Genomic DNA, 44,370 nt, shown 5'->3' on the forward strand with positions numbered 1-44,370 from the left:
GAAGTCAAGCTGACTTCGCAGAGAATATGCAGAGCTTTGGCTGAACGCCAAAGCCCGCTTTTATAGAAGGCTATTAGCTGGTCGCAAAGCCTCTTTTGAATGTATTGATAGCTTCTTTGAGAGCAGCTTCGTTGTCGGCTGTCAGATCCTTCGTATCCGTGATGGATTTCAGGATTTCGGAAGCACTGCTGTCCACAAAGGAGAGGAATTCCTTCTCGAAACGTCTAACGTCTTTGACAGGGATATCATCAAGATGGCCTTTAACGGCGGTATACAAGCTGATGACCTGATGTTCAACCGACAACGGCTGGTTGACGCCCTGCTTCAGAATTTCCATCATGCGGGCACCGCGGTTCAGACGGGCCTGCGTCGATTTATCAAGATCGGAACCGAACTGGGAGAAGGCCTGAAGCTCACGGTATTGCGCCAAATCCAGACGCAGGGAGCCGGCAACCTTCTTCATCGCCTTGATCTGAGCCGAGCCGCCTACACGGGATACAGAGATCCCGACGTTGATGGCCGGACGCTGACCGGAGTAGAACAGGTCGGATTCCAGGAAGATTTGACCATCGGTAATCGAAATTACATTCGTAGGAATATATGCCGATACGTCGGAAGCCTGTGTTTCGATAAATGGCAATGCGGTTAAAGAACCTCCACCAAGCTCATCGCTAAGCTTGGCCGCACGTTCCAAGAGGCGGGAGTGCAGGTAGAATACGTCACCCGGGAACGCTTCACGGCCCGGAGGACGGCGGAGCAGCAGGGACAATTCGCGGTAAGCCGCGGCTTGCTTCGACAAGTCATCATAGATGACAAGGACATGCTCGCCTTTGTACATGAAGTATTCGCCCATGGCGCAGCCTGCGTATGGAGCGATATACAACAACGGGGAAGGCTCGGAAGCCGATGCAGTCACGACAATGGTGTATTCCAGCGCGCCGTGGCGGCGGAGTGTTTCCACTACCTGTGCTACAGTAGATTGCTTTTGTCCGATGGCAACATAGATACATTTCATACCGTTGCCCTTTTGATTAATAATCGCGTCGATTGCGATTGCAGTCTTACCGGTCTGGCGGTCGCCGATGATCAGCTCGCGCTGGCCGCGGCCGATCGGTACCATGGCGTCGATCGCTTTAAGACCTGTCTGCATCGGCTCATGCACGGATTTACGGTCGATAACGCCTGGAGCGTTATTCTCAACCGGACGGAATTCGGTAGTCGCAATAGGGCCTTTGCCGTCAAGCGGCTGACCCAGCGGATTCACTACGCGGCCCAGCATGGCTTCGCCGACTGGAACCTGCATAATTTGACCCGTACGCTTAACCTGGTCGCCTTCGCGGATTTCCTTGTAATCCCCCAGAATAACAACGCCGACGTTGCTTTCTTCCAGATTGAGCGCCATGCCCACTACACCGTTGGAGAACTCAAGCAACTCGCCTGCCATTGCGTTTTCCAGACCGTAGACACGGGCGATACCGTCGCCGACTTGAATGACGGTGCCGATTTCGGCAACTTCGATATCGGCTTTATACTGTTCAATTTGACTTTTGATCAAAGTGCTGATTTCTTCAGGTCTGATGCCCAATATCCTCACCCCTATCTTCTATGCTTATCGTTAAAAGATTTCTCGAGACGTTCCAGTTTACCGGACAGGCTGCCGTCATACAGCGTATCGCCGATGATGACCTTCAGTCCGCCAAGCAGGCTGCGGTCCACCAGATTGGTGACCCGGATCTTGCGTCCGGTCAGCACGCTGAATTCGGCCGCTACCTGATCCTGCTCAGCCTGGCTGAGCGGATAAGCGGAATATACGCTTGCATCGCCGATGCCCTGGGCGTCCCCTTCTATTTTGATATATGAATCAAGCAGATCCGCCAAAATATCCGTTCTGCTCCGCTGCACCAGCAGCTCGACCGTGTTCATCACCGGTGTAGAGAGCTTGCCCTGAAGCGAGGTGCGCAGCACCTGCAGCTTGTCGGACTGGGAAATGCGCGGAGACTGAAGGAACCGTTTCACTTCCGGATCGGCATCCAGCACTTCCACCACGCTCTTCAATTGCTCCTCAACCTCGAGGATGATCCCGCCCTCAACCGCAGCATTGTACAATGCCTTGGCGTAGCGCCCGGCGACTACCGTATCGCGGCTCATGAGCGGCCTCCTACCTCTTTGAGGTATTGGTCAACCAGCTGCTCCTGTTCGCCATCGGTCTTGACTTCCTTCTCAAGAAGCTTGGAGGCAATGCGCACGGAAGCTGTGCCCAGCTCGCTGCGCAGTGCTTCGACAGCCTTGTTCTTCTCGTTCGCGATATCCCGGACAGCTTCGTTCTTCAGGCGGTCCGCCTCGGCTTTGGCTTGCTCCATCAGGCGGTCTGCCTGATTGCTGCTGGTAACCTGCGACTGCTGAATAATCTGCTGAGCCTCTTGGCGTGCCTGCTGCAGGGCCTGCTTCTGTTCTTCCACATAGGCTACCGCTTGTTCTCTGGTCTTCGCAGCTTCATCCATCTGCTGCATGACCAGCTCACGGCGTTTCTCCATGACCCCGAACAATTTACTGAAGGCAAACTTGTTCAGCAGGAGGTACAGAATGATGAATGCAGCCATCGAAAAAACTATATTTGTCCATACTATAGTCACTAAGGTCACTCCTTTCCGTTACCGCGGCGTGCGGATGTATACAAAAGTAAGGCGCGGATGGCACTTGCCCTCCCCGCCAAACCGTAGGAACGGTTTATTAAGAAAACATGATCAGGAACGCGATAACGGTTGCCGCCAAAGGAATAACTTCGACGATACCTACACCGATAAACATTGTTGTCTGCAGGGCGTTACGGGCTTCCGGCTGACGGGCGATGGATTCCACCGTTCTGCTGACGATCATACCGTTACCAAGACCTGCGCCAAGTGCGCCCAAACCAACCGCGATTGCTGCTGCCAAAAATTCCATTTGTAAATATCCTCCTTTAAATAGGTTCAATTTTAGTTTTGTAATGATATAAGATCTCCCGCTTGCGCACAGCAGCCTTATGGCTGCCGGCTTACGGCAGTTACTTAATGCGCCTCTTCTTCATGAATCGTATACTGCGCGATGTACACCATCGTCAAGATGGTGAAGATATACGCCTGCAGTGCCCCGACAAAGATACTGAAGCCTTGCCAGATGGCCAGGAACGGTATACTCACAACACTAAGCTTCAAGATAACCGTAATCAGAACTTCGCCGGCGAAAATGTTGGCGAAAAGACGAATGGCAAGCGCCACCGGCTTAGCCAGATTCTCAATGATGTTCAGCGGCAGAAAGATCGGGAACGGCTCAATAAAGTGTTTGAAATAATGCTTGCCGTTGTTCTTGATGCCGAGGAAATTCATCAGAATGAACACGATGAGCGCAAGTCCTGCAGTGATGTTAATATCTGCAGTCGGTGATTTCCACCACAGAATTTCCGCATGGTCGCCATGTGCCAGATGTTTGGTCGCTTCAATCACATGTCCGAAAATGGTTACCGGCTCATGCGCTTCGGTGATGAAGGAGAACGGCAGACCCAAGAGATTGGAGACAAAGATAAACAGGATCAGCGTCAACCCCAGCGAAATGTAAGGTCTCCCTTTCTTGAGGTCCATGGCACTGCTGATAACTCCCTGTACGAATTCGACCACCCACTCCATGAAATTCTGGAGCTTGGACGGATTCTCGACCGACAGGTTGCGGACCGCCAGCATCGCCAGAACAAACACGATGACGCAGCTGACCACCAGCATCAGCACAGCGGATAAATCAATGGGTATTCCGCCGACATAGATTAAAGGCATTTCATGCATAGTATCATCCCCCTTTCTCTGTTATTCTGTTACAGTTTGTTCCTTACACTTAAATATATCCCTACAGGTATAGAGAGGAGTTGGGGAATGAACAATCCGGCGATGGTCGCTTCCAGCGAGAAGTGCTCGATCTTGATAGAGAACATCGTTACCAAGATAGCAAAGCTGATCCGTGTCGCAAATCCAAGGCTGAAGCTCTTCCCCTCTTTGTTCGCAACCGCTAACGTTACCAGCCTGATCTTGGTGGCCAGATAACGGAAATTGACCAATCCCGCCAGGAGTCCCAGCGACATGCCCAGCGTGACATTGCGGGTCTCATGATGAAGCGCCCAGCCCATCAGCAGTCCCGCCATCACCACGAGGGTTACCCGGGTAACGGCATTGATCATGGGAGTCATATTATCCATTTTGCTCCCCCAGAAATTTTTTGATCAAAAAAACAACATTGACGGATCCAAGGACCAGTCCGGTGATCGCCCCGAAAGCCAGCCAGGATCTCGGCCCGTTCATGGAATGCTGAAGCCACCTCGCCGCGAAAAAGCCGGTAACTATGTAAACGGCCAGCAAGGTTCCGGCACTGCCGAGAACGAGGGCGGTTTGCAGCAGACCGGGCCCGTCTTTTTGTTCTTTCATAGGCTACAATCCCAACTAATTTTACTGAACTTCCAGACTCTTTGTCAATTCATTGAAAATTGCTCAAAAGTGCATGAAAACATGAAAATAATCACAGCAAAATGCACCAAAACCATATAAACCGTACAGTTTTACTGTATGCTCTTTTTCATTCGTTTAGTATCCTTAGTTGCGAACCATCATTTACTATTTGTGAATTTTCTGTGAAATTCCTCTGGTCTGTCTTTTTTGACGCCGAAATGGTGCAAAATCGCATTGACAATCCTCTCAGAGGCTTTCCCATCACCATACGGGTTGGCGGCCCGGCTCATCGACTGGTAAAGCTCCTGATCAGTCAGCAGAGCATGTGTCCGTTGATACACCTTCTCTTCTTCCGTCCCCACGAGCTCCAGCGTTCCGGCTTCAATCCCTTCCGGCCGCTCGGTCGTTTCACGCAGCACCAGCACGGGTACGCCGAAGGAGGGAGCCTCCTCCTGCAGACCGCCGGAATCCGTCAGAATCAGGTGGGTATGCGGATAAAAATTGTGCAGGTCTACGACATCCAGCGGATCGATCAGCTTGATTCTCGGGTGACCGCCAAGGATCTCGTGTGCCGGTTCCTTAACGGCCGGACTCGGATGCACGGGATAGACGATGGCTACATCTTCAAATTCATCTGCGATTCTTTTGACAGCACGGAAAATATGACGGTGCGGTTCGCCTTGTGATTCCCTGCGGTGCGCCGTCATCAAAATAAGTCTTTTTCCTGAAGCAAAATCCAGTACGGGATGCCGGTAATCCGGCTGTACGGTATATTGAAACACATCGGTTACGGTGTTGCCTGTGATATAAATGCTTGACTCTTTTTTGTTCTCGTGTCTCAAATTACCCGCTGACCAATCGGTTGGTGCGAAGTGCAGATCGGCCAGAACACCTGTAAGCTGACGGTTCATTTCTTCAGGATAAGGCGAAAGCTTGTTCCAGGTCCGAAGGCCCGCTTCCACATGCCCAACCTGAATTTGCTGCAGGAAGCTGGCATAGCTCGCCAGGAATGTGGTAAGGGTATCGCCATGCACCAGCACAAGGTCCGGCTTCACTTCCCGGAGCACCGGCTCAAGCCCCTGCAATACACGGATTGAAATCTCATTCAGTGTCTGGCGGTCCTTCATCACGTCCAAATCGTAATCCGGAGTGATCTTGAATACCTCCAGCACCTGATCCAGCAGCTCCCGGTGCTGGGCGGTAACGCACACCACCGACTCAATATGTTCAGGATGTTTGCCAAGCTCCAGGACCAAAGGCGCCATCTTGATCGCCTCGGGGCGCACGCCGAAAATCGTCATTACTTTAATCTTGGACATATCCCCTACCCTCTCTTCTATGAAATCCAGTATTTGCTTCATGCCAGTTCTATACTTGCGCCGTTGTTCCTTGGTTTCAACCGGTTACCCGGATTCAGTCAATTACTTGGTTCCGTACAGACGGTCGCCTGCATCGCCAAGTCCCGGCACAATATAGCCGTGGTCGTTCAGGTGATCATCCAGGGCCGCAACATAGATATCAACATCAGGATGGGCTGCTTGTACAGCTGCAACACCTTCAGGCGCGGCGATCAGATTCATCATCTTGATCTGTGTGCAGCCGCGATTCTTCAGCGACGTGATGGCAGCGATGGCAGAGCCCCCGGTAGCCAGCATCGGATCGATGACAATCAGCTCGCGCTCCTGCACATCCGTCGGAAGCTTGATGTAATATTCCACCGGCTGCAGCGTTTCCGGATCACGGAACAGGCCGACATGGCCCACCTTGGCCGCAGGGAGCAGCTTGAGTACGCCTTCGGTCATTCCAAGACCTGCACGCAGAATCGGAATCAGTCCCAGCATCCGGCCGGAGATAACCTTGCTCTCCGTCTCGGCAACCGGTGTCCGCACAGTGATCGTTTCCAGCGGGATATCCCGTGTAATTTCATAGGCCATAAGCATGGCAACCTCATCGACATGCTCTCTGAACTCTTTTGTGTTCGTCCGTTCATCGCGGATAAATGTCAGTTTGTGCTGAATTAAAGGATGATCGCAAATCACCAATTTTCCCATTCTTGTCCCTCCGGTAATTGTAAGTCTTGCCGCCGGAAAGCGCTTTTGTCTTTGCCTGCGGCTAAATCCTGTCTATTATATCATCACCTGTGGCGCTTTTCACCTTGCAAGGAAAGGAGCCTGCAGGCCCGCTGCGAAGCGGTAGCGCGTATATCCGGCAATAATATATTTTCAAGATTGGTTCTTTTTTCATTAAAAACAAAATTTAGTGTGCGGCAATTTGCGTCTTTTATACAATTCACATTTCTTTCACTACTTTTGTTGAAAATTCCATGAACTTTCATGAATATTTCAGAGTATTAGCAGGCTCATTTTCAATGAAAATATGTGAACATTATGCAACAAAGAGCTCCTGCAGCTTTAATCTGCGACAACGCATATTGCAAGTTGCGGTGAGACTCAACGAACACTGCCTCCGTCAAAGTACAGAAGGCTACTATAAAAAAGAGCCTCCGCCGACAACCGGTACATCGGCTTGGGCGGAGGCTGATATTGCGCAATGATTCTAGTATTGCAGTCCCGGATAGATCGGATACTGCTCGGTCAGGGCAGCGACATCGCGGGCGGCTTCGCTCAGGGTACTGTCATCCTTCGGATTCTTCAGCACCTTGGCAATGACACGGCCGATGGTTACCATGGCCTGCTCGTCCATCCCGCGCGAAGTCACGGCAGGCGTACCGATCCGGATACCGCTGGTGACGAACGGGCTCGTCGGATCGAACGGAATTGCATTCTTGTTCACGGTAATGCCGATGGAATCCAGCACCTTCTCCGCATCCTTGCCCGTAATGTTCAGATTACGGGTATCAATCAGCATCAGATGGTTGTCTGTGCCGCCGGAAACAATATTTACACCTTCGCCGATCAGTGTTTCAGCCAATACCTTGGCATTCTTGACCACATTCTCAGCGTAGGTCTTGAACGACGGCTGAAGGGCTTCGCCGAAGGATACCGCCTTGGAGGCAATCACATGCATCAGCGGTCCGCCCTGCGAGCCGGGGAATACCGCCTTGTCAATCGCCGCCGCCCAAGGCTGGCGGCAGAGAATCATACCGCCGCGCGGACCGCGCAGCGTCTTGTGCGTAGTGGTGGTTACAAAATGGGCATGCGGTACCGGGCTTGGATGCACACCGGCAGCCACAAGTCCGGCAATATGGGCCATATCGACCATAAAGAGGGCACCCACATCATTCGCAATGGAAGCAAGAGCTTCAAAGTCAATGATGCGCGGATAAGCACTGGCACCGGCGACAATCAATTTAGGGCGATGCTTGAACGCCGCTTTACGAACTTCATCGTAATCAATGAGGAAGGTGTCTTCCTGTACACCGTAAGCCACGAAGTTATAGAGCAAGCCGGACGCATTGACAGGACTGCCATGCGTTAAATGTCCGCCATGCGCCAGGTTCATGCCGAGCACTGTATCCCCTGGATTAAGGGCGGCCAGATATACTGCCATGTTGGCCTGTGCCCCGGAATGCGGCTGCACGTTAACATGCTCGGCGCCGAACAACTGCTTGGCGCGGTCGCGGGCCAGGTTCTCAACGATATCCACATCTTCACAGCCGCCATAATAACGCTTGCCGGGATAGCCTTCGGCGTATTTATTCGTAAGGACGGAACCCATTGCTTCCATTACAGCGCTGCTGACGATATTCTCCGAAGCGATAAGCTCAATGTTGGCGCGCTGACGCTTCAGCTCCAGCCCCATTGCTTCCAGTACTTGCGGGTCACTCTTACGCAAATGTTCCATGTTTCTCAGTTCCTCCCTAGTGCTTTAGTTGTATGTGGTGTTGATGCATACCTGTCTTTCGCTGCCGTACCCGGCAGAGTATCGCCTAAATCTTCAATCGCATTGCGCCGTACCGCTGGTCTCCGGAGTACGGTATACCGCTCGTTCCCCGCCGATCAGCGGCGGTCTGCTCCAGGCGGCATTTACTCTGGCGCTGCCGATATAGCGCACGCTTGGCCGGAAAGGGACCGCCACCCGGCGCAGGTGCATGCCGATCAGCGTCTCGCCGATGTCGATACCGGCATGTGCCTCCACCGTTTCAGCCAGTACCGGATCGGCCATCGAGCGGTAAGCAGCCGCGGCCATTGAGCCCCCGGCTCCGGGAATCGGCACCGCCGACACTTCCCGCAGTCCCAGCGCCTGCAGCAGGCTCCGTTCCATGACCAGAGAACGGTTCAAATGCTCACAGCATTGGTACACCGGATGAAACCCGCGCTCCTTGGCCACCTGACGTACACCCTGCAGCAGCTGCTCCGCCACTTCCAGCGCACCGGCAGTTCCGATCCGGGCCCCCGCAACCTCACTGGTGCTGACACCGACGACGAGAACTGAGCCGGGTCCCAGCTTGCCGGCATCCGCCAGCTCGCGTATGGCAGCAGCCGTGGCCCCGGTTAGTCCAGACTCCGTACCCTGCGGAGCTTGGACAGCGTCCCGTTTGATCCCTTCCTCCATCACTTCCGCCTCCAAAAAACCGAATGACATAACTTTGTTCATTATAACTGAATTCTACTCATTTAAACAAAAAAGAGCAGTCCGCGGAATGACTTCGCGGATGTGCTCTTTCGCCCAGGCGACCGGCCGTTTATTCCGGTGCTCCATCGTGGTTTGTATCCACAGTTGTCGCCAGTCACACCGGAACCGGGTAATATTTATTTCATCTTAAAGGATAGTCCGGCAAAAATCAACCGTCATTACAGCCGCCGCAGCGACTCCAGCTTGTCGAGCAGGCTGTGGAGCGCCGTGCGGATTTCAGCTGCCGTCAGCTCGTAGTCTTCCCGCGACCCGCCGAACGGATCAGAAATATCAAAGCTCGGAATGCGCTGGCGGATTTCGATAATCCGCTGCATCGCGGCGGCATCCGGCTCTCCTCCCAAGGCGATGCTCAGCTCGGCATCGGCATACAGGCTGTCGAGTTCCCGCAGGTCCTCGTTCACCGTCTCCTCATTATGAACATATTCCTTGAGTGTATAGGTCTTCGTTACGGCTTCGGGAAAATACTGCAGCAAATGCCGTTTATGGCTGCCGGTCAGGGTCAGCACCAGGTCAGCCCAGGCTACAGCTTCGCCGCTAAGCTGGGAAGAAGTGATATGATCGTGTATGCCTTCATCCCGCAGAACACCTGCGGCATGCCGGGATATTGAAGTGCCGGAAATGGCGGAAACGCCTGCAGACCGCACTTCCAGCCCGATTCCGCGCTCCTTCGCCAGCTTCCGCAGGAGCCCTTCGGCCATCGGACTGCGGCAGGTGTTACCGGTGCAGACGAATAAAATATGCAGCATGCTTTCCACCTCCGTCTGAGATTTCAGGATATTATAAATTCTTGCAAAGCCCCGCCTTGCGGGGTTATTGATCATTGTATCAAAAGATGAACAGCAAGCCAAATGCCAGCAGGATGGCTCCGCCCAGCGCTTCGCTGTAATCCCCAAGCCCCCGGCTGACTCTTCTTCCAAGCAGCAGGCCGGTAACCGACATCAACCCGCCGCAGGCGCCAAACGCCAGAACAGTCAGAACGATGTTGCTTACGACCATGCCGAGAGACACACCGACGGAAAAAGAGTCCACGCTTACACTAAGCGAAATCAGCAGCATGCCCCAGATCGTCCGGTGGTCGAGCGGTGGCCCGCCTTTACTGTGATCGGCACGGAACGAGTTGTAGATCATATGGCCGCCCAAGAGTACCAATAGTCCGCCGGCGGCAAAGGCCGTGACCCGGCCCAGCAGATGGCCGACATAGCTGCCGGTAACGAGCCCGAGCAGCGGCATGACCACATGGAATACGGCGATGAACAGGCCAAGCTGCAGTACATGGAGCAGCCGGATGCCCTTCATCCCGATGCCGACGCCAAGTGAAAAGGCGTCCATTCCCAGCGCAACCGCCATGATGGCTATGGTAATCAGCTGGCCCCAGCCCGCAAATACTCCCGTAATGTCCATGTCTGTGCCCATCCCCCTAAAGTACAAATATCTTGTACAACCACGATATGCGGACAAGGGGGTAAACATGACAGCGGGCACGGTAACGCAGTATTCGGTGCGGCACGGCTGAAGGGCGGCGCGTGGTTAGCCGCCCGCCGGGGACGCCGTTCTCAGCCGGCGTCGATAACGTTTCCACCGGCTGCCTTCATCAGCCGGTTCATGATGGCGGCGCCGAGGCCCGTCTCCGGGCAGGCCTCGGCCAGAATGTAGGTCGCTCCCGCTTCATCGAAGCGCCGCAAGGCGGCATACAGGGAGCGCGCCCCTTCCTCGGGCGAGGCCAGCCGCCCGAGGGAAACGACGCAGGCGGCCGGCTCGGCGGGATACAGGGCCCTGTGCTCCTCGAAGAGGAGCAGCCCTGTCGTCTCGCCGCGCCGCTTCGCCGCCTGCAGCAGCCCCGCGGCCGTGTCCGCCACCTGCCGGGCGGACCCGCCGCGTACTACGCCAAGCGCGCCGCGCGGGGCGTAGTGCGTGTACTTCATGCCCGGCGCGCGCGGCGCCGGGCCGCTGTCCCCGGCCGCAGCCCCTGCGGCCGGCGGCAGCGCGGACTTGCCTGCGGCAAAGTCCGCCAGCGCAGCGGGCGCGGCGTCGACCGCGCCCGGCCCCGCCACCGCCGCGAGCTGCTCGGCGGTGATGCCGCCCGGCCGGAGCACGGCGACCGTGCCGCCCGGCTGCACCTGCACGACGGTCGACTCCAGGCCGACTCCGGCCGCGCCGCCGTCAAGCACCCCGCCGATGTACCCGGCGAGGTCCTCCAGCACATGGGCGGCCAGCGTCGGACTGGGCCGCCCGGACCGGTTGGCGCTGGGCGCAGCCACCGGGCAGTCCGCCTCGCGCAGCAGCGCCAGCGCGAGCGGGTGGGCCGGCATCCGCACGCCAACCGTGTCGAGCCCCGCCGTCACCAGCGGCGACAGCACGCCGGGGCGTACCGGCAGCACCAGCGTCAGCGGCCCCGGCCAAAAGGCCTCCATCAGCGCTTCCGCCACCGGGTGCACCTCGCTGACCAGCTCCTCCAGCCGTTCCCGCCGGGCGATATGGACAATCAGCGGGTTGTCCGACGGGCGGCCCTTCGCAGCAAACACTGCCTCCACGGCAGCGGTATTACGCGCATCCGCGCCGAGCCCATAGACGGTCTCGGTCGGAAAAGCCACCGTACCGCCCCCGCGCAGCATCCGGGCAGCCGCGGCGAGCGCTTCCTTGTCCGCTGCATTCAGCGCCAAAGCCTCTGCACCGCTACCCGCAATGCCTTCATTCTCCACTGCCCAGTATACCGTAGCTGCCTCGCCGCCCAAATGGCGCTGAACCGCAAAAGACGGCTGTTGTTGATCTCCCATGTCCCATCCCTGACTTTCCGCTAGTTTTCAATCCTATAATGATCCCGCTCAATGGGGCAATGGTTATGCAGATTCCGGTCCTCACAAAGGCCGGCCCCTTCAGAACAGCTTAAAACGGCTCCACCCCGTGGAGCCGCAGCTGTTTCACTATCTGTTACAGACGGCAAGCATGCAGCTTCACTGTCTCTGTTATCCATTCGGGCAGCTATAATAGTACCACATCCCTGCTCAAAACAGTAGACCGCCGGACGCCCCGCCCGTTGCTGCGCTGCCTTTTGCCGGCGAGAACCTGCTAGACCAGCCTGCGGCCCTTCTGCGCCTTTAGGACCATAATCCGCTGATCCAGCTCCAGAGATCTTGCAGCAGATCCCAGAGGAAGAACCGTACCTTCGGCGCTTCGGTATCTTCCTCAGCCGCATCGGCAGCGCCCGCCGGGTTCTGCACCGCATTAACCGTCTGGCCGCCATCCTCCGATCCGGCAGCAGATACCGTCTGCGCCCCCTGCGCCGGCGCCGCAGCAGCGGCCGCATCACCCGAGCCTGCGTCAATAAAGCACAGCGGCGGGAACAGCACGCACCACCAGTTCTGCCCCTTGCCCGCACCGAGCGTCACCCGTACCGCCTCATAATCACCAGCGGGATAAACCGTGCCGCCGTACAGCTTGGTCGGAAAGGGTACCACACCCAGCTCGACTTTATAGGAATAATTGATGCCGCGCTGCTCCAGCTCCGCCCCGACCAGTGCGTTCAGCTCCGGCAGGTGGCTGCGGATCAGGGTCCGTGCCTGCTCCAGACTCTGCGGGTTGTGAAGCCCCGACACCCACTCATTCATCTGTGCCACCACCGCATCGCGGATCTGCCGTTTGACCAGTTGGTCGGCCGTCCCGTCCGAATTGGCCAGAATGCGCAGGCGAATGGATTCCTCCGGAATGCCTGTCCCCGCTACTGCCGCATCGCTCTTTTGCCCTTCCCACATCATCAGAATCATCATCATGACCGATATTATAATGGCTGTATGCTTAACTGTTCCCCGCAAAGAATCCTGAAATCCCGAACTGCGAAATTCCATCACCGGCTTCCCCTCTCCTCTGAAACTATGATAGTCCCAGTATGTCCGGCAAAGAGCGGGTGCAAACCTCTTAATCTATTATTTTTACAAAAACATAGAAAACACCGCCACGGAATATCCGGGCGGTGTTCAGCTCATTCAGGGTGACGCTTACAGGAGCACGGCGCGGAGCGCTTATTCCTGGAGCTCCAGCGCAGTCTTGACTTTTACCCAATCATGCTCCACCTGCTCTTCCAGGTCGTAAGGATGGTACATTTCATTCTCGATCATATAAGTAGGATCATGTCCTCTCTGTTCTCTTTACCCGCGGGCTGATCTGCTGCCAGTAAAGATCGCTGGCAGCGCCGGAAGCACCGGCAATTCCTCCTCTACCTCCTGCCCGTACAGCAGCACGCTCATGGCAATACCCATACTGGCCATGTTAATAATGAGCGAGGTGCCGCCAAAGCTGATGAACGGCAGGGTAATCCCTGTAAGCGGCATAAGCCCGATGTAGGCGCCGATGTTCTCCAGAATCTGATACAGCAACATGGCAGTAATGCCGATGATCAGAAACGGACCGGCACGGTCCCGGCTGGCGAGGGCAATCAGCACCAGACGATGGATCAGAATGAAGAACAGCAGCAGCAGCACCGCCGCGCCGAGAAAACCGAACTCTTCGGCAATCGCCACAAAAATGGAGTCTGAATACATATAAGGCACGCGGTTGGACTGTACCGTGCTGCCTTCAAGATACCCTTCCCCGCTCATCCCCCCGGAGGCAATGGCCATCTTGGCATTGCGGACCTGGTAGCTGTCGTCGGAGCTGGCCTGCTCCGGCACGAGCCAGGTGTCGAAACGGGCGATGAAATGGTCGCGGCCCAGCGTATTTTTGATAAAACTGACCGTGGCATCATGATAGTTAATATAACTGAGGATAAAAGCCAGCACCAGCCCGCCGACAAGCAGAAATCCGATCAGCGCATGGCTGAACCGGATCTTGCCTACCCAGAGCAGACCCACCAGTATGACCAGATAGCTGAGCGCGTTACCGAGATCATTCTGCAGAATCACGATGGCGAACGGCAGTAAGGCGGCCAGCCCGATGGGCACACAATCCCGCCAGAAGCGCAGGCTCTCCCTGTCCTTCTTTACCAGTATCCACGCCAGAAACAGAATCAGCAGCAGCTTGAACAGCTCCGCCGGTTGAAAGGTTAAGCCTGCAATTTCAATCCAGCCCTTGGCTCCATTCTTCGTCTTGCCGAACAAGCTTACGAAGACCAGAATCATCAGGCCCAGCAGATAGAAATAGGGAGCATATCTCACCAGGAGACGGTAGTCAAACAGGGCCAGCACGAAAAATACGGCGAAGCCCAGCCCGTAGAAAACGAGCATATCCAGATGCATACCATCCTGCTTGCGGCCGTGCGTAACACTGTATAAGGCCAGGATGCTGACGCACATCAGCAGAAGCAGGACAATCACCAGAACACCGTCGATCTTGCGGATCTTTTGCAGCATGGCAGAACTCCTTGTTTGGACGTTTGCAGCAGCACACTGTACCGCGAGCATACCCCCATTATATCGCACCGGGCCGGATGCATACAGTTTTTACCTGGATATCTTTAGGGGGGGGGATGGGAATTATATCTGTTCTGCCAAATAAAAAGCGGACCCTCCCATCCGGGACAATCCGCAGTCTTGTCTATCATCCTTGCTTGGCCGCCGCCGGATAAGGCGCCGGGTTCGGCAGGTCTTCTTCCACATCCTGTCCGTGCAGCCTTACGCTCATCACGAGACCGATGCTGGCCATGTTGATCATCAGTGAGGTGCCCCCATAGCTGATAAAGGGCAATGTAATCCCGGTCAGCGGCATCAGGCCGATGAAGGCACCGATGTTCTCGAAGATCTGGTACAGCATCATAGCGACGATCCCGATAATCAGGAACGGGCCGCCCTTGTCTTTGCACTCCAGCGCAATCAAGATCATCCGGTGAATTAATATAAAGTACAGCAGCAGCAGCAAGGCCGAGCCGACAAAGCCGAACTCCTCGGCAATTGCCACAAAGATGGAGTCCGAGTACGTATACGGCACACGATCCGTTTGTACGGAGCTGCCCTGCATGTAACCTTCTCCGCTCATGCCGCCGGAGGCAATCGCGAGCTTGGCATTCTTCGTATGGTAACTGGCCTTGGCCGTCGCCTTCTCGGGAACAAGCCACGGGTCAAAGCGCTCCACCCAGTGGGAACGCCCGATGTCGGTCAGGAAATCCTTGATCTCGTCGTGATAATGAATATAGCTCATGATCCCCGCAGTGGCAACGGCGGCGATGCTAACCAGACCGATCAGCGCATGCGAGAATTTAATGTTGCCGATCCACAGCAGGCCGAGCAGAATGACGATATATGCGAGCGCATTACCCAGGTCATTCTGACTGAGCACAATAATGAATGGTAGCAATGTAAGGAGGCCGAGCGGAACAATGTCATGCCAGAACTCCAGCTTGTTCTTCCGTTTCTTCACCAATACTCCGGCCAGAAACAGAATCAGAATCAGCTTGAACAGCTCCGCAGGCTGCAGGCTGAAGCCCCCGAACTTGATCCAGCCCTGGGCGCCATTCTGGCTGGCCCCGACGAAGCTGACCAGCACCAATATCGCAATCCCCGCAATGTATATATATAAGGCATACTTGACCAGCAGCCGGTAATCCAGAAACGTCAGTCCAATGAAGGCAATGATGCCCAGGACGTAATAATTGATCATCCGCAGGTGAAAGCCGTCAAGGTCTGCCCTGCCGTGGGTCACGCTGTAGATGGCCATTATACTGACCGCCATCAGCAGCACCAGCATCGTAACGATAACGCCGTCGATCTTCTTAATCTTCTGAAGCATATTCTGTCTCCTTACTCCGTCCTGGATCTTCGCAGGTTGCTTCTTGCGGAAGACCCGTCCCCTTCATTGTAAAGGATGAATCCGCAAAACACCAATTCCGCGCAGGGCAAGGTAATAATTACCTTTTGCAGTTCTGCTGTGGTTCTGTTGTGGCTATGCTGCGCTCGGGCCGTGAAAGCCAGCCGCGTACCGCAGCTACGTTTCGCAGACAAGTAGGTTGACCAAGCCAAAATCTATGGACGGCATGCGCCGCCATCCCCAGCTCTTACTAGCAAGCTATGGTCTATAGCTGCAGTTTGGCGCCGTCAAGGTACTAGTACCTTGACCAAAACATATTTCAAGGTATTAATGCTTTAATTCCCCTTTAGCTTGCTCGGTCATAAAGTGTCATTGCACCGATTTCTGAGCCTGGTTTCGTTTCACTTCCCACGCAGTCACTTCTTGCTGGCCGTTCTAAGCATCCGATTCGGCGATGCCAACACTAACGTACAGGTTTTCCACTAACCCTGCAAAAGAGCACCATGAGAACTTTAAGGTAGAGTCCTGCTTTTCGATCGGTGAGCTTGGTTTGTGGATTATGGTCGATTATTCGCCTACGTTTGCTCTGTTTACCTTCACGGTAGCCCATTATGGTCGGTTTTTCGCCTACAAATAGGAATGAACAGCCGGACTGTGCTGTTGGTCGGCCTGTTCAGGGGAAAGGGATGTAGGTGTATATCATCCTTAAATTCGGCTTGGTCAAGGAACTGGCTTTATAGCTCCGGGCGAGCTCCAACGCCAGAAAGCCTTCACTTTCCTGTTACCCGGACTGCTCAGACCTCATTCGCCCAACAATCCCGGTTTCGCCGTGCTAACGCCGCGATCAAGACAGACGGCGGGCGTTACAGCCCTTCCCGCCGCCGGATGCCCAGCACATGGCGGGCAATGCCGGCAAGATCGTCGACTGTGACGATCTCATCCCAATGGCCGGCCGCGTCCAGGAGCGCGGCCACCTCGCCGGCCTGGCCCTGGCCGAGCTCGAAGCCCACGAGCCGCGGCGGCGCGGGCAGCAGCCGCAGCTGCTCCAGCATGCGGCGGTACGGGTCCAGCCCGTCCGCACCGCCGTCCAGCGCCGTGCGCGGCTCATGGTCGCGCACCTCGCGCTGCAGACCGGCGATGTCACCGCCGGGAATGTACGGCGGGTTGGAGACGAGGATATCCGTCTCCAGCCCCGTGAACGGCTCGAGCAGATCGCCGAGCCGGAAATCCACGGCTGCGCCGTGCCGGGCCGCGTTGCGCCCGGCGACATGCAGGGCGCCGGGCGAGATGTCGCCCGCGCACACGCGCCACGCCGGCGACTCAAGCGCCAGCGTGACGCCGATGGCCCCGCTGCCGGCGCCGATATCGACGGCAGTCAGCGCCCGGCCGCCGGCCGCGCGGCCGGACGGCCACAGTTCAGCGCCGTACTTCAGCACGGCCTCGACCAGCAGCTCCGTCTCGGGACGGGGGATCAGCACCTCCGGCGTCACCTCGAACACCCGGCCGTAGAATTCCTGCTCCCCGGTGATATATTGCACCGGTTCACCCGAAGCGCGCCGGGTCACCATCGTTTCCCATGCCTCCTTAAGCCCGGCAGGGAAAGGGTCGGCCAGCGCCATATAATAAGCCGCACCCGTCAGACCGAGCACATGCTCCAGCAGCAGCTGCGCACTGCGCTGCGGCTCATGGCAGCCGCTGCGGTCCAAAAAAGAAGAAGCCTCCGCAAAGGCTTCCCGGATGCTTCGCACTACTCGCATAACATAAGCGTCGTGGTTCAAAGCATTATTCTCCTTTTTCCATCAAGTCGGCCTGCTCGGCAATCGACAGCGCGGAAATAATCTCGGTAATATCCCCGTTCATCACCTGCTCCAGGCGGTGCAGCGTGAGTCCGATCCGGTGATCGGTAACCCGGCTTTGCGGGAAATTGTAGGTACGGATCCGCTCGCTGCGGTCGCCTGTACCGACTTTGCTCTTCCGCTCGCCGGCATACTTCGCTTCTTCCTCCTGGCGCATCATATCGGAAATCCGCGCGCGCAGCACCTGCAGCGCCTTCTCCTTGTTGGAGTTCTGGGATTTGCCGTCCTGACACGTAGCCACGATGCCGGTCGGAATGTGGGTTACACGCACGGCAGACTTCGTCGTGTTGACCGATTGTCCGCCCGCGCCGCTGGAGCAGAACGTATCGACACGGATATCCTTGTCGAGAATTTCAATGTCGATCTCTTCCGCTTCCGGCATTACCGCCACCGTCGAGGTGGAGGTGTGAATCCGGCCCCCGGACTCCGTTGTCGGTATGCGCTGCACGCGGTGTGCGCCGCTCTCGTATTTCATCTTGCTGTAGGCGCCGCGGCCGTTGATCAGGAAGATGACTTCCTTAAATCCGCCAAGGTCGTTCGTATTGACATCCATCAGCTCGACTCTCCAGCCCTGGCTGTCGGCATAACGCGTATACATCCGGTAGAGATCGGAAGCGAACAACGCCGCTTCATCCCCGCCGGCTGCGCCGCGGATTTCCACAATGACATTCTTGTCGTCATTCGGGTCCTTCGGCAGCAGCAGAATACGGATCTTCTCCTCCAGCTCTGTCTGGCGGGCGGACAGGTCTTCGATCTCCATCTTGACCATTTCCTTCATCTCGTCGTCGAGCTTCTCGGCCTGCATCGCCTTGGCGGCATCCAGTTCTTCCATGACGTTCTTATATTCGGTATAAGCCTCGTAAGCAGGCTGCAAATCAGATTGTTCTTTGGAATAATCCCTCAGTTTCTTACTGTCGCTTGCAACATCCGGGTCACAAAGCAGTTCACTGAGTTTCTCATAGCGGTCCGCCAGTGATTGCAATCGGTCCAACAAGGGAATTCACCTCTCCTAAATCAAAATCAACAGTCGTTATAGATATACGACAATATATTATATCACCGTTCACTGTGGTTGGCTACAGGGCTAACACACAAAATGTAAGCGGCAAAGGCCTGCCGGCAAGGGTTATGGTTAGTATGCAGACGCGGAAACAGACTTATGCGGAGATGCCGCACCCATCACCTGTCTTTCCGCCGTCTCCGCACGGTTGAAGCTTGCCGGAAAGTTATCAGGCCCCTCGTATCTTGCAGAACAGAAACTCTGCATCTTTAGGCAAAAGAGGCCACCCGGAGCTTCCGCCTCCGGATGGCCTCTCTCCCTTCCGCTTTAGACGTTGAAGCGGAAGTGCATAACGTCGCCGTCCTGCACCACATATTCCTTGCCTTCCAGCCGCAGCTGGCCGCGTTCCTTGGCACCGTTCATGGAACCGGCGGCTAACAGGTCTTCATAGGCTACCACTTCGGCGCGGATAAATCCGCGCTCGAAGTCGGTGTGTATTACGCCCGCTGCGCCAGGAGCTTTGGTGCCGCGGCGGATGGTCCAGGCGCGGACCTCCTGCACACCGGCTGTGAAGTACGTATACAGGCCGAGCAGCTTGTAAGCCGCTTTGATCAGCCGGTTGAGGCCGGATTCCGCAAGGCCGAGCTCTTCCAGGAACATCGCCTTGTCTTCGCCTTCCAGCTCGGCGATCTCTGCTTCCACCTTCGCGCTGATCGGCACAACCTCCGCGTTCTCGGCGGCGGCGAAATCGCGCACCTGCTGTACGTACGGGTTATTGTCGGCAGTGGACACCTCGTCTTCGCCGACATTGGCCGCATACAGCACCGGCTTCAGCGTCAGCAGATGCAGATCACGGACCAGCAGCCGCTCATCATCGGACAGCTCCACGCTGCGCGCCGGCATGTCGTTGTAAAGGGCTTCCTTCATGCGCTCCAGCAGCTCCACTTCGGAAACCGCCTTCTTGTCGCCGCCCTTGGTGTTCTTGCGGGCCCGGTCCAGACGCTTCTCCACGCTCTCCAGGTCAGCAAGAATCAGCTCCAGATTGATGGTCTGGATGTCGCTTACCGGATTCACTTTACCGTCGACATGAGTAACGTTCTCATCCACAAAGCAGCGCACCACATGTACAATGGCATCCACTTCACGAATGTGGGCCAGGAATTTGTTGCCCAGACCTTCACCCTTGCTCGCGCCGCGCACCAGTCCGGCAATGTCAACGAATTCAAAGGCGGTCGGAACCGTCTTGTTCGGCTGCACCAGCTCGGTCAGCTTGTCGAGACGCTCATCGGGCACTTCCACAACACCGACATTCGGGTCGATGGTGCAGAAGGGATAGTTGGCGGACTCGGCGCCCGCTTGTGTGATCGCGTTAAACAATGTGGATTTTCCGACGTTGGGAAGTCCAACGATACCTGCTTTCAAAGCCATTTATATGACAACTCCTATTTCTGTGGGGGTATGGTTATTCCTGTCACTACAACAAAAGCCAATCTAAATCATTATATATTAGAACAAAACTGCCAGCAACAGCGGATATCCCCCAGGTGTGTCCAATAAACGGCGGTCACCGCTTGGCTGCGGCCAGCTCCAGCGCCTTCTGAATCGCAGGATCCAGGTGCCAGTCCTTATTTCGTTCAGCATCCACCGTCACGTCGGGGACGGTCTTGAACTCCTCATTGCAGGTGCCGTCCTTGGTGAGGCCAAGCACCCAGCTGAAATTGAGCACATACCCGCTGTTTGGCAAAGCGGCGAATATCGGCGTGATTCCGATGCCGTCTCCACCGGTTTTTTCGCCGATCAGGGTAGCAAACCCGGTGTTTTTGGCATAGCTGGCAAAGCTTTCGGAGGAGGAATACACACCTTCGTCCACAATAAGATATATGTCCCCCTTAAACCCGACGGGCGCCGGCGGGATGTTGTAGGAAGAAACGAAATAGGAAGTGAACGCCTGAGTCGTTTCCGGCGGATGATTAGGCAGACTGTCCAGGTCAAGCCGGCTGATCGGCTGTGTCTCATAGCCCATGCTCTTCAGGAACGGTTGCTGATACTCATCGCCTGTGAACAATAAATATTTGCGGTCGGGCAGCGGCTGGTCGATCAACTGCTCCACCATATTCATCCAGTACATCTGGCTGCCTCCGCCGTTGCCGCGGATATCGATAATCAGAGTGCGGTAATCCTTAATCTCCTGCAAAAAGTCGCGAATCATCGGTCCATCATAATCGATCTGCTCCTTTGCAAAACTGCGGATCCAAACGTAGGCCGACTGCCCCTGCTCCAATATCCTTTTCATCACATTGGCCTTGTTAACCGGAATAGCCTGGATTGTGCCATCCTTGCCGCCTGTCTCAGCACCCGGTCCGGCAGCATGATCGCTGACTCCGTAACGGCGTTCTACCTGCGGCTGCTGCAGAATGTCATTCCACGGCTGCAGTGTAGGCTCATTACGGTAGCTTTCGCGCATATATGCATACATATCCGGATTCAGTAAATACGTATGCAGGTTATGAAGCTCACCCAGGATTTGATTGAAGCTCTCGAAGAACTGCGCATCATCTCCGGTTGCCGCCAATGTGTCCCGGTACGCCTCCTTATTGGCCAGCCAATCTACCCCGTAGACCCGTTTGTTGACTTCAAAAAACGGAAAATTCTGCTGAAGCACCGTATAGATATAATCAAAATCCTCCAGCTTCTGCTCCACAGTCAGGGTAGTGACGGATGAAGGCATTTCAGAAGGCTGTGCCGCTGCTGGTGAGGCTGGTTCCGCTGTGGGAGCCGCATTTATGGACAACACAGGGCTATCTTCATCCGCTGGTACCGGATTCCCAGCACCCGGCTGCTCTCCCGTACATCCCGCCAGCGGCAGCAGCAAGAGAACCGCCGCCGACAGCGCCATCATCGTTCGTTTCATCCCAGACCTCCAAAGTTCGGTTTAGGATTATCCTATTGTTCCGCTCTTTATATTTCAAAGAAATATATCACTCCGGGGTCAGCCGGGCCAGCGGGGGACATCCGCAGAACAAAAAAGGACCTCTTGCGAGGTCCGGCATTACTGTAGAGCGGCGTGGAACCAAGGCGAATTCATTCCGGGCGGCCAACGCCGGGTATTTCCTTCCGCATTAGCGCCGCACCAGGCGATGCGTGGCACGCAGCGCAGCCAGATCTCCGGCGCCGATCCCGAACATCGCCGTGCGCAGCTCGAACTCCGCCTGCGCCAGCGCCCGGTCGAGCGCCTCCTCCGACTGCACGGCCGGGCCGAGCAGATTCCGCCCGAAGCCGGCCAGATCAGCGCCGAGCGCCAGCGCCTTGGCGGCGTCGACGCCGCTGTGCAGGCCGCCGCTGCCGATCAGTGCGCCGTGCGGCGCGGCCGCCCGGACCTCCGCGATGCACTCTGAGGTAGGGATGCCCCAATCGGCGAAGGCCTCCGCCGCCGCCCGTTTGACCGGGTCGTGGTTGCGGAATTTCTCGACCTGGCTCCAGGAGGTGCCGCCCGCCCCGGCCACATCAATAAAGGCAGCGCCGGCATTGTACAGGCGAAGGGCCGTTTCGCCGTCGATGCCCCAGCCGACCTCCTTCACGCCAACCGGCACCTCAAGCACCCGGCAGAGCTGCCCGATCCGTTCCAGCAAATCCTTGAAGCCCGTATTTCCCTCCGGCTGAAAGATTTCCTGCAATCCGTTCAGGTGCAGCACCAGCCAGTCCGCGCCGGCGATCTCCACCGCCCGGCGGCATTCATCAACGCCGAAGCCATAGGAGAGCTGCACCGCACCGATATTCGCAATGACAGGAACACTGCCCGCCCGTTCCCGTACCCGGAATGTGCCGGCAAGCTCCGGACGTTCTACTGCCGCCCGCACAGAGCCGACACCCAGCGCCCAGCCCCGCCGGCCGGCTGCTTCCGCCAGCCGCTCATTGATCGCGCCGGTGGCCTTGCTGCCTCCCGTCATCGAGCTGATCAGCAGCGGCGTGCGCAGCTTGCGCCCGAGAAACTCCGCTTCCAGCGAGATTGCACCGAAGTCCAGCTCCGGCAGCGCGTTATGCCGGAAGCGGTAATGCTCAAAGCCCGCGGTGACCCCGCTCCCGCCGACTTCCTCATTCAGGCAAAGGCGCACATGCTCGATTTTGCGTTCGCCCGTGGCCGAAGAGGGCAGCAGCCCCCCTCCCTCCACAGGTTCTCTGGACGGTGCAGAAGCCGGGCCGCGTCCCTCTTCTGTCTCCTGCGGCAGATCTTCCTGCGGCAATTTGCACATGCGGTCTTCCTCCGTTCTCCGCTCTGTATCAGGCATCCGCCGGGTTGGCGGCGGACGGGCCGTACAGCAGGATAAGTACGTATCATTATAGCACAACCGGAAAGCCGATTTCCCGGGGCCTTCCGGTTACCGGTACACCCGGCCGGCAATCCAAATGACCGATTGGTCATTTCAGTGCATGCTAAGCCCGTTTCTCGGATGGCGGGTCCTGCTCTTCAACCGCTATCTCTTAGTGGACGGCAGCGTCCGGCTGCAGCTCACGGTACCGCGCCACTGTTCTCCGGAGCATCTGCAGCTTGGCACGTTCACTGACGTACACCCGGCGCCGGAAGACATCGTATCCGGCAGCGGCGGCGGCATCGATAATCGCTGCGTAGAAATGCGCAGCCAGTTCTACAGCCAGCCGGCTGTCCCGCGGATAACTGTCCAGATTCGCCATTCCCTTCTTGAACCATTCCCTTGCCTGCTCCGCCAGGTCCTCAATGACGCCGATGAACCCGTTGTTCACCTCATGCTGCTCCAGTTCACCTTGGCTATATCCATGCTTGTGCAGCAGCTCCAGCGGCAGATATCTTCTTCCCCGCGCCAGATCCTCGCCGACGTCGCGGATGATGTTGACCAGCTGCATCCCGATGCCCAAGGCAATTCCCGCAGACTGTGCTTCGCTGTCCGTGTCTTCCCGCAGTACGGGCAGCAGCATCTCGCCGACGGTTCCCGCCACCAGATAGCAGTAGTTCTCGAGCTGGTCCATCGTTTCATAATGGGTGAAGGTCAAATCCGAGAGCTGGCCCTCCATCTGCAGCAGAAACGGCTGCCGCTCCAGATGCGGGAAGCTGCCGAACAGCCAGCGCAGCGCCGGCCAGATGAAATGCCCGTCCGCCGTATCCAGATCACTGAACAGCTGACGCAGTTCATAGATGCTGTAAGGCGAATGCTGCGGCTCATCCACGCTGTCGTCGATGATCCGGCAGAAAGCATAAATTACATGCACCGCCTCACGGCGCGGGCTCGGCAGAACACTGAACGCCCGGTAAAACGATGAGGAGGCCTTCTTCATTAACTCCTCGCATTGCCTTAAGCTCTGCTTATCCATTGTCAGTCATCTCCTTCATCATCTCTTGAACCGCCAGCTTGGCGCCCTGCATCACAATCGGCACACCTCCGCCGGGATGAATGGAAGCACCTGCGGCGTACAGGCCGCGCAAGGGGTAGGGCTTCGGCTGAGGACGGAACACACCCGATTGGCTCAGCACCGGTGCCAGGCCGAAGCTGCCGCCGCCGAACAGCCCGCTCCGCTGGGCGTCGGCCGGTGTGCGGAGCTTGCGCCAGCGCAGGCTTGCGCGCAGGCCGGGGAAGCCCCGCTGCTCGGCATCTGCCAGTACTTTATCCGCCAGCCGCTCCGCAAGGCTGTGCCAATTCAGAGCGGGCTCAGCCGGAACGGGAACCAGGAAATACAGCACGCTCTCCCCGGGAGGCGCCGCCTCTTCATCTAGAGCTACCGGATTAAATACATAGTAAGACGGGTCAGACGATATCTGCTTCTGTTCGAACAGTTCACGCAGATTCATGTTCAGGCTGTCCGGCAGGAAAAATTGATGCACCGTGGAATCCTTCCAGCGCTTGGCCGCACCCGCGTAGATCAGCAGGCAGCCCGATGAGGGCTGGAACTTGCCCCGGCGGATGCGCCCTTGGGGCTTGCCTCCGGAGAGCTCAGACTTGCTGCCGGAGAGCTCAGGCTTGCCGCCGCCCCTGAACAAAGCTTGCGGCAGCAGCCCTTCCAGATGCGGAAAATCCCCGTTATAGAGAACCGCGTCGTACCGCCGTTCCATGCCGCCCGTCACCAGGCCGCGGCAGCTGCCGTCTTCTACGATCAGCGACTGCACCTCTGTTCCGGTGATGATGCGGGCGCCCCGCTCCAGCAGCTCCCGGGAGATGATCTCCGGCAGCCGCCCGTAGCCGCCCTTCAGCATCCAGATGCCGAAGGCGTTCTCGGCATAGGGCAGCATCGTATAGATGCCCGGTGTACGGAAGGGGGCTCCGCCGATATACAGACTCTGCAGCGAGAAGGCGTCGATCAACTCTTCGCTGCGGAAATACTGCCCAACCGCCGAGCGCAGTCTCTTGTAGGCACGCAGCCGGGCCAGCAGCACCAGATTGGCCGGAGTGAAGAACTCGCCGCGCCGCTGGTAGCCCCGCTCCAGGAAAGCGGAGCGACCCAGCGGATACAGCCGGGACATATCCTCCATGAACCGCAGGAACGCCCCGCCTTCTCCGGGATAATGCCGCTCGATTTCAGCGGCCTGCTCAGACAATCCGCCGAGCTTGCTCAGCGTCCGGCCGCTGCGGAAGTGCATCCGGCAGAGCGGGTCGCAGCGCAGCAGCTCCAGACGCTCCGGCGGCAGACCGCCTTCCGCAAGAATCCCGGTCAGCATCTCCGGCAGCAGCACAATCGTCGGGCCCTGGTCAATCCGGTATGCCCCTTCCTCTTCAAACGCGACACGCCCGCCGACCTTGGCCTCCCGCTCATAGAGCGTCACCTGGACGCCGTGCTTGCTGAGCAGCAGCGCTGCCGTAAGGCCGCCGATTCCTCCGCCGACAATGGCTACCTGCTTCACAGGGGCACCCCCGCCCTTGCGGACTGGGGAACCACGGCTCTGCCCCGCCGCGCCAGATCATGCTTCTGCAGCAGGCGCGCGCTGATCTTGGCCGATTCGAAGATGGTCGGCAGCCCGCTGCCCGGATGCGTCCCTCCGCCGACCAGCCAGATGCCCTCTACCTCGGAGAAGGTATTATGCGGACGAAGATACATCATCTGCCCCAGATTGTGGGCCAGATTGAAGGTGGCCCCGTTGTACACGTTCAGTCCGTTCTGCCAGTCGAGCGGCGAGAAGAACAGCCGTTCTTCCACCCGCTGCGCGATGCCTGACAGCTGCGGTATCTGCTGCAGCCGCTCCAGCATCGCCTCCTGAACGCTTTGCCCCTCGCGTTCCCAATTAATGTCCGCCTGCAGATTCGGGACAGGCATCAGCACATACAGCGACGACTTGCCGGGAGGCGCCAGCGTCGGGTCGATGACCGACGGATTGTGCACATAGATAGAAGGGTCCGGGGACAGCCGTCCCAGCCGTGTAATGTCCTCCACATTGCTCTTGTAATCGCCGGAGAAGTGCACCGAGTGATGGGCAAGATCCACGGGGCCGTCCACACCGAGATACAGCATCGCCGTCGAGCAGGAGTACCGTTTCCGCTTCAGCTTCTCGGGGGTATAGCGCTTCAGCACTCCCGGCTCGAACAACTGGGTCATCGCGGAACCGAAATCCGCGCCGATAACTACATAATCCGCCTCGGCCGTCTCGCCATTCTCCAGCAGCACACCGGCTGCCCGGCCATCTCTGACAAGCACTCGCTTCACACCGCAGGAGGTATGGACTGTACCGCCGTGCTCCGCAATCACCTCGCCCATGGCAGATAACACGCGGTTGATCCCGCCTATAGGATGGTAGAGCCCGTAACGGTGCTCCAGGAAGGAGAGGATCGTGAACGTGCCGGGGCATTCCCACGGCGACATCCCCAGATATTTGGCCTGAAACGTAAACGCGAAGCGCAGCCGTTCATCATCGAAATATTTAGCCAGCCGGTTGTACACCGTATCGGTTGCATGCAGCTTGGGCAAAGCGCGCAGCACATCCTTCTTGGCATAGTCACCCAGCCGTTCAAAAGGACGCTGCAGCAGCGGCATCACTCTGGCGAACTTCTCCTCTTCCTCCTTCATGAAACGGCGGTATCCCCCGGCATTGCCGGGAAAGAGCTGCTCAATGGCTTCGGCAGTCGCCTCCTGGTCGGTGGAAGGCGAGAAGATGGTGTCGCCAAAATGCAGCGAATACAGCGGGTCCAGCTTGTTCAGGGAAACATAGTCATGCAGCGAACGTCCGGCAGCTTCGAACAGCTCCTCCAGCAGATGAGTCATCATCAAAAAAGTCGCTCCGCGGTCAAAGCGGTAGTCACCCAATTCAAGCAGGCCCGAACGGCCGCCGACCGTTCCCTGCTTCTCATAGACCTCAACCTCGTAGCCCTGGGCTGCCAGCAGCATAGCAGCGGCGAGTCCTCCCGGGCCCGCTCCGACAACAGCCACCTTCGCAGCTTCTCTTCCCACCAATTGACTCTCCTCCTTGCCTGATTTCAGCATTGCTATTTCCATATGCAAACATTATACAAGTTCTATACATAAGTGATACAAACATCATACAATCTTTAGCGGAGGAAGTAAACTCTTGCAGTGCCGCCGAGTGGGTTCGAATTCATCAAAAAAACCCTTTTCACCGCGTGCCTGCGGCAAAAAGGGTTGTCTCCGTGTACTGTTTAAAGTTTATTGCCCTGCTTCATAAAGGTCTGATCAAACCAAAGCTGCCAACGGTTTGAAGAGCTTCCCAGCAGCTCGTCGGCCACACTTTGCGGCAACGGGTCTGTATCATAGGCTTTGCCGCCCGCGATGAGCTTAATTTCCGGGAATTCCCGCTTCAGGCGGCCCAGCAGAGCTTCGGAATAAGGAAGCAGCTCTCTGTCTGTCAGCGAAATGCACACGGCACCGATCCGGTGCTGCTTGTCCAGCATCGCCATCACACCCTCCTCCGGGGTGTTGGCTCCCAGGTAAATCACCTCAACTCCGCTCTTGCGCAAGAACAGTGAGAACAGCAGCAGACCGACCTGATGATGTTCGCCTTCCGGACAGAAGGCCAGCACTTTCGGCAAATGGGCGTGTACCGGGAATACATGAAAGAATTGATAGAACCGGTTCGAGATCATATGCGTCATATAGTGCTCCTGCGCCACTGTGGCTGTCCCTTCTTCCCAGGCATCGCCGACCTTGATGAGAATGGGGACCAGCACCTGATGGAACATAGCCTCGTAGCCGTAGAGCGAGAATCCGAAGTCGATCAGTCCGTTGGCCCGCTCTCCCTGGAACTCGAGCAGCGCGCTATAAATCTGCTCCTTCATTTTATCGAAGGCATCCCCCGGAGTACCGCTTGCAGCCGTCATCCGGTCCTCCAGCGCCTTGCGCCTGCTCTCCTTGAGCATGCGTACAGCTTGGGAGATACTCATGTTATGCGTTTCCGTCTGCTCTTTCAGCCAGCGCAAATCGTCAATGTTCTCCTGGGTGTAAAGTCTGTAGCCCGACTCGGTCCGCTCCGGTGTAACGGCCTGATAACGCGTTTCCCAGGCACGGAGCGTGACAGAAGGAATGTCCAGCATTTCTGCGACCTGTTTAATGGAATACATGTATTGCTCACTCGCTTTCCCGTTTCCGCTCTCAGCATTTGTATAACCTTAAAGATCAAACGTTATACAAATCATTTACATTCATTATACAATCGCTTGGATGTAAATGTCATCCCCGGGAAACAGGCATTCCACTCCGGCTGCTGCTTCAAATTCCTGCTGCAGGTGTTAATAGGTTGTTACAGTGCCGCAGAGGACATACTAATTCTTCTTGCCAAGGTCACGGAACCGAACGGAGGAAATGCCATGAACATACGCCACACCCCGCAACCGCATGAATCTGCGGCCGCTGCAAATACGGACGGCTCCGCAGCAGATGGCCATCATATACATAAAAGAAAACGGCGCCGCCGTATCCGGATCCTGCTCCCCCTTCTGCTGCTTGCAGGCTGGCTGGCCGGAGTCATGGTATACCAGACGCATAAGCCTCTTCCGCCGGGCATCTCCTATGAAAGCGGGCTTTACCAGAGTAACAAGCTGGATTTCTGGTACGATCTGACGGTTCCGGACGGCAGCGCGCAAGGGCGGAGAGAAGAGCAGATTCTTCCCCGGATGCTCCAGATTATTGGAGAGGCACGCCAATTTCTGATCGTGGATTTGTTTCTGTTCAACGATTACACCCATAAGGACCAGAGCTTCCCGAAGGTCAGCCGCATGCTGACGGACAAGCTGCTTGCGCAGCAAGCGGCCTACCCCGAAATGGAGATCGTATTCATAACCGACGAAGTCAATACCAATTACGGCTCCGCCCCCAATGCTCTGCTGGAAGAGATGAAGGCAGCCGGAATCCGGGTAATCCTGACCGATGTCGACAGCCTGCGTGATTCCACCCCGGCCTATTCTGCCGTATGGCGGACTTTTATCCAGTGGTTCGGCCAATCAGGCCAGGGCTGGATTCCAAATCTGATGGCCAGCGAGGGACCGGATATTACCGCCCGTTCCTATCTGAAGCTGCTGAACGTCAAGGCCAACCACCGCAAGCTGGTACTCAGCGAGAAGACGGCGCTGGTGTCCTCGGGCAATGTCCATGACGCCAGCGCGTATCATTCCAACATCGCTCTGGAGGTGCAGGGGCCGATCCTGGCCGAGATTCTGCGCACCGAGCAGGCGGCGGCCGACCTCTCCGGGTCGGGGCCGCTGCTCAGCCGTGAGCCGGTATTCGCTCCGCAGGAGGCGCAGGCGTCAAGCGGGCCGCTTGCGGTCAGGTATCTGACCGAAGGGAAGGTATACAAATACGCCCTGGAAGCAATCGCTTCAGCAGAGCGCGGAGATGTGCTATGGATGGGAATGTTCTATCTGGCGGACGACGGCATCCTGGACGCCCTGGTTGAGGCGTCAGCCCGCGGTGCGGAGATCCGCCTGTTGCTCGACCCGAACCAGAATGCCTTCGGACGCGACAAGATCGGCATTCCGAACCGTCCGGTGGCTATGGATTTACACAAGCGTTCGGGCGGCAGCATCGCTATCCGCTGGTACAATACCGGCATCGAACAGTATCACACCAAGCTGCTGTATCTGGCCAAAGCCTCCGGCAGCTCCATCGTGCTCGGCGGCTCCACCAATTTTACCAAGCGCAACTTGGACGACTACAATCTGGAGAATAATCTTTGGGTATCTGTCCCGCGGGGCGAGCCGCTGTTCCTTGAACTGGAGGACTATTTCACGACCCTGTGGAACAACGAAGGAGCAGAGTATACTCTGCCCCTTGAGGAATACCAGGGTGACATCACCCGGCTGAAATATATACTGTTCCGGCTGCAAACCCTGCTCGGGTTCACAACGTTCTGACTTCTTAAGATTCGGCAGTGACTTCTTCTTCGGACAGCACGGTGACCTTCACCCGCACAATGCGCCGTTCGCGGACCTCATGGGCCGTAAACACGATTTGCCCATAGGTGAGTGTCGGCTGTTCTTCGTTCTCCGGAATATATCCCAGCTGTCCGATAATAAACCCGCTCAGTGTGTCGTAGTCGCCGGTGGGCAGCGTCGTCTTCAGGATGCGCTGCGCATCATCCAGCGGCAGTGTGCCGGACATCACGTAGTGGCTTTCGCCCACTTGCTCAACCTCGGCATAGGTCTCCGGCTCGTCGTGCTCGTCATAGATGTTGCCGAGGATTTCCTCAATGACATCTTCAATAGTGACAAGACCGTCTGTCCCGCCATATTCGTCGATGGTGATCGCCAGATGGACCTTGTTCTTCTGCATCTCCTGGAATACCTGATCGGTCCGCAGCGATTCCAGCACGTAGAAGGGCTCACGGATCAGGCTGCGCAGATTGAAATCCGCTCTGTCGCCATCCTCGATAAAGCGAATCAGGTCCTTGATATGCAGCACACCGACAATCTGGTCAATATTCTCTTCATACACAGGGTAGCGTGTATACTGCTCCGTGTTGATGAGCTGCACCGTCTCGCGCAGCGACGCATCCGCCGGCAGGGCGGCAATCCGCGTGCGGTGCGTCATAATGTCGGATACTGTTTTGTTGTCGAACATGAAGATGTTGTTGATGAGCTCCTTCTCCAGCTCCTGAATCGTACCCTTCTCCTTGCCGACATCCACCATCATGCGGATTTCCTCTTCCGTCACATGCTCCTCTTCCTTATTCGGGTCAACTCCGAAGAGACGGACCAGTATATTGGTCGATCCGTTCAGCAGCTTGACGAAAGGCTTCGTGAACTTGGACAGCATTATCAAGGGAGACACTGCGAAGAAGGCTATTGCCTCCGCTTTTTGCAGGGCCAGCCGTTTCGGGACAAGCTCGCCAAGCACCAGCGTAAAATAAGACAGTACTAAAGTGATGACAATCGTCGAAATCGTCTGCAGTACATTCAGCTCCAGCGGTACTCCCCAACCGTACAGCGTTTCTGCGAGTCTGCCCGCAAAGCTGTCAGCGGCAAAGGCACTGGCGAGAAATCCGGCAAGCGTAATGCCGATCTGGATCGTCGCCAGGAAGTTACCGGGCTGCTCGAGCAGGCTCTGTACCAGCCGCGCTTTCTTATGGCCTTCGCTGGCCATATGCTTGATCTTGTTATCATTGAGCGAGACCAGTGCCATTTCGGATGCGGCGAAGAATGCGTTCACCAGAATCAGAATTAACAGCACGATGATTTCTATGCCCACTTTAGTACCCTCCAGTTATAAGTTCGTTTAGTTTTGATATGCTCGTTGCTTTTCTTAATGCATGACTTCAGGCTTGCCGCTCTTATCCTTGGACGTGAACCAGCCAACAGCACCAATAATAATCAGAACGCTGTAGAAAATCAACTTCCAGAGCGTGGAATGAGCGAAATCATGCGAGATGACACCTACATCTTCATGACCCAGCGTCAGCACCGCCAGCTTCACGCCAACCCAGCCCACAATGGCGAATGCGGCAATTTCCAGGGCGGGTCTGGTTTGCAGCAGCTTGACGAAGAGATTCGCCGCAAACCGCATAATAATCAGTCCGATAAATCCGCCCAGGAAGATGACAATGAACTTTCCGCCGTCCATCCCGCCGATGGCAGGCAGCGTCGTGTCCGGAAGCGTCATCGCCATCGCAACTGCAGCCAGAATGGAGTCAACGGCAAAGGCGATATCAGCGAGCTCTACCTTCAGGACAGTGCCCCAGAAGCCGGTAGCCTTCTTCTCTTTCTTGGCCTTCTCCACTTTTGGCTTAAAGATGATCTTGCGCAAGATGTGGTTAATGGCGATGAACAGCAGGTACAGCGCGCCGATCGCCTGGATTTGCCATACATCGACCAGGAACGAAATGATGAACAGCGACGCCAGCCGGAAGACGAAGGCCCCGGCAAGACCATAGAACAGTGCCTTTTTCCGTTCCTCGTCGGGAAGATGCTTGACCATAATTGCCAGCACCAGCGCGTTATCTGCGGCAAGCAAGCCCTCCAGCGCAATTAATAATAAAAGTACCCATCCGTATTCCAATAGAATCGAAATATCCATATGAAGTGCAGCTCTCCTTTTTGATTATCAGTTTGAGGTATTGTACCCTGTGAACGAGCGAAACAATCATTGGTGTACCCGCTTCAGCGCAAGTACCGCATCCCCCTTTTCAGAAATAATTAACAAAAAAGACCCTTGCCGGTTAATGGCAAAGGTCTTATCCATAAAAAGACCCTTACCGTTAACAGGTAAAGGTCTGGCTAACAACGCTGAGCGTCGCCAACAAAGCCGGAAGATTGACGCCTCCGAAATGACGACTTTGTTGTAAAAGCTACTCCCCTTTAGGAAGATCATTCAATTGTTATCTAAAATATAAGTGATCTACTGGGGATTGTCAAAGGATTTCTTGCTGCCCGCCTCAGGAACACTCACCCGCACCCGGTATTCGGAAGCCGGCTGCAAGTCCCGGATCACACCATCCGGGACGAGAACGCCGTCCACATAGACCTCTGTACCTGAGATTTCCGGCTCGCGGCGGATGTCTATGTGCAGCACAGCGCCCCGGAACTCCCGCTTCAGCTTGGCTTCACTCCAGGCGGAAGGAAGCTGCGGCTGAATCCGCAGACCCTCCGCCGTCCCCTGCACGCCGAATAATCCGTCGATCAGGCAGCGGTATACCCAAGGGACTGTTCCCGTATTGAACAGGTGGCTGGAGCGCCCGGCAGTCCGCGGAAATTGCCGGTAGGCCCCGCGGTAATAATTCGGAATGAAGACCGGCAGCTGCCCGCGCCGGATAATATCCTCTGCTGTCGGCCCCGGCAGCATCTTGCGCAGCAGGCGGTAGGCGTTATCCTCTTCCCCCACCGCGTACAGCGCATAGATGTAGAAAGCGGCGGCATGGTTGTATACCGCGCCGTTCTCTGCCGATCCGGGATGCTTCTGGGTCACCCGTCCGACATCCTCGCGCATCGCGGTGAAGGAAGGCGCCAGCTTCTCGACGCCGTATGGCGACTCGAGCTGCTCTTCCACGGCCCGCAGCAGCTTCTCCCGCTTCTGCGCATCCGCCGCACCGCTCAGCAGCGACCAGCCCTGCGGGTTGACGAAGATGCGCCCCTCCTTGTCCGTGCTGATGCCGAACCGTACATTGTCATCCGTAATCCCGCGCGCATACCATTCGCCGTCCCAGAAATGGACGTTGGCAGCTTCGTTCGTCCGGTCCGCTTCCAGCCGGTATTCGTGGGCCGTATCCCCTCGGCCGCTCGCCTCGCAGATGTCCGCCCAGACCTTGAAGGCATAGGCCGTGGCAATCGTCAGCCATCCGGAGACGCCCTTGCCCTTATAGCCAACCATATTCATCGGGTCGCACCAGTCGCCCTGGTTGATATAATTGAGGCCGCGTTCATCACGGTCGCTGATCAGCCAGCGCATGGCCAGGTCAATATGCTCGTACACCGTGGCCTCACGCCCGTCGTCCACAAACGGGACCCGCTCATCCAGCAGCCCGTAATCGCCCGTCTCATCCAGATAGGTGCTCAGGCATACCGGAAGCCAGACGCAATGATCCGTATGCGGCACCTGGTTGATATACTTCAGTTCGGCATCCGGATGCAAAATAATGCCGTCGGGCATCGCCCCGCTCGCCTTCTGCTGTGCCAGGGCGATCAGAAAGGAGCCTCTTGCCGTTTGCGGCTTAATATAGCTCATCCCCATGTTGTCCTGCAGATAATTGCGGGTCTGGGGATCGGTGCTCAGACGGTTCGTCTGGCCATGATAGTACATCTGGCGCGGCAGCCAATGATTGACGAAGTTGTCCAGATCCGGGTCTGGAGTGCTGATCTCGATGCAGCCCTTGCCCTCGCTGATGTAGGCATCATACTCCTGCTCCGCCAGGACGAATCCGTCCGGTCCGTCTCCGCCGGGCGTGCCGAACATGCTGCTGCGGATACCGGCGATCTCCTGCTCATCATGCGCCGGCCCGAAGATGAAGCGGTAGTCTTCCGCCTCGCCGGGCGCGAGCACCATCCGGTATTGCAGCGCACACACCGGCGTCTCATAACGTGCATCCCCTCCGGCCAGTTCCTCGGCGTCCAGTGCGGAGGGATGCATAATCCCGCCTTCACCCTCGAACGATTCCTGGTTGACCTCCCACGCAGACGGCTTACGCTCAGCCAGCAAGTAGGTTTTGTCGGCGAAGTTCTTGATGGTGTAGTAATCATTATATTTCTGGTATGGAGTGATGGAGGAGCAGACAATAGCCTGCAGCTCTTCGTTATATTCACCGGACTGGTTCATCCAGGACATATAGCCCACTGTAAAATAAGGATAAATGCTGAGGCGGCGCGGCTCGGGGGAGAGGTTCGTGATCCGGACACGCCACAATTCCATCGGCTCCTCCTTCGTCAGCCCCAGGCTCATCTCAACGCGGATGCCCCGGCACTCTACCTTCAAGAGAATACGGCTCTTGCCCGCTGCGAATGTGTAGCTGTCCGCAGGCACCCGCACCGGTTCATACGGCGCCGAGAAGATTTCCCCGCTCTCCTCGTCCTTCACGAACACGAAGCGCCCCGGATGATGGGCGTAATACGGCTGTTCCGGCTGCATGAACGTCTTGGCCTCCAGATTCGGGGCATGCGAATATTTGGCCGGCTCCGGCTGCATGAACTGGGCCACGGCATAGCCGCGGCAGTTCATATGGATCATCATTTTCTCATTCCAGAGAAATCCCGATGCTTTCGGCAGCAATGTCGGACTGTTCAGTTCATAGAACTCATTGTCTTCAGTAGCTCTGATCACTTGGCATACCTCTTTCCGGTGTATGAATTTAGATGCTGCCGGACAGCGCATAATTTCATCCCTGCGCACGCCCGGCGGGCGGTGAGGCTACAGCAGCGGAGACATCAAACGGGCTGCCGATTCCAGCAGGCGTTCGAGGAATTTTTTGTTCATAAAATTCTCATGCTCAATGACCCGGGTTGACAGCAAATCCCGTTCGAAATCGGCCACGACACGGGCGACGCTCTCCGTCTGCAGCAGCAGCGCATTGACCTCGAAATTGAGGTGGAAGCTGCGCATGTCCATGTTGGCAGTGCCAATAGTGGCGACTTCCCCGTCCGTAATCAGCAGCTTGGAGTGGATGAAGCCCTTCTCATATTCATAAATCTTAACACCCGCCTCCAGCAGTGACGGAAAGTAGGAGTGCGAGGCCAGGAAGGGAAGCCACTTGTCCGGCTTGGCCGGGAACAGCAGCCTTACATCCAGCCCGGACATCGCCGCGACCCGGATCGCCGTCAGGATATCCTCATCGGGAATGAAATAGGGACTGGCTATCCAGACTGACTTCTGCGCGGAGGTGATCATCGAGAAAAAGATATTTTTGAGCGCCCGCCGCTCATTGTCCGGTCCGCTGGCAATGATCTGCACGGCGCCGTCCCCGGTGGTGAACCGCAGCTGCGGGGAAAGATAATCCTGCTCCAGAATCTTCTCTCCCGTCGTATGCATCCAGTCCTGCAGGAAAATAATCTGCAGCGTCCGTACCGCTTCGCCCCGCAGCAGCATGTGCGTATCGCGCCAGAAGCCGTACGTTTTGCTGCGGCTCAGGTACTCATCCCCGACATTCAGGCCGCCCATGAAGCCGACATCGCTGTCGATGACGACAATTTTGCGGTGATTGCGGTAATTGACCCGGCTGGAGAAGAAGGATGTAGAGTTGCCGTAAGCCGCAACCTGCACACCGGCATCGCTCATTTCCTTCAGGAAGGAACCCGCGAGCTGCATGCTGCCCACTGCGTCGTACATAAATCTGACCCTCACGCCAGCACGGGCCTTCTCGATCAGAATCTGCTGAATGCGCGTCCCGATATGATCCGCCCGGAAGATATAGTATTCCATATGGATATGATGCTGGGCGCGCCGAAGCTCCAGCAGCAGTGTGCCGAAGGTCTCCTCGCCATTGGTCAGAATCCGCGTCTCCGAGCTGAAGGAAATAGGTGAACGCGCAAGCTTCTGGGACAGGCCCAGCAGCTTCTGCTGCTCAGGGGTGAATACCGACCAGTCCTGGTGCATCCGCAAGGCATCGCTCTCAATCCGTTCATAGGCCTGCAGATCCCGCTCAGCTTTCTTGTCATACTTGCGTTTCTTGAACACGTTCTGTCCGAACAGGAAGTAGAAAATCAGGCCGAGCACAGGAATTAATGCCAGCAGCAGAATCCAGGAAATGGTGGTCGAAGGGTTGCGGTTCTCCATAAATATCCCGAGTCCGATAGAGATGACCGTCAACGTGGAGAAGATACTGATAATCGTGCCGGCAGTGCTGCCGAATATGCCAAAGCCGAAATAATAAAAAGCAATTAATGCCGCAATAATGACAAGTGCCTGCAGCCCTCTTCTCATAAGCTACCTTCCTTCTTCTACCGTTCCTCTTCTAAAATGACCCATCTATATATTACATGAGAATTGAAATTCTTCCTACTGCTCTCCCGGGCAAAAAAATCGTCCCGGGGCTGTAACCAAGCCCGCCCGTCACCGTAATTTGTAATGGATTATAAACTGTACTATAATCGTTCTGACCATCAAGTCAATTCAAAAACTACTCGGTCAGAAAGAAGTGATTTCCATAGCAGCCGACAAGAATACAGACCGGAAGGAACAAATTATCAAGACTGCCATGCAGCTATTCGCTGTCAAAGGCTCATCCTCTACCTCCATGCAGGAGATTGCCGAGCTCTGCGGTATTTCCAAAGGCAGCCTGTATCTGGTGTTCAAATCGAAGGAGGAGCTGGAGAACAGCATTTATATATATTGCTTCCGCATGATCCGCGAACCTCTGGAGCGCGAGGAACAGGCCGTACGGAGAAGCCCGCGCGAGAAGCTGCGCAACCAGATCGAGATTCTCCTGGTTCATGTCTATGAGCTGCGTGAATTTCTGCAGCGTCAGATTCAGGATTATCTTGGCCAGGGCGTCAGACAAGCGCCGGACTGGCTGCGCAAGGGCAACGGACCGCTGCTGGTCCTGTTCCGCAGCAAGCTTGAGGAAATCTACGGCAAAGAGGTGCTGGCTTACACGGGAGATGTCGGCATGCTCGCATCAGGAATGCTGCACACCAGCGTGATGGCACTCTTCCAGCAGGATACGCCGATCTCGATTCCGCGTCTGGCCGATTACCTGCTGGACCTGCTGGACATCGTGGTATCCGGCCTGCTGGACCGCCGCCCTGAACCGCTGATTTCGGCAGCGATGATTGAATCCTGGCTGCTGAACCACGAGAGCATTGCACCGCAAAGTCCGCTGCAGCTGATCAAGTCTATGAAGCTGCTGCTCGGCACATTGGAGGCGGAGCATGCCCCGGAAGCTTTGGAGTCACTGGACATCATGGAGAATGAAATGCTCATGCCCCACCCCCGCAAAGCGATTATCAGAGGAATGCTCCTGAATCTGCGGGAGGTTCCGCTCCTGGAGAAGGAGCTGGCGGAATTGGAACGGCTGATTTCGCCGTACTGGCAGCAGGCCTGTTATTTCCGCTAGCCGCGGATGACGGCCCAGAGAGAATAGCACGGATAGCAGTGCTCATAGCCGAACTTATACTGGCGGCCTATACATACGGCCCGAGAGGAGAAGAAACGTAACTTATGAAGAGCCTGATTAATTTCTCGCTGAAGAACAAATTCGCGATCTGGCTGCTCACTATCATTATTGTATTCGCAGGCTTGTACAGCGGACTCAATATGAAACAGGAGACCTTGCCTAATATCAATATCCCTTTCCTTAGCGTAACCACCGTGTACCCCGGCGCCGCCCCCGAAGGGGTAGTCAATGACGTCAGCAAGCCGCTGGAGCAGAAGCTCCGCAACGTAGACGGCGTCAAGACCGTCACCTCGATGTCACTCGAGAATGCCTCCAGCATCACCATTGAATTCGATTACGGCACTAATCTGGATAACGCAACCGCAGCTGTGCGGGAAGCGCTGAATGAGGTCGACCTTCCGGATGACGCCCAGAAGCCGTCCCTTTCCCGCTTCAGCCTCAGCTCCCTGCCCGTAATCTCGCTCAGCCTGACTGCAGACGGCAGCGAGAACCTGGAAGAGCTGACCCGCATCGCCGAGAATGACATCCGGCCTGCGCTGGAAGATGTCGAGGGCGTAGCCTCGGTGCAGATTTCCGGCCAGTATGTCAACGAAGTATCCCTGAAGTTTAACCAGGAGAAATTAAATCAATACGGACTCAGCGAAGATACAGTCAAGACGCTCGTTCAGGCCAACTCCCTGCGTGTGCCGCTCGGCCTCTTCCAGCTTGAGGACGCGCAGAAGGCGGTGGTTGTCGACGGCAACGTGACCACCGTGGAAGATCTGAAGAACCTGAGCATCCCGGCTGTTCCTTCGGGTGCAGGAACGGCTGGAGCTGCTGGAGCTGCAGGTGCTGCGGGCAATGCTGGTGCTGCTGCCGGCACGGATGCTGCTGGTAGTGCGGCACCCGGTACAGCAGCGGGCGCTGCGGGCAGCACAGATGCAGCCGGCGCCGCTGGTGCCGGAGCGATGGCCGCTGCCGGACTGCCAACGGTGAAGCTGGGCGACATCGCCGACATTGAAGTGGTCGGCACGTCGGAATCCATCTCGCGCACCAACGGCAAAGAATCCATCGGCGTCCAGATCATCAAGGACAATGACGCCAATACCGTCGAAGTGGTCAACGGCGTCAAGGATGCCGTCGATGAATTGAAGGAGCTGTATCCTTCCGCCGACATCAGTGTCATGCTCGACCAGGGCAAGCCGATTGAAGATTCCGTCAGCACGATGCTGTCCAAAGCCGTCTTCGGCGCCTTGTTCGCCGTGCTGATCATTCTGCTGTTCCTGCGGAATATCCGCTCGACCATTATTTCGATTATCTCGATTCCACTCTCGCTGCTCATCGCCGTGCTGCTGCTGAAGCAGATGGATATCACCCTGAACATGATGACCCTCGGGGCGATGACCGTGGCCATCGGCCGCGTCGTCGACGACTCCATTGTCGTCATCGAGAACATCTACCGCCGCCTGTCTCTTAGCGGCGAGAAGCTGCGCGGACGCGAGCTGATCAGCGCCGCTACCCGCGAGATGTTCGTACCGATTCTGTCTTCGACCATCGTTACCATCGCCGTATTCCTGCCGCTTGCTTTTGTCAGCGGAATGGTCGGCGAGCTGTTCCTGCCGTTTGCGCTCACTATGGTCTTCGCCCTGCTGGCGTCCCTGGTGGTGGCTATTACCCTTGTGCCGGCCCTGGCGCACACGCTCTTCCGCAATGGACTGGGGAAGGGCAAGCAGACCCACGAAGACAAGCCGGGCAAGCTGGCGGGCGGCTATCTGCGGATTCTGAACTGGTCGCTGGACCATAAGCTGATCACCTTCGGCGCTGCCGTACTGCTGCTCGTAGGCAGTATCTTCCTGATCAAGCCGATTGGCGTCAGCTTCATGCCGGAGCAGGAAGAGAAGAACATTATTATGACCTTCTCGCCGCAGGCCGGCCAGACGAAGGAAGAGGTTCAGGAGCAGGCACTGAAAGCCGAGCAATACATTCTGACCCAGGAGCACCTGGAGCAGCTGCAATATTCCATCGGCGGAGGCGGAATCATGGGTATGGGCTCGGGCAACTCCGGCCTGTTCTATCTGACTTATGAGAGCGACACTCCGGATTTCGAGACCGTGAAGGAGAACCTGATCGAAGGCTTAACGAAGGAAGTGCCTACCGGCGAATGGGGCGATATGTCCGGGCTGGCCGGAGGCGGCCTTGGCGGCAGTACGCTGACCGTCAATGTCTTCGGCGATACGCTGGAGCAGATCAAGCCGGTAGCCGACGATATTCTCGCCATTGTCAATGAGGACAACAAGAACTTCACGGACGCCGACACCAGTCTGTCCGAGTCTTACGAGCAATACACCATTGTTGCCGATCAGGCAAAGCTCAGCTCGCTGGGCCTGACCGCAGGCCAGATCGCCATGAAGCTGGCGCCGGTGACCACACGCCCGGTGCTGACGGAAGTCGATGTGGACGGCAAGAACTACAATGTCTATATTGAAGCCGATACCGAAACCTACAGCAGCATTGAGGAGATGGAGGCTGCCACGCTGACCTCGCCGCTGGGCATTACCGTGCCAATCGGACAGGTGGCCAGCATTGAGAAGGGCTCCTCGCCGGATACAATTACCCGTATCGACGGCAAGATGACCGTGGATGTGACTGCCGAAATCACCTCCAGCGATGTCAACAGCGCCTCCAACAAGGTGAAGGATAAGATTGAAGCTATGGAATTGCCGGAAGGCGTAACCGTCTCGTTCGGCGGGGTTACCGAGCAAATCAATGAAACATTCAGCCAGCTCGGCGTCGCCATGGCGGCCGCCGTTGCCATTGTATATTTCGTGCTCGTTGTGACCTTCGGCGGCGGCCTCGCACCGTTTGCCATTCTGTTCTCGCTGCCGTTCACGGTCATCGGCGCACTCGTCGCGCTGCTTCTGGCCGGCGAGACGCTGAACGTCTCGGCGCTGATGGGCGCCCTGATGCTGATCGGTATTGTCGTCACCAACGCCATCGTGCTCATCGACCGGGTTATTCACAAGGAGAACGAAGGTCTGACGACACGGCAAGCGCTGCTTGAAGCCGGCGCGACCCGCCTGCGGCCGATCCTGATGACCGCGCTGGCCACCATCGGCGCACTGCTGCCGCTCGTTACCGGTCTGGAGAACAGCGCGGGGATCATCTCCAAGGGTCTTGGTGTTACCGTTATCGGCGGTCTGGTCAGCTCTACACTGCTGACGCTGGTTGTTGTGCCGATTGTGTATGAGTTCCTGATGAAATTCCGCAAGAACAAAACCGTGGAATAGCACCGGGTACATGAAAGGGGGTGTTCCAAGCGCCATTGTGATGGCTGCCTGGAACACCCCCTTATTTCATTCGCTTACACCATCGCCGCCGCGTCGCTCTCCAGCGCACCCTTGAAGGCACGCAGCATTTGCAGATCATACGGCAGGAATTCCTCGAGCATGTGGCTGAGCCCCAGGTACAGCGGACTTTCAGTGGCTGCATTCAGCCGTTCGCAGAACTGCGGTGTCCACTTCAGCAGATGCTCCTCCAGGAAGCTCTCCTGAATCTCCAGCAGCTGCAGGGCACTCCGCGCCGAGAAGCTGTTATACAGCATCCGTTCGTGCAGCACGGCCATGAATTCCAGCTCAATCGAAATATGGTCATCGGCTTCGCCGCTGCATTTCTTAAAGACTACCCCGGCCGATGCATACACATCGGACAGTACATTGCAGAACGCTTCTTCCCGGCCGAGCTGCGCCGCCTCCCGCGTCACAAAGGCGCTTGCCGAACGCTGGCTCATCAGCCGCGTATATTCCAGGCTCTCCCTCTCGCAGATACCCGGCAGCTTCGCAGGCTCCTGGCTGCACAGGTACCGCTTCAGCTCACGGCCTCCCTCTGTCATCTCCGCAGCAACACTCATTTGCGGATTGCGGCTCCACTGGGCCACCAGCGACAAACTGGGCTTTCTTCCATAGAAATCAACTAACAGCTGATATATCAGTCCCCGACTTTCCAGCCAACGGTTAAACGTCTCCGGCACGACAAGCGGTGGAACAGTTGATATGGTCATTTTGCAAATCCTCCCTATAAATTTGACCGACCACCCTAGGTTTCCTGTAGCATCCAGGGGGCGTATATCCGGCCTCATAGCTGTTCTCTTCGCAAAAGTGAGCGGTGAATCGCTTGGATTCCTTCCGCACTATCATTATATCGGATTAATAAAGCGCTTTCGGTGAGCATTCTTTGACCAATACCGCAAACCGTCACAATTCTGTTAAAATTGACCTTTGCCATTTCTTCCGGCTCACATATGATAAAGGTTGTCTTGCTCCATTGACGTGGACCCGGCTAATCTTTAAAATTTGATATAAACTAGACTGACAGAAAAGGGGGCAACGCCATGGAACCGTTGACGGACCCGTTTGGACGCCTTCATGATTATATCCGCATCTCGGTAACCGACCGCTGCAACCTGCGCTGCATTTATTGTATGCCTGCGGAGGGAATGCAATTCCAGCCCCAGGACGAGATTATGAGCTATGAGGAAATTGCCGCTGTCGTCCGGGCGCTCGCGCCGCTGGGACTGCGCAAGGTCCGCCTTACCGGCGGGGAGCCGCTGGTCCGCAAGGATCTGGAGAAGCTGGTCGCCATGCTGGCCGGGATTCCCGGCATCGAGGATTTATCGCTCACCACGAACGGCCTGCTGCTCCCGGCCAAGGCCGCCGCTCTGAAGGAGGCCGGACTGTCGCGGGTGAACATCAGCCTGGATTCGCTCAAGCAGGACCGCTTCGAACGGATTACCCGCGGCGGCAAAGTCGCCATGGTGCTCAAGGGCATCGAAGCCGCACAAGCGGCAGGCCTGTCGCCGATCAAGCTGAATGTTGTTCTGATGAAGGGCATCAACGACGATGAAATTCAGGATTTCATTGCGTTGACCCTGGATAGCCCGCTGAATGTACGGTTTATTGAATATATGCCGATTGGCAGCGCCAGCGATGCCTGGCGCCAGACCTACCTGCCGCTGGAGCGGGTGGTCGCCGCCTGTACAGAGGCCGGGTGGGAGACGACCGAAGATGAAGGCCCCTCCGGCAATGGCCCCTCGCAGAACCGCCGCGTAATCGGCGCCAAGGGCACCTTCGGACTGATTCACCCGGTCAGCGAGCACTTCTGCGACAACTGCAACCGGCTGCGGCTGACCGCCGACGGCCACATCAAGGCCTGCCTCTACTGGGAGGACGAATACAACGTCCGGCCGCTGACCAGCGACCCGGCTGCGGTGCAGGCGCTGTTCCGCAAGGCGCTCGGCAACAAGCCGCACAATCATGAAATGGCGCTCGCCCTTGAGCGCAAGCAGCAAAGCCACACCCCGACCAAACGCCGCATGTCCCAGATCGGCGGATAGCCTGCGGGGTGACCGGAACATAGCAAGCGGCCGTACCTCCCGTTGCCGGGATCGTACGGCCGCTTTTTTCACATTTATAAGTTGCACTTAAGATTAGCCCGGATAAGACCGGATGTAGTTATGATGAACGAAAGGCATCTCCTGTTCGCGGCTTTAGTTCGATAATCGCCACTTAATTCCACCTATATGTAGGTAGATCGCAGCTCTAGTTGGATAATCGCCACTTAATATGGTTGTAAATCAAGCAGCACACCAATATTGCCCAAATTAAGTGGCGATAATCGAATTAGATTATTGAAATCCGTAAAAAGGGAAGAATTAGTGTGCGAAAATCGAACTATTCCCAGGAACCGATAGGGTTTGAGATGGCGTAAAATAAGTTGTGTACCAAGATTTGGGGCCTAGTCAGGCAACAAAAAAGTAGGGTATTCTCGGGATTGTTGAAGTCCACCAAGAAAGGAACCCTACTCGATGACTATTGTACCCGAAAATATGCTAAATAATCTATTTGAAAATCTTGTTACAGAGTTCGTGAAAGATAACTTAGAGTCCATCCTCCGGGCTGAAATCCAGGCATTTATGTCTTCGGAAGATGCCGGGATACGTAACAGCCGTAACGGATACTACACTCGCAATCTGCATACCCGCTACGGGAATATTGAAGACCTGGAAGTGCCACGGGACCGGCAGGGATTGTTTCAGACGCAGCTTTTTGAACCGTACCAACGACGCGACGGTTGGCTGGAAGAAGCCGTCATTCAGATGTACAAATCGGGCATGGGCACCCGGGACGTGGCCCGGTTTATTGAAAGTATGTTCGGCAGTCACTACTCGCCTACCACCGTCAGCAATATAACCGCAACGGTGCTGGAGGACATCCACCAGTGGCAGAAACGTCCGCTCCAAAAACGCTACTCTGTCATCTATCTGGACGGCCTCTACGTCAAACTCAAGCGTGGGACTGTCAGCGGCGAGGTCGTTTACTTTGCCATGGGCATTGACACGGAAGGCCACCGTCAAATTCTGGGCTTCTATGTGGGCGGTCAGGAAAGTGCCAACGGCTGGCGTGAAGTGCTCAAAGACCTCTATGACCGTGGAGCACAGGAAGTGCTACTTGGTGTATTTGACGGTCTGCCCGGGCTGGATGCAGCGTTTAAAGAAGTCTACCCGAAGGCAGATGTGCAACATTGCGTCGTTCATAAAGTCCGCTCCACGTTTCCGAAAATCCGGGTTCAGCACCGGACCGAAGTCATTGAAGATCTGAAGACAGTATACAACGCTGCCGATGAAGAGTTGGCCCGTGCGGCTTTTGACACCGTGAAAGCGAAATGGAGCAAGCTGTACGCCAAAGAAAT

General features: G+C 56.4%; 36 protein-coding genes and 1 riboswitch. Of the genes, 5 read left to right on the forward strand and 31 right to left on the reverse strand.

Annotated elements, in window-relative coordinates:
* Positions 1-73: 73 nt before the first annotated feature.
* The 26 genes from atpA to F1379_RS13970 all read right to left on the reverse strand — a co-directional run bounded on the left by atpA (position 74) and on the right by F1379_RS13970 (position 28,180).
* The gene (gene atpA / locus F1379_RS13845; RefSeq protein ID WP_150270588.1) at positions 74-1,585 is read right to left on the reverse strand and encodes a F0F1 ATP synthase subunit alpha; all 1,512 of its coding nucleotides are present in this window, start codon (positions 1,583-1,585) and stop codon (positions 74-76) included.
* Positions 1,586-1,596: 11 nt separating this feature from the next.
* Complete coding sequence (locus tag F1379_RS13850) at positions 1,597-2,148, reverse strand: F0F1 ATP synthase subunit delta (RefSeq protein ID WP_150270590.1); 552 nt, start codon at positions 2,146-2,148, stop codon at positions 1,597-1,599.
* A complete protein-coding gene (gene atpF / locus F1379_RS13855; protein WP_150270592.1) occupies positions 2,145-2,633 on the reverse strand; it encodes a F0F1 ATP synthase subunit B in 489 nt (162 codons plus the stop codon). Before atpF ends, F1379_RS13850 begins: the two co-directional genes overlap by 4 nt.
* A 97-nt stretch (positions 2,634-2,730) precedes the next feature.
* The gene (gene atpE, locus F1379_RS13860; RefSeq protein ID WP_039877624.1) at positions 2,731-2,943 is read right to left on the reverse strand and encodes a F0F1 ATP synthase subunit C; all 213 of its coding nucleotides are present in this window, start codon (positions 2,941-2,943) and stop codon (positions 2,731-2,733) included.
* A gap of 104 nt (positions 2,944-3,047) precedes the next feature.
* Complete coding sequence (atpB, locus tag F1379_RS13865; RefSeq protein WP_150270594.1) at positions 3,048-3,815, reverse strand: F0F1 ATP synthase subunit A; 768 nt, start codon at positions 3,813-3,815, stop codon at positions 3,048-3,050.
* A 29-nt stretch (positions 3,816-3,844) separates the two neighbouring features.
* Positions 3,845-4,222, reverse strand: coding sequence for an ATP synthase subunit I (locus tag F1379_RS13870; protein ID WP_150270596.1), 378 nt, complete (start codon positions 4,220-4,222; stop codon positions 3,845-3,847).
* Complete coding sequence (locus tag F1379_RS13875) at positions 4,215-4,448, reverse strand: ATPase F0F1 (RefSeq protein ID WP_150270598.1); 234 nt, start codon at positions 4,446-4,448, stop codon at positions 4,215-4,217. Before F1379_RS13875 ends, F1379_RS13870 begins: the two co-directional genes overlap by 8 nt.
* 179 nt (positions 4,449-4,627) lie before the next feature.
* Positions 4,628-5,788, reverse strand: coding sequence for a non-hydrolyzing UDP-N-acetylglucosamine 2-epimerase (gene wecB / locus F1379_RS13880; RefSeq protein ID WP_150270600.1), 1,161 nt, complete (start codon positions 5,786-5,788; stop codon positions 4,628-4,630).
* Positions 5,789-5,890: 102 nt separating this feature from the next.
* Entirely contained in the window at positions 5,891-6,520 is a 630-nt protein-coding gene (gene upp / locus F1379_RS13885) for a uracil phosphoribosyltransferase (protein WP_150270602.1), read from the reverse strand.
* A 505-nt stretch (positions 6,521-7,025) separates the two neighbouring features.
* Positions 7,026-8,273 (reverse strand): serine hydroxymethyltransferase, encoded by a 1,248-nt coding sequence (glyA, locus tag F1379_RS13890; RefSeq protein WP_150270604.1) that lies wholly within the window; start codon positions 8,271-8,273, stop codon positions 7,026-7,028.
* A gap of 93 nt (positions 8,274-8,366) precedes the next feature.
* The gene (locus F1379_RS13895; RefSeq protein ID WP_150270606.1) at positions 8,367-8,984 is read right to left on the reverse strand and encodes a TIGR01440 family protein; all 618 of its coding nucleotides are present in this window, start codon (positions 8,982-8,984) and stop codon (positions 8,367-8,369) included.
* 105 nt (positions 8,985-9,089) lie between these two features.
* A riboswitch (ZMP/ZTP riboswitch) is annotated at positions 9,090-9,173 on the reverse strand.
* 50 nt (positions 9,174-9,223) lie between these two features.
* Complete coding sequence (locus F1379_RS13900; RefSeq protein ID WP_150270608.1) at positions 9,224-9,811, reverse strand: low molecular weight protein arginine phosphatase; 588 nt, start codon at positions 9,809-9,811, stop codon at positions 9,224-9,226.
* A gap of 79 nt (positions 9,812-9,890) precedes the next feature.
* On the reverse strand, positions 9,891-10,466 hold the full coding sequence (locus F1379_RS13905; protein ID WP_150270610.1) for a manganese efflux pump MntP: 576 nt from the start codon (positions 10,464-10,466) through the stop codon (positions 9,891-9,893).
* A gap of 152 nt (positions 10,467-10,618) precedes the next feature.
* Positions 10,619-11,839: an L-threonylcarbamoyladenylate synthase gene (locus F1379_RS13910; protein WP_150270614.1), complete on the reverse strand. Its 1,221-nt coding sequence runs from the start codon at positions 11,837-11,839 to the stop codon at positions 10,619-10,621.
* A 321-nt stretch (positions 11,840-12,160) separates the two neighbouring features.
* A complete protein-coding gene (spoIIR, locus tag F1379_RS13915; protein WP_150270682.1) occupies positions 12,161-12,874 on the reverse strand; it encodes a stage II sporulation protein R in 714 nt (237 codons plus the stop codon).
* A gap of 333 nt (positions 12,875-13,207) precedes the next feature.
* Entirely contained in the window at positions 13,208-14,407 is a 1,200-nt protein-coding gene (locus F1379_RS13920) for an FtsW/RodA/SpoVE family cell cycle protein (RefSeq protein WP_150270617.1), read from the reverse strand.
* Between the two features lie 187 nt (positions 14,408-14,594).
* Positions 14,595-15,779 (reverse strand): FtsW/RodA/SpoVE family cell cycle protein, encoded by a 1,185-nt coding sequence (locus F1379_RS13925; RefSeq protein ID WP_150270619.1) that lies wholly within the window; start codon positions 15,777-15,779, stop codon positions 14,595-14,597.
* A gap of 881 nt (positions 15,780-16,660) precedes the next feature.
* Positions 16,661-17,554, reverse strand: a complete 894-nt coding sequence (gene prmC, locus F1379_RS13930; protein WP_150270621.1) for a peptide chain release factor N(5)-glutamine methyltransferase — start codon at positions 17,552-17,554, stop codon at positions 16,661-16,663.
* A gap of 25 nt (positions 17,555-17,579) precedes the next feature.
* Positions 17,580-18,647: a peptide chain release factor 1 gene (prfA, locus tag F1379_RS13935; RefSeq protein WP_150270624.1), complete on the reverse strand. Its 1,068-nt coding sequence runs from the start codon at positions 18,645-18,647 to the stop codon at positions 17,580-17,582.
* Between the two features lie 333 nt (positions 18,648-18,980).
* Complete coding sequence (gene ychF / locus F1379_RS13940) at positions 18,981-20,081, reverse strand: redox-regulated ATPase YchF (protein WP_150270626.1); 1,101 nt, start codon at positions 20,079-20,081, stop codon at positions 18,981-18,983.
* A gap of 136 nt (positions 20,082-20,217) precedes the next feature.
* Positions 20,218-21,564: a S41 family peptidase gene (locus tag F1379_RS13945; RefSeq protein WP_150270628.1), complete on the reverse strand. Its 1,347-nt coding sequence runs from the start codon at positions 21,562-21,564 to the stop codon at positions 20,218-20,220.
* Between the two features lie 208 nt (positions 21,565-21,772).
* Entirely contained in the window at positions 21,773-22,903 is a 1,131-nt protein-coding gene (fni, locus tag F1379_RS13950; protein ID WP_150270630.1) for a type 2 isopentenyl-diphosphate Delta-isomerase, read from the reverse strand.
* Between the two features lie 229 nt (positions 22,904-23,132).
* Positions 23,133-23,996 carry a phytoene/squalene synthase family protein gene (locus F1379_RS13955; RefSeq protein ID WP_150270633.1) on the reverse strand — a complete coding sequence of 288 codons (864 nt, stop codon included), beginning with the start codon at positions 23,994-23,996 and terminating at the stop codon, positions 23,133-23,135.
* Positions 23,989-25,518, reverse strand: coding sequence for a phytoene desaturase family protein (locus tag F1379_RS13960; protein ID WP_150270635.1), 1,530 nt, complete (start codon positions 25,516-25,518; stop codon positions 23,989-23,991). Before F1379_RS13960 ends, F1379_RS13955 begins: the two co-directional genes overlap by 8 nt.
* Positions 25,515-26,993: a phytoene desaturase family protein gene (locus F1379_RS13965; RefSeq protein ID WP_420850500.1), complete on the reverse strand. Its 1,479-nt coding sequence runs from the start codon at positions 26,991-26,993 to the stop codon at positions 25,515-25,517. The genes F1379_RS13960 and F1379_RS13965 overlap by 4 nt, the downstream gene beginning before the upstream one ends.
* A 269-nt stretch (positions 26,994-27,262) precedes the next feature.
* Positions 27,263-28,180 carry a MerR family transcriptional regulator gene (locus F1379_RS13970; RefSeq protein ID WP_150270639.1) on the reverse strand — a complete coding sequence of 306 codons (918 nt, stop codon included), beginning with the start codon at positions 28,178-28,180 and terminating at the stop codon, positions 27,263-27,265.
* 246 nt (positions 28,181-28,426) lie between these two features.
* Here F1379_RS13970 and F1379_RS13975 point away from each other — a divergent pair, with 246 nt between their 5' ends.
* The gene (locus tag F1379_RS13975; protein ID WP_150270641.1) at positions 28,427-29,968 is read left to right on the forward strand and encodes a phospholipase D family protein; all 1,542 of its coding nucleotides are present in this window, start codon (positions 28,427-28,429) and stop codon (positions 29,966-29,968) included.
* A gap of 4 nt (positions 29,969-29,972) precedes the next feature.
* Here the strand turns inward: F1379_RS13975 and F1379_RS13980 are convergent, their stop codons facing one another.
* The 4 genes from F1379_RS13980 to cls all read right to left on the reverse strand — a co-directional run bounded on the left by F1379_RS13980 (position 29,973) and on the right by cls (position 36,455).
* Positions 29,973-31,301: a hemolysin family protein gene (locus tag F1379_RS13980; protein WP_150270643.1), complete on the reverse strand. Its 1,329-nt coding sequence runs from the start codon at positions 31,299-31,301 to the stop codon at positions 29,973-29,975.
* 54 nt (positions 31,302-31,355) lie between these two features.
* A complete protein-coding gene (locus F1379_RS13985; RefSeq protein ID WP_150270645.1) occupies positions 31,356-32,126 on the reverse strand; it encodes a TerC family protein in 771 nt (256 codons plus the stop codon).
* 321 nt (positions 32,127-32,447) lie between these two features.
* Entirely contained in the window at positions 32,448-34,859 is a 2,412-nt protein-coding gene (locus tag F1379_RS13990; RefSeq protein WP_150270647.1) for a GH36-type glycosyl hydrolase domain-containing protein, read from the reverse strand.
* An 87-nt stretch (positions 34,860-34,946) separates the two neighbouring features.
* Positions 34,947-36,455, reverse strand: coding sequence for a cardiolipin synthase (gene cls, locus F1379_RS13995; RefSeq protein ID WP_150270649.1), 1,509 nt, complete (start codon positions 36,453-36,455; stop codon positions 34,947-34,949).
* Between the two features lie 214 nt (positions 36,456-36,669).
* Between cls and F1379_RS14000 the strand changes: the two genes are divergently transcribed.
* Together F1379_RS14000 and F1379_RS14005 are read left to right on the forward strand one after the other, a co-directional pair.
* The gene (locus tag F1379_RS14000; RefSeq protein ID WP_150270651.1) at positions 36,670-37,587 is read left to right on the forward strand and encodes a TetR/AcrR family transcriptional regulator; all 918 of its coding nucleotides are present in this window, start codon (positions 36,670-36,672) and stop codon (positions 37,585-37,587) included.
* Positions 37,588-37,691: 104 nt separating this feature from the next.
* Positions 37,692-40,913 (forward strand): efflux RND transporter permease subunit, encoded by a 3,222-nt coding sequence (locus F1379_RS14005; protein WP_150270653.1) that lies wholly within the window; start codon positions 37,692-37,694, stop codon positions 40,911-40,913.
* A 74-nt stretch (positions 40,914-40,987) separates the two neighbouring features.
* Here the strand turns inward: F1379_RS14005 and F1379_RS14010 are convergent, their stop codons facing one another.
* On the reverse strand, positions 40,988-41,683 hold the full coding sequence (locus F1379_RS14010) for a TorD/DmsD family molecular chaperone (protein WP_150270655.1): 696 nt from the start codon (positions 41,681-41,683) through the stop codon (positions 40,988-40,990).
* Between the two features lie 330 nt (positions 41,684-42,013).
* Between F1379_RS14010 and moaA the strand changes: the two genes are divergently transcribed.
* Complete coding sequence (gene moaA / locus F1379_RS14015; RefSeq protein ID WP_150270657.1) at positions 42,014-43,015, forward strand: GTP 3',8-cyclase MoaA; 1,002 nt, start codon at positions 42,014-42,016, stop codon at positions 43,013-43,015.
* Positions 43,016-43,486: 471 nt separating this feature from the next.
* Positions 43,487-44,370 (forward strand): IS256 family transposase (locus F1379_RS14020; protein WP_150270659.1); only part of this gene is annotated, 884 nt, incomplete at its 3' end.

This window comes from Paenibacillus tepidiphilus (assembly GCF_008635795.1).
GTDB lineage: Bacteria > Bacillota > Bacilli > Paenibacillales > Paenibacillaceae > Paenibacillus_AQ > Paenibacillus_AQ tepidiphilus.

What these genes read in the sequence shown, in the direction of transcription:
- F1379_RS13850 (WP_150270590.1), bottom strand. Translation starts at nt 2,148, where the DNA reads ATGAGCCGCGATACGGTAGTCGCCGGGCGCTACGCCAAGGCATTGTAC.
- atpE (WP_039877624.1), bottom strand. Translation starts at nt 2,943, where the DNA reads ATGGAATTTTTGGCAGCAGCAATCGCGGTTGGTTTGGGCGCACTTGGC.
- atpB (WP_150270594.1), bottom strand. Translation starts at nt 3,815, where the DNA reads ATGCATGAAATGCCTTTAATCTATGTCGGCGGAATACCCATTGATTTA.
- F1379_RS13870 (WP_150270596.1), bottom strand. Translation starts at nt 4,222, where the DNA reads ATGGATAATATGACTCCCATGATCAATGCCGTTACCCGGGTAACCCTC.
- F1379_RS13875 (WP_150270598.1), bottom strand. Translation starts at nt 4,448, where the DNA reads ATGAAAGAACAAAAAGACGGGCCCGGTCTGCTGCAAACCGCCCTCGTT.
- wecB (WP_150270600.1), bottom strand. Translation starts at nt 5,788, where the DNA reads ATGTCCAAGATTAAAGTAATGACGATTTTCGGCGTGCGCCCCGAGGCG.
- upp (WP_150270602.1), bottom strand. Translation starts at nt 6,520, where the DNA reads ATGGGAAAATTGGTGATTTGCGATCATCCTTTAATTCAGCACAAACTG.
- glyA (WP_150270604.1), bottom strand. Translation starts at nt 8,273, where the DNA reads ATGGAACATTTGCGTAAGAGTGACCCGCAAGTACTGGAAGCAATGGGG.
- F1379_RS13895 (WP_150270606.1), bottom strand. Translation starts at nt 8,984, where the DNA reads ATGGAGGAAGGGATCAAACGGGACGCTGTCCAAGCTCCGCAGGGTACG.
- F1379_RS13900 (WP_150270608.1), bottom strand. Translation starts at nt 9,811, where the DNA reads ATGCTGCATATTTTATTCGTCTGCACCGGTAACACCTGCCGCAGTCCG.
- F1379_RS13905 (WP_150270610.1), bottom strand. Translation starts at nt 10,466, where the DNA reads ATGGACATTACGGGAGTATTTGCGGGCTGGGGCCAGCTGATTACCATA.
- F1379_RS13910 (WP_150270614.1), bottom strand. Translation starts at nt 11,839, where the DNA reads ATGGGAGATCAACAACAGCCGTCTTTTGCGGTTCAGCGCCATTTGGGC.
- F1379_RS13920 (WP_150270617.1), bottom strand. Translation starts at nt 14,407, where the DNA reads ATGCTGCAAAAGATCCGCAAGATCGACGGTGTTCTGGTGATTGTCCTG.
- F1379_RS13925 (WP_150270619.1), bottom strand. Translation starts at nt 15,779, where the DNA reads ATGCTTCAGAAGATTAAGAAGATCGACGGCGTTATCGTTACGATGCTG.
- prmC (WP_150270621.1), bottom strand. Translation starts at nt 17,554, where the DNA reads ATGCGAGTAGTGCGAAGCATCCGGGAAGCCTTTGCGGAGGCTTCTTCT.
- ychF (WP_150270626.1), bottom strand. Translation starts at nt 20,081, where the DNA reads ATGGCTTTGAAAGCAGGTATCGTTGGACTTCCCAACGTCGGAAAATCC.
- F1379_RS13945 (WP_150270628.1), bottom strand. Translation starts at nt 21,564, where the DNA reads ATGAAACGAACGATGATGGCGCTGTCGGCGGCGGTTCTCTTGCTGCTG.
- fni (WP_150270630.1), bottom strand. Translation starts at nt 22,903, where the DNA reads ATGTGCAAATTGCCGCAGGAAGATCTGCCGCAGGAGACAGAAGAGGGA.
- F1379_RS13955 (WP_150270633.1), bottom strand. Translation starts at nt 23,996, where the DNA reads ATGGATAAGCAGAGCTTAAGGCAATGCGAGGAGTTAATGAAGAAGGCC.
- F1379_RS13965 (WP_420850500.1), bottom strand. Translation starts at nt 26,993, where the DNA reads ATGCTGCTGGCAGCCCAGGGCTACGAGGTTGAGGTCTATGAGAAGCAG.
- F1379_RS13970 (WP_150270639.1), bottom strand. Translation starts at nt 28,180, where the DNA reads ATGTATTCCATTAAACAGGTCGCAGAAATGCTGGACATTCCTTCTGTC.
- F1379_RS13975 (WP_150270641.1), top strand. Translation starts at nt 28,427, where the DNA reads ATGAACATACGCCACACCCCGCAACCGCATGAATCTGCGGCCGCTGCA.
- F1379_RS13985 (WP_150270645.1), bottom strand. Translation starts at nt 32,126, where the DNA reads ATGGATATTTCGATTCTATTGGAATACGGATGGGTACTTTTATTATTA.
- cls (WP_150270649.1), bottom strand. Translation starts at nt 36,455, where the DNA reads ATGAGAAGAGGGCTGCAGGCACTTGTCATTATTGCGGCATTAATTGCT.
- F1379_RS14005 (WP_150270653.1), top strand. Translation starts at nt 37,692, where the DNA reads ATGAAGAGCCTGATTAATTTCTCGCTGAAGAACAAATTCGCGATCTGG.
- F1379_RS14010 (WP_150270655.1), bottom strand. Translation starts at nt 41,683, where the DNA reads ATGACCATATCAACTGTTCCACCGCTTGTCGTGCCGGAGACGTTTAAC.
- moaA (WP_150270657.1), top strand. Translation starts at nt 42,014, where the DNA reads ATGGAACCGTTGACGGACCCGTTTGGACGCCTTCATGATTATATCCGC.